The sequence below is a fragment of the Methylophaga muralis genome (assembly GCF_001720165.1).
GTDB lineage: Bacteria > Pseudomonadota > Gammaproteobacteria > Nitrosococcales > Methylophagaceae > Methylophaga > Methylophaga muralis.
Map to the genome: position 1 here is coordinate 1 of NZ_MCRI01000009.1, position 56,579 is coordinate 56,579.

General features: G+C 45.5%; 62 protein-coding genes and 3 pseudogenes (1 of these 65 running past the window's edge). 17 read left to right on the plus strand and 48 right to left on the minus strand.

Going from position 1 to position 56,579, the window contains the following annotated elements:
* Positions 1 to 279: 279 nt before the first annotated feature.
* Genes ttcA through mobA form a run of 3 tightly spaced genes read right to left on the minus strand, consistent with a single transcriptional unit; the run spans position 280 to position 3,513 of the window.
* Positions 280 to 1,146, minus strand: a complete 867-nt coding sequence (ttcA, locus tag A9E74_RS05510; RefSeq protein ID WP_069295651.1) for a tRNA 2-thiocytidine(32) synthetase TtcA — start codon at positions 1,144 to 1,146, stop codon at positions 280 to 282.
* Positions 1,146 to 2,405 carry a molybdopterin molybdotransferase MoeA gene (moeA, locus tag A9E74_RS05515; RefSeq protein WP_069295652.1) on the minus strand — a complete coding sequence of 420 codons (1,260 nt, stop codon included), beginning with the start codon at positions 2,403 to 2,405 and terminating at the stop codon, positions 1,146 to 1,148. The genes ttcA and moeA overlap by 1 nt, the downstream gene beginning before the upstream one ends.
* The gene (gene mobA / locus A9E74_RS05520) at positions 2,398 to 3,513 is read right to left on the minus strand and encodes a molybdenum cofactor guanylyltransferase MobA (RefSeq protein ID WP_069295653.1); all 1,116 of its coding nucleotides are present in this window, start codon (positions 3,511 to 3,513) and stop codon (positions 2,398 to 2,400) included. The genes moeA and mobA overlap by 8 nt, the downstream gene beginning before the upstream one ends.
* A 60-nt stretch (positions 3,514 to 3,573) precedes the next feature.
* Here mobA and A9E74_RS05525 point away from each other — a divergent pair, with 60 nt between their 5' ends.
* On the plus strand, positions 3,574 to 4,197 hold the full coding sequence (locus A9E74_RS05525; protein ID WP_245652066.1) for a retropepsin-like aspartic protease family protein: 624 nt from the start codon (positions 3,574 to 3,576) through the stop codon (positions 4,195 to 4,197).
* A 51-nt stretch (positions 4,198 to 4,248) separates the two neighbouring features.
* Here A9E74_RS05525 and folE2 read toward each other — a convergent pair whose 3' ends face one another.
* From folE2 to A9E74_RS05550, 5 genes are read right to left on the minus strand one after another with little or no spacing between them, the layout of a single operon-like run.
* Positions 4,249 to 5,058 carry a GTP cyclohydrolase FolE2 gene (folE2, locus tag A9E74_RS05530; RefSeq protein WP_069295655.1) on the minus strand — a complete coding sequence of 270 codons (810 nt, stop codon included), beginning with the start codon at positions 5,056 to 5,058 and terminating at the stop codon, positions 4,249 to 4,251.
* A gap of 8 nt (positions 5,059 to 5,066) precedes the next feature.
* Positions 5,067 to 5,447, minus strand: coding sequence for a 6-carboxytetrahydropterin synthase QueD (gene queD, locus A9E74_RS05535; RefSeq protein WP_069295656.1), 381 nt, complete (start codon positions 5,445 to 5,447; stop codon positions 5,067 to 5,069).
* A 47-nt stretch (positions 5,448 to 5,494) separates the two neighbouring features.
* Positions 5,495 to 7,321, minus strand: coding sequence for a 1-deoxy-D-xylulose-5-phosphate synthase (dxs, locus tag A9E74_RS05540; RefSeq protein WP_069295657.1), 1,827 nt, complete (start codon positions 7,319 to 7,321; stop codon positions 5,495 to 5,497).
* Positions 7,322 to 7,336: 15 nt separating this feature from the next.
* Positions 7,337 to 8,203, minus strand: a complete 867-nt coding sequence (ispA, locus tag A9E74_RS05545) for a (2E,6E)-farnesyl diphosphate synthase (RefSeq protein WP_069295723.1) — start codon at positions 8,201 to 8,203, stop codon at positions 7,337 to 7,339.
* Positions 8,204 to 8,229: 26 nt separating this feature from the next.
* Positions 8,230 to 8,475 (minus strand): exodeoxyribonuclease VII small subunit, encoded by a 246-nt coding sequence (locus A9E74_RS05550; protein WP_084002961.1) that lies wholly within the window; start codon positions 8,473 to 8,475, stop codon positions 8,230 to 8,232.
* Positions 8,476 to 8,599: 124 nt separating this feature from the next.
* Between A9E74_RS05550 and ribF the strand changes: the two genes are divergently transcribed.
* Entirely contained in the window at positions 8,600 to 9,532 is a 933-nt protein-coding gene (ribF, locus tag A9E74_RS05555; RefSeq protein WP_069295658.1) for a bifunctional riboflavin kinase/FAD synthetase, read from the plus strand.
* Here ribF and A9E74_RS05560 read toward each other — a convergent pair.
* From A9E74_RS05560 to A9E74_RS05595, 8 genes are all read right to left on the minus strand, one after another.
* A complete protein-coding gene (locus tag A9E74_RS05560; RefSeq protein ID WP_069295659.1) occupies positions 9,517 to 9,759 on the minus strand; it encodes a putative signal transducing protein in 243 nt (80 codons plus the stop codon). The two genes, ribF and A9E74_RS05560, sit on opposite strands and share 16 nt — an antisense overlap.
* Before the next feature lie 2 nt (positions 9,760 to 9,761).
* Positions 9,762 to 10,808, minus strand: coding sequence for an META domain-containing protein (locus tag A9E74_RS05565; protein WP_141696769.1), 1,047 nt, complete (start codon positions 10,806 to 10,808; stop codon positions 9,762 to 9,764).
* Between the two features lie 28 nt (positions 10,809 to 10,836).
* Positions 10,837 to 11,250: a nucleoside diphosphate kinase regulator gene (rnk, locus tag A9E74_RS05570; protein WP_211116061.1), complete on the minus strand. Its 414-nt coding sequence runs from the start codon at positions 11,248 to 11,250 to the stop codon at positions 10,837 to 10,839.
* A 97-nt stretch (positions 11,251 to 11,347) separates the two neighbouring features.
* Positions 11,348 to 11,593, minus strand: coding sequence for a DUF6868 family protein (locus tag A9E74_RS05575; RefSeq protein WP_069295662.1), 246 nt, complete (start codon positions 11,591 to 11,593; stop codon positions 11,348 to 11,350).
* A 62-nt stretch (positions 11,594 to 11,655) separates the two neighbouring features.
* Positions 11,656 to 13,920: a lipopolysaccharide kinase InaA family protein gene (locus A9E74_RS05580; RefSeq protein ID WP_084002962.1), complete on the minus strand. Its 2,265-nt coding sequence runs from the start codon at positions 13,918 to 13,920 to the stop codon at positions 11,656 to 11,658.
* A gap of 72 nt (positions 13,921 to 13,992) precedes the next feature.
* Positions 13,993 to 14,325 carry a DMT family transporter gene (locus tag A9E74_RS05585; protein WP_069295663.1) on the minus strand — a complete coding sequence of 111 codons (333 nt, stop codon included), beginning with the start codon at positions 14,323 to 14,325 and terminating at the stop codon, positions 13,993 to 13,995.
* Positions 14,326 to 14,334: 9 nt separating this feature from the next.
* Positions 14,335 to 14,703 (minus strand): YidH family protein, encoded by a 369-nt coding sequence (locus A9E74_RS05590; RefSeq protein WP_069295664.1) that lies wholly within the window; start codon positions 14,701 to 14,703, stop codon positions 14,335 to 14,337.
* Between the two features lie 3 nt (positions 14,704 to 14,706).
* Positions 14,707 to 15,348, minus strand: coding sequence for a 2OG-Fe(II) oxygenase (locus A9E74_RS05595; protein WP_069295665.1), 642 nt, complete (start codon positions 15,346 to 15,348; stop codon positions 14,707 to 14,709).
* A gap of 184 nt (positions 15,349 to 15,532) precedes the next feature.
* Here A9E74_RS05595 and A9E74_RS05600 point away from each other — a divergent pair, with 184 nt between their 5' ends.
* From A9E74_RS05600 to A9E74_RS05620, 5 genes are all read left to right on the plus strand, one after another.
* A complete protein-coding gene (locus A9E74_RS05600; RefSeq protein WP_069295666.1) occupies positions 15,533 to 16,273 on the plus strand; it encodes a ferredoxin--NADP reductase in 741 nt (246 codons plus the stop codon).
* Positions 16,274 to 16,512: 239 nt separating this feature from the next.
* On the plus strand, positions 16,513 to 17,691 hold the full coding sequence (doeB2, locus tag A9E74_RS05605; RefSeq protein ID WP_069295667.1) for a N(2)-acetyl-L-2,4-diaminobutanoate deacetylase DoeB2: 1,179 nt from the start codon (positions 16,513 to 16,515) through the stop codon (positions 17,689 to 17,691).
* Positions 17,692 to 17,725: 34 nt separating this feature from the next.
* Positions 17,726 to 19,006: an aspartate aminotransferase family protein gene (locus A9E74_RS05610; protein WP_069295668.1), complete on the plus strand. Its 1,281-nt coding sequence runs from the start codon at positions 17,726 to 17,728 to the stop codon at positions 19,004 to 19,006.
* The gene (gene doeA / locus A9E74_RS05615; protein WP_069295669.1) at positions 19,003 to 20,262 is read left to right on the plus strand and encodes an ectoine hydrolase; all 1,260 of its coding nucleotides are present in this window, start codon (positions 19,003 to 19,005) and stop codon (positions 20,260 to 20,262) included. The genes A9E74_RS05610 and doeA overlap by 4 nt, the downstream gene beginning before the upstream one ends.
* Before the next feature lie 15 nt (positions 20,263 to 20,277).
* Positions 20,278 to 21,639, plus strand: coding sequence for an NAD-dependent succinate-semialdehyde dehydrogenase (locus tag A9E74_RS05620; RefSeq protein WP_069295670.1), 1,362 nt, complete (start codon positions 20,278 to 20,280; stop codon positions 21,637 to 21,639).
* 44 nt (positions 21,640 to 21,683) lie between these two features.
* Here A9E74_RS05620 and A9E74_RS05625 read toward each other — a convergent pair whose 3' ends face one another.
* The 3 genes from A9E74_RS05625 to A9E74_RS05635 are packed head-to-tail and all read right to left on the minus strand — an operon-like array spanning position 21,684 to position 25,290.
* Entirely contained in the window at positions 21,684 to 22,271 is a 588-nt protein-coding gene (locus tag A9E74_RS05625) for a PqiC family protein (RefSeq protein WP_069295671.1), read from the minus strand.
* Between the two features lie 12 nt (positions 22,272 to 22,283).
* Positions 22,284 to 23,957 (minus strand): intermembrane transport protein PqiB, encoded by a 1,674-nt coding sequence (pqiB, locus tag A9E74_RS05630; protein ID WP_069295672.1) that lies wholly within the window; start codon positions 23,955 to 23,957, stop codon positions 22,284 to 22,286.
* Positions 23,950 to 25,290, minus strand: coding sequence for a paraquat-inducible protein A (locus A9E74_RS05635; protein ID WP_069295673.1), 1,341 nt, complete (start codon positions 25,288 to 25,290; stop codon positions 23,950 to 23,952). Before A9E74_RS05635 ends, pqiB begins: the two co-directional genes overlap by 8 nt.
* 499 nt (positions 25,291 to 25,789) lie before the next feature.
* On the opposite strand from A9E74_RS05635, the gene A9E74_RS05640 reads away from it, so the two are divergent.
* Positions 25,790 to 26,089 (plus strand): DUF4282 domain-containing protein, encoded by a 300-nt coding sequence (locus A9E74_RS05640; protein WP_245652067.1) that lies wholly within the window; start codon positions 25,790 to 25,792, stop codon positions 26,087 to 26,089.
* Between the two features lie 57 nt (positions 26,090 to 26,146).
* Here A9E74_RS05640 and A9E74_RS05645 read toward each other — a convergent pair whose 3' ends face one another.
* From A9E74_RS05645 to A9E74_RS05700, 12 genes and pseudogenes are all read right to left on the minus strand, one after another.
* A complete protein-coding gene (locus A9E74_RS05645; protein ID WP_069295674.1) occupies positions 26,147 to 26,488 on the minus strand; it encodes a zinc ribbon domain-containing protein YjdM in 342 nt (113 codons plus the stop codon).
* Positions 26,489 to 26,617: 129 nt separating this feature from the next.
* Entirely contained in the window at positions 26,618 to 27,088 is a 471-nt protein-coding gene (locus tag A9E74_RS05650; protein WP_069295675.1) for a VOC family protein, read from the minus strand.
* Position 27,089: 1 nt separating this feature from the next.
* Entirely contained in the window at positions 27,090 to 27,473 is a 384-nt protein-coding gene (locus A9E74_RS05655) for a YciI family protein (RefSeq protein WP_069295676.1), read from the minus strand.
* 1 nt (position 27,474) lies between these two features.
* Positions 27,475 to 28,311, minus strand: a complete 837-nt coding sequence (locus tag A9E74_RS05660) for a YciI family protein (protein ID WP_069295677.1) — start codon at positions 28,309 to 28,311, stop codon at positions 27,475 to 27,477.
* A 10-nt stretch (positions 28,312 to 28,321) separates the two neighbouring features.
* A complete protein-coding gene (locus tag A9E74_RS05665; protein WP_069295678.1) occupies positions 28,322 to 28,759 on the minus strand; it encodes a YybH family protein in 438 nt (145 codons plus the stop codon).
* Positions 28,760 to 28,868: 109 nt separating this feature from the next.
* Positions 28,869 to 30,094, minus strand: a pseudogene (locus tag A9E74_RS15055) (RNA polymerase sigma factor).
* Positions 30,095 to 30,119: 25 nt separating this feature from the next.
* Positions 30,120 to 30,782, minus strand: a complete 663-nt coding sequence (locus A9E74_RS05675; protein WP_069295679.1) for an SDR family oxidoreductase — start codon at positions 30,780 to 30,782, stop codon at positions 30,120 to 30,122.
* Between the two features lie 139 nt (positions 30,783 to 30,921).
* The gene (locus A9E74_RS05680) at positions 30,922 to 31,512 is read right to left on the minus strand and encodes a DUF5610 domain-containing protein (RefSeq protein ID WP_069295680.1); all 591 of its coding nucleotides are present in this window, start codon (positions 31,510 to 31,512) and stop codon (positions 30,922 to 30,924) included.
* 61 nt (positions 31,513 to 31,573) lie between these two features.
* Entirely contained in the window at positions 31,574 to 32,800 is a 1,227-nt protein-coding gene (locus tag A9E74_RS05685; protein WP_069295681.1) for an MFS transporter, read from the minus strand.
* Between the two features lie 138 nt (positions 32,801 to 32,938).
* Positions 32,939 to 33,364, minus strand: coding sequence for a RipA family octameric membrane protein (locus A9E74_RS05690; protein ID WP_069295682.1), 426 nt, complete (start codon positions 33,362 to 33,364; stop codon positions 32,939 to 32,941).
* 79 nt (positions 33,365 to 33,443) lie between these two features.
* Positions 33,444 to 33,935 (minus strand): hypothetical protein, encoded by a 492-nt coding sequence (locus A9E74_RS05695; protein ID WP_245652070.1) that lies wholly within the window; start codon positions 33,933 to 33,935, stop codon positions 33,444 to 33,446.
* 119 nt (positions 33,936 to 34,054) lie between these two features.
* Positions 34,055 to 34,750, minus strand: a complete 696-nt coding sequence (locus tag A9E74_RS05700; protein WP_069295683.1) for a DUF2238 domain-containing protein — start codon at positions 34,748 to 34,750, stop codon at positions 34,055 to 34,057.
* 230 nt (positions 34,751 to 34,980) lie between these two features.
* Here A9E74_RS05700 and A9E74_RS05705 point away from each other — a divergent pair, with 230 nt between their 5' ends.
* The 4 genes from A9E74_RS05705 (at position 34,981) to A9E74_RS14700 (ending at position 37,940) form a co-directional block, all read left to right on the plus strand.
* Positions 34,981 to 35,475, plus strand: a complete 495-nt coding sequence (locus A9E74_RS05705) for a histidine phosphatase family protein (protein WP_069295727.1) — start codon at positions 34,981 to 34,983, stop codon at positions 35,473 to 35,475.
* 154 nt (positions 35,476 to 35,629) lie between these two features.
* The gene (locus tag A9E74_RS14690) at positions 35,630 to 36,175 is read left to right on the plus strand and encodes a hypothetical protein (RefSeq protein WP_245652071.1); all 546 of its coding nucleotides are present in this window, start codon (positions 35,630 to 35,632) and stop codon (positions 36,173 to 36,175) included.
* 17 nt (positions 36,176 to 36,192) lie between these two features.
* Positions 36,193 to 37,170: a hypothetical protein gene (locus A9E74_RS14695; RefSeq protein WP_245652072.1), complete on the plus strand. Its 978-nt coding sequence runs from the start codon at positions 36,193 to 36,195 to the stop codon at positions 37,168 to 37,170.
* A gap of 5 nt (positions 37,171 to 37,175) precedes the next feature.
* Positions 37,176 to 37,940, plus strand: coding sequence for a mechanosensitive ion channel domain-containing protein (locus A9E74_RS14700; RefSeq protein WP_245652076.1), 765 nt, complete (start codon positions 37,176 to 37,178; stop codon positions 37,938 to 37,940).
* Between the two features lie 46 nt (positions 37,941 to 37,986).
* Here the strand turns inward: A9E74_RS14700 and A9E74_RS05715 are convergent, their stop codons facing one another.
* Positions 37,987 to 38,841 (minus strand): hypothetical protein, encoded by an 855-nt coding sequence (locus A9E74_RS05715; RefSeq protein WP_069295684.1) that lies wholly within the window; start codon positions 38,839 to 38,841, stop codon positions 37,987 to 37,989.
* A gap of 149 nt (positions 38,842 to 38,990) precedes the next feature.
* Between A9E74_RS05715 and dbpA the strand changes: the two are divergent.
* Together dbpA and A9E74_RS05725 are read left to right on the plus strand one after the other, a co-directional pair.
* Positions 38,991 to 40,372: pseudogene (gene dbpA, locus A9E74_RS05720) on the plus strand (ATP-dependent RNA helicase DbpA).
* An 83-nt stretch (positions 40,373 to 40,455) separates the two neighbouring features.
* Positions 40,456 to 41,394: a GGDEF domain-containing protein gene (locus A9E74_RS05725; RefSeq protein ID WP_069295685.1), complete on the plus strand. Its 939-nt coding sequence runs from the start codon at positions 40,456 to 40,458 to the stop codon at positions 41,392 to 41,394.
* Positions 41,395 to 41,398: 4 nt separating this feature from the next.
* Here the strand turns inward: A9E74_RS05725 and A9E74_RS05730 are convergent, their stop codons facing one another.
* The 11 genes from A9E74_RS05730 to A9E74_RS05780 all read right to left on the minus strand — a co-directional run bounded on the left by A9E74_RS05730 (position 41,399) and on the right by A9E74_RS05780 (position 50,594).
* Positions 41,399 to 42,094, minus strand: coding sequence for an MBL fold metallo-hydrolase (locus A9E74_RS05730; protein ID WP_069295686.1), 696 nt, complete (start codon positions 42,092 to 42,094; stop codon positions 41,399 to 41,401).
* A gap of 15 nt (positions 42,095 to 42,109) precedes the next feature.
* Positions 42,110 to 42,934 carry a sulfite exporter TauE/SafE family protein gene (locus A9E74_RS05735; RefSeq protein WP_069295687.1) on the minus strand — a complete coding sequence of 275 codons (825 nt, stop codon included), beginning with the start codon at positions 42,932 to 42,934 and terminating at the stop codon, positions 42,110 to 42,112.
* Between the two features lie 5 nt (positions 42,935 to 42,939).
* Positions 42,940 to 43,473 (minus strand): rhodanese-like domain-containing protein, encoded by a 534-nt coding sequence (locus A9E74_RS05740; protein ID WP_069295688.1) that lies wholly within the window; start codon positions 43,471 to 43,473, stop codon positions 42,940 to 42,942.
* Entirely contained in the window at positions 43,470 to 43,820 is a 351-nt protein-coding gene (locus A9E74_RS05745) for an ArsR/SmtB family transcription factor (RefSeq protein WP_084002965.1), read from the minus strand. Before A9E74_RS05745 ends, A9E74_RS05740 begins: the two co-directional genes overlap by 4 nt.
* 156 nt (positions 43,821 to 43,976) lie before the next feature.
* Complete coding sequence (locus A9E74_RS05750) at positions 43,977 to 44,474, minus strand: aminoacyl-tRNA deacylase (protein WP_069295689.1); 498 nt, start codon at positions 44,472 to 44,474, stop codon at positions 43,977 to 43,979.
* 58 nt (positions 44,475 to 44,532) lie between these two features.
* Positions 44,533 to 45,087 carry a TMEM165/GDT1 family protein gene (locus tag A9E74_RS05755; RefSeq protein WP_069295690.1) on the minus strand — a complete coding sequence of 185 codons (555 nt, stop codon included), beginning with the start codon at positions 45,085 to 45,087 and terminating at the stop codon, positions 44,533 to 44,535.
* Positions 45,088 to 45,363: 276 nt separating this feature from the next.
* Complete coding sequence (locus tag A9E74_RS05760; RefSeq protein ID WP_176718905.1) at positions 45,364 to 45,864, minus strand: hypothetical protein; 501 nt, start codon at positions 45,862 to 45,864, stop codon at positions 45,364 to 45,366.
* Positions 45,857 to 46,594 carry a tRNA threonylcarbamoyladenosine dehydratase gene (locus tag A9E74_RS05765; protein WP_069295692.1) on the minus strand — a complete coding sequence of 246 codons (738 nt, stop codon included), beginning with the start codon at positions 46,592 to 46,594 and terminating at the stop codon, positions 45,857 to 45,859. The genes A9E74_RS05760 and A9E74_RS05765 overlap by 8 nt, the downstream gene beginning before the upstream one ends.
* Before the next feature lie 82 nt (positions 46,595 to 46,676).
* Complete coding sequence (locus tag A9E74_RS05770; RefSeq protein ID WP_245652073.1) at positions 46,677 to 48,770, minus strand: transglutaminase TgpA family protein; 2,094 nt, start codon at positions 48,768 to 48,770, stop codon at positions 46,677 to 46,679.
* Positions 48,715 to 49,683 carry a DUF58 domain-containing protein gene (locus A9E74_RS05775; RefSeq protein WP_245652074.1) on the minus strand — a complete coding sequence of 323 codons (969 nt, stop codon included), beginning with the start codon at positions 49,681 to 49,683 and terminating at the stop codon, positions 48,715 to 48,717. Before A9E74_RS05775 ends, A9E74_RS05770 begins: the two co-directional genes overlap by 56 nt.
* Positions 49,683 to 50,594, minus strand: a complete 912-nt coding sequence (locus A9E74_RS05780) for an AAA family ATPase (protein ID WP_069295694.1) — start codon at positions 50,592 to 50,594, stop codon at positions 49,683 to 49,685. Before A9E74_RS05780 ends, A9E74_RS05775 begins: the two co-directional genes overlap by 1 nt.
* Before the next feature lie 94 nt (positions 50,595 to 50,688).
* Here A9E74_RS05780 and A9E74_RS05785 point away from each other — a divergent pair, with 94 nt between their 5' ends.
* Complete coding sequence (locus tag A9E74_RS05785; protein ID WP_069295695.1) at positions 50,689 to 50,982, plus strand: encapsulin-associated ferritin-like protein; 294 nt, start codon at positions 50,689 to 50,691, stop codon at positions 50,980 to 50,982.
* On the opposite strand, the gene A9E74_RS05790 is transcribed toward A9E74_RS05785, so the two are convergent.
* Positions 50,983 to 51,747, minus strand: coding sequence for a TatD family hydrolase (locus A9E74_RS05790; RefSeq protein ID WP_069295696.1), 765 nt, complete (start codon positions 51,745 to 51,747; stop codon positions 50,983 to 50,985). It lies immediately after the preceding gene.
* 34 nt (positions 51,748 to 51,781) lie between these two features.
* On the opposite strand from A9E74_RS05790, the gene A9E74_RS05795 reads away from it, so the two are divergent.
* Positions 51,782 to 52,243 carry a hypothetical protein gene (locus tag A9E74_RS05795; RefSeq protein WP_069295697.1) on the plus strand — a complete coding sequence of 154 codons (462 nt, stop codon included), beginning with the start codon at positions 51,782 to 51,784 and terminating at the stop codon, positions 52,241 to 52,243.
* A gap of 10 nt (positions 52,244 to 52,253) precedes the next feature.
* Here the strand turns inward: A9E74_RS05795 and ggt are convergent, their stop codons facing one another.
* Together ggt and trhO are read right to left on the minus strand one after the other, a co-directional pair.
* The gene (gene ggt, locus A9E74_RS05800) at positions 52,254 to 53,921 is read right to left on the minus strand and encodes a gamma-glutamyltransferase (RefSeq protein ID WP_069295698.1); all 1,668 of its coding nucleotides are present in this window, start codon (positions 53,919 to 53,921) and stop codon (positions 52,254 to 52,256) included.
* Positions 53,918 to 54,917 (minus strand): annotated as a pseudogene (gene trhO / locus A9E74_RS05805) (oxygen-dependent tRNA uridine(34) hydroxylase TrhO). Before trhO ends, ggt begins: the two are co-directional and overlap by 4 nt.
* 127 nt (positions 54,918 to 55,044) lie before the next feature.
* Between trhO and A9E74_RS05810 the strand changes: the two are divergent.
* Positions 55,045 to 55,458 carry a hypothetical protein gene (locus A9E74_RS05810; protein WP_069295699.1) on the plus strand — a complete coding sequence of 138 codons (414 nt, stop codon included), beginning with the start codon at positions 55,045 to 55,047 and terminating at the stop codon, positions 55,456 to 55,458.
* Positions 55,459 to 55,517: 59 nt separating this feature from the next.
* On the opposite strand, the gene mepK is transcribed toward A9E74_RS05810, so the two are convergent.
* Together mepK and A9E74_RS05820 are read right to left on the minus strand one after the other, a co-directional pair.
* Complete coding sequence (gene mepK / locus A9E74_RS05815) at positions 55,518 to 56,126, minus strand: peptidoglycan L,D-endopeptidase MepK (protein WP_245652075.1); 609 nt, start codon at positions 56,124 to 56,126, stop codon at positions 55,518 to 55,520.
* A gap of 39 nt (positions 56,127 to 56,165) precedes the next feature.
* Positions 56,166 to 56,579: the final stretch of a FecCD family ABC transporter permease gene (locus tag A9E74_RS05820; RefSeq protein ID WP_069295700.1), read on the minus strand. Its footprint extends 549 nt past the window's final position; 414 of the gene's 963 nt are visible here — the last part of the coding sequence; the start codon falls outside the window, past its right edge; it ends in the stop codon at positions 56,166 to 56,168.

Sequence of the window (56,579 nt, forward strand, 5' to 3'; positions counted from 1 at the left end):
CTGCCAAGTCAGTCACTTAAAAGTGACAATCAATAGCTTAGCGAGTTACTCACATTTTCTGTGGATAAGTCTGTGGTTAACATTGGTTAAAAACGCTAAGTCGTTAATCTGTAACGGGGCAGCTTAAAATGGTTAATTTTTAACCAAATATAAAAACCCATTAAAATCAGTAATATACATGTGTATTGTATGGGTTGAATAACATATGAATGCTAGCTGTAAGAATAATGAAACAATTTAATAAAAAGTGAATAACTTTAAAAAACCATGGTAGAAAATCTACACACGTGCTAAAGCAGGGTAGAGTTGATCATCAAATGCGCTATCTTCATCACCTGTCGGCTCGCTACGCAATTTTTCTAGTCCCTTAAAATCAAATAGTTGTTGATCTGCCAGCTGAGAGGGAGAAAGATTCTGAATACTGCGGAAGATGTTTTCAACACGGCCGGGGTGTTGTTTTTCCCAGCTTTGCAGCATTTCTTTAATCACCTGTCGTTGCAAGTTTTCCTGAGAACCACATAAATTGCATGGAATGATTGGAAACCCTTTCGCTTCAGAATAACGGGTGATATCAGCTTCTTTGGCATAGCAAAGCGGTCGAATGACAATATTGGTTTTATCATCGCTTAAAAGTTTAGGCGGCATGGCTTTTATTTTGCTGCCATAAAACATATTCAAAAACAGCGTTTCGATAATGTCATCGCGGTGGTGGCCTAAAGCAATCTTAGTGATGCCATGTTGACGAGCATAACCATATAACGAACCACGGCGCAGCCTCGAACAGATGCCGCAGGTAGTTTTACCTTCGGGCACTACTTCTTTGACGATGCTGTAAGTATCCTTTTCAATGATGTGAAACGGTACGCCAATACTGCTGAGATACTCGGGTAGCACATGCTCTGGAAACCCGGGTTGTTTTTGATCCAGATTGACGGCAATCAACTCAAAATTAATCGGTGCGTGATCGCGTAAATTCAACAGAATATCCAACATGGTATAGCTGTCCTTTCCGCCTGACAGACATACCATGACCTTATCGCCATCCTGAATCATGTCGTAATCGGCAATCGCCTGACCAACCTGTCGACGCAGGCGCTTGCTGAGTTTGTTGAATTCGTGTTGTTGTTTGAGTTGATTTTCAGACATTAGATTAAACCTGCAAAGGGTTGGACAGTGACCGATTGACCGGCAGCGATACCATCACAATCTTCATCCAATAAAATAAAACAGTTGGCATGGCTCATCGAATGCAAAATGCCAGAGCCTTGTTCACCGGTCATGCTCACTTCCAATTGATTAGCGGTATTACTGCGTAATAATCCACGTTGAAATTCAAATCGACCGGGACGCTTACGGATATCAGCAGCAGCGACAGCCTGTAACAGCAATGGAGTTTGCTCAAGTGCACCTGCCAGTTTGTTTAATGCCGGTTGTACAAACTGATAGAAAGTCACCATGACGGATACCGGATTACCGGGTAAACCAAAAAAGTGGGCGTCGGCTATTTTGCCATAGGCGAGTGGTCTGCCAGGTTTCATTGCTATTTTCCAGAAATCTACTTGGCCGAGTTCAGCTAACAGCTGTTTTACGTAATCCGCTTCACCTACCGAAACACCGCCAGAGGTAATAACGACATCGGCTTCAGCCGCCGCTTGCAACAATGCCTGACGCAAATCATCAGGGGTATCTTTGACCACGCCCATATCAATAACATCGGCATCCAGGCGTTTGAGCATGGCAAACAGCGTATAACGATTACTGTCGTATATATCACCTGGCGTTAAGCTCTCGCCAAGGGAACGTAACTCATCACCGGTGGAAAAAAACGCGACACGAATCTTTCTGCGAACCTTTATTTCAGCCAAGCCAAGCGAAGCCAGCAGGCCTAAATCTGCAGGAATAATCCGATTTCCGGCTCGTAATACTACTGAACCGGCTTGAATGTCCTCGCCCGCTAGTCGAACATTTTCACCGAGATGATGTTCGCCATGGAATACGATTAAATCATCTTGTACTTCTGCCTGTTCCTGCATGATCACGGTGTCACAGTGTTCCGGCATCATTGCACCGGTCATAATGCGCACGCATTCACCTGCATTAACGGCATTTTTAAAAGGCCGGCCTGCAAAGGCGCTACCAATCAGTTTTAGCGTGGTGGTTTGATTGGTGAGATCCTCTCCACGAAGTGCATAACCATCCATAGCTGAATTCGCATGAGGCGGAACCGATAATGGAGAAATCACATCTTCATGTAAAACCTGTCCCAACGCATCACGCAGTGCCACTTTGCGCCAACAGTTTATCGCAGTGATTTGCTGCAAGATGCGCTGTCTGGCTTCATCCACCCGTAAAGTGGTAGCGGGTTCAGGGGTAGCGCAACTTGGTTGAGGAGTGAATTCAGTCATGGTGGTATTGCCGGATAAAAGTAGTAATAAACTGCAGAATGGCGTCTAAATCATTCAGATTCAACACGGGAATGTTGGGCTGATCAGGCAAAACAGAATCAGTGGCAATGGCGATAATATTATGGTCGTTCGGATAAATCAGTGGTTTACCGATATTACTACGATGCAATTCTAATTTCGGAAAAGCTTCGTGTTTAAATCCTTCAACCAGAATCAAATCCAGTTTTTGCATATCCAATCGCGCTAAACAATCTGTTAATTGGGGCTCTGCCTGTTCATTGTCGCTGGTCTGCATCAAGGCCAATAGACGTCTGGAAGCCACCAGCATCTGGCTGGCACCGGCCTCACGGATCCGATAACTATCTTTACCCGGCTGATCAATATCAAATAAATGATGGGCATGTTTAACGACAGCGACGTTTAAACCGGATTCGCGCAGTCTGGGAATTAATTGAGTAAGTAAAGTGGTTTTGCCGGTACCGCTGTATGCCGCAATGCCTAACATCGGTACTGGCATGTTATAAGCGCTGGTAAGAAGATCTTCGGGATGGTTGAGGTTCTTAAAGCTCTCCGGCTGATCAGAAAAATCCACTTCAATCATTGGATGCTGAGCAAACCAGCGATCAATTTTTCGTTCGCCTGCTGCAAGATATTTATGTAAATCGTCTGCCAGTTCACAGTGTATTAATGCAAATACTGGTTGAATACGCTTACCATCAGTGGCGACAGCGATTTTTTTACCTGAAAGTAACAAGCATTCCAGCATACGCTGTCTTAATTTTTTACTAGGTGCTGGACTGTCACAGGGTACCGTCAGAATATAATCGGTCTTGGCGGCGAGCATACCTGCCAGCATACCCGCTAGCGGCCCTTGAAAGTCGGATAGCGAATCGCGAATAACAGGATAGCCAAATTGTTGATAACGCTCTATATTACGATTGGCATTTATCAGCAACTGCTCAACCTGGGGTGCTATGTGATTAATAACATGAGCAACCAACGGCTGATTTGCAAATGCTATCAGGCCTTTGTCATGACCGCCCATACGACGGGCTTCGCCACCGGCGAGAATGACACCGGTCACGGTAGGGTAAGAAAAATTAGTCATGCTTATTTGCAGTAAACGGCTTTTTGTTGAGTAGATACAATGCGTAAATTAACGATTTCTGTGCTCATTATACTGTGTATTCCACTTAACGCGTGGTCAGAGGATTTACAAATTCTGGTCATGGCTCTGTATCGCGATCATGCTGTGGTTGAAATTAACCGGAAACAGCATTTTTTAGCCGTCGGCCAACGAACGCCTGAAGGGGTAATATTAATCAGTGCTAACAGTAATCAGGCGGTCATGGATATTGCTGGTCAACGCAGCATATTCGAATTGAATAATCGGGTGGGGGGCGTTTATTCGGCACCTGCTGAAATGCCGGTGGTCAGTATTTGGCCGACCAACGGTATGTATCTGGCTAGTGGCTCAGTCAACGGTTATACCGTCGACTTCATGGTGGATACCGGCGCAACAGTAATTGCGATAAATGGTGAAACTGCTAAACGCTTAGGCGTGGACTATTTAGGTGCTAACCAGATTGGAGTAAGAACGGCTTCTGGTGTTGAACTCGCATACAGTATTCAATTGCAAACCGTGCAGCTTGGCGATATCTCACTGGATAATGTTGATGCAGTTGTGATTGATGGCCCGGAACCGCAACGCGCTTTATTGGGCATGAGCTTTCTCAATGCCTTTGATATGGAACGCAAAGGTGAACGGCTGGATTTACGCCGTAAATTTTGAACATAAAAAAGCCCGGATTAACCGGGCTTTTTGTATATATAAATCTGATTATCAATCGAAACCTTTGCTAATCAATGCATAAGCAGAGTGATTGTGAATCGATTCAAAGTTTTCTGATTCAACGGTGTAAGCGTTAATACGATTATCTGCATTCAAACGCGCCGCTACATCACGCACCATATCTTCTACAAACTTCGGATTGTCATACGCATGTTCGGTGACATATTTTTCATCCGGGCGTTTAAGTAATCCATAAATCTGGCAAGAGGCTTCGTCTTCCACCAAATCAATCAAATCTTCAATCCAGATAAAGCTATCGGTTTTAACTGTTAACGTCACATGTGAACGTTGGTTATGTGCGCCGTAATCTGAAATGTTTTTTGAGCATGGGCACAAGCTGGTTACCGGCACGATGACTTTAACGGTCATGCTGGTTTTTTTGCCAACAATTTCACCAATAAAGCTCACTTGATAATCCATCAGGCTGCGGACTTTTGAAATTGGCGCTTCTTTATTCACAAAATAAGGGAAGCTCATTTCGATATAGCCAGATTCCGCATCCAGACGTTCAGTCATTTCACCTAACATGGTATGAAACGATTTAACGGTGATTTCACGCTCATGTTGATTGAGGATCTCAACAAAACGCGACATGTGTGTCCCTTTGAACTGATGCGGCAGATTCACATACATATTGAAGTTGGCAACAGTGTGTTGTTCGCCGGTGGTGCGGTCACTGACCACTACCGGATGGCGGATATCTTTAATGCCGACTTTATCAATCGCGATATGACGTTTGTCTTTAATGTTCTGTACGTCTTCGATTTCTGCTGCTGCCACAGGCTTGTTTTGTTCAGTCATGATTCGGGTTAGTCCTCACTATATTTGACACAAGCACGGTCGGTTTCCCATACCGTTACACCAGAAACTTTGGCGGTGTCGGTGTTTAGCGTATTGCTAAGGCGCTGATAAAAAAACTGGGCGATATTTTCGGCCGTCGGATTAATCTCATCAAACGGAGGTATATCATTCAGATATCGGTGATCCAGTGTTTTGGCTAATTCACGAGTCGCCGTTTTAATTGCTTTAAAATCCATGCCCATACCATGCTGATTAAGCGCATTGGCAGTGACTTCGACTTCCAGTTTCCAGTTGTGGCCGTGCATGCGTTTACAATCCCCAGGGTAATCCCGCAGGGTATGTGCAGAGGCAAAATCAGCCAGAATTTTTAAGGTATAAGTGGCGCTCATAATGTTGACTATTATACTCGGGAATTAGCCTATCGAATAGGCCATTATTACGCAAAATAACGATTGATGGAATCGATAATGCCACTTGCATCCAGGCCACAAGCACTTAGCATTTGGCCGTGATCGCCATGATCGATAAAATGATCTGGCAGTCCCATCATCCGCAAATTAGTCTGCAAACCTTTTTGCTGATAATACTCGTTGACAGCACTGCCAGCTCCGCCAAGCACGGAATTTTCTTCAATGGTTATTATCAGTTCATGATTGGCGGCAATCTCATCCAACATCGCTGTATCTAATGGTTTAACAAAGCGCATATTCACTACTGTGGCATCTACTTGATCTGCGGCTTCAAGCGCCGCATGTAATAAGGTTCCAAATGCCAAAATGGCTGTTTTCTTGCCAGTGCGACGGGTTTGAGCCTTGCAGATAGGCAAGCTATCCAATTGTGGCTCTATGGCTGCGCCATTGCCGCAACCACGAGGGTAACGAACTGCAGCAGGACCGTTATGTTGAAAACCCGTGGTCAGCATTTGCCGACATTCGTTTTCATCACTGGGGGCCATGATGAGCATATTCGGTATACAACGCAGGTAACTTAGATCAAAACTGCCTGCATGTGTTGCACCATCAGCACCGACCAGGCCGGCCCGATCGATCGCAAATAATACCGGAAGGTTTTGCAATGCAACGTCATGGATTAATTGATCGTAAGCACGTTGCAAAAAAGTCGAATAAATCGCGACTACTGGTTTTTTGCCCTCACAGGCCATACCTGCAGCTAAGGTCACCGCGTGTTGTTCGGCAATGCCAACATCAAAATATCTTTCCGGGAAACGTTCGGCAAAGGCGTTCAGCCCTGATCCTTCACACATTGCTGGTGTGATCGCGATGAGATCTTCAGATGCGGCGCCCATATCACATAGCCATTGGCTGAAAACTTGAGTGAAGGTCGGACCAGCTTTCTTGTTCTTGCTGTTGGCAGGGCTGACACCATGATATTTACACGGTTCTTGCTCAGCTGGCTCGAATCCTTTGCCTTTTTTAGTGACAATATGCAGAAATTGCGCGCCTTTGCTATTGCGCAAGTTGCTCAAGGTAGTGATCAATGTGTCCAAATCATGGCCATCGATGGGACCGATATAGTTGAACCCCATTTCTTCAAATAAGGTTCCTGGCATCATCATGCCTTTAACATGCTCTTCAGTGCGTCTTGCAAACTCCCAGGCTGGTGGGATTTTTTCCAGCATTTTCTTGCTGCTTTCACGGGCAGAACGGTAAAAACGACCAGACAGTAGTCTAGCCAGATAATTGGCCATACCGCCGACATTTTTAGAGATAGACATCTCATTATCATTCAGCACCACCAGCAAATTAGCACCCAAGTCACCGGCATGAGCCAGAGCTTCATAGGCTTGGCCTGCAGTAAGCGCTCCATCACCGATAATGGCGACTGAACGTCTGGACTCACCACTGGCTCGAGCCGCAATCGCCATACCTAAAGCGGCACTAATAGATGTGCTTGAATGACCAACGCCAAAGCTGTCATATTCACTTTCACTACGTTTTGGAAAGCCAGAAAGCCCATCAGGTTGCCGCATGGTATGCATTTGATCGCGACGGCCGGTAAGAATTTTATGAGCGTAACTTTGGTGGCCAACATCCCAGACCAAGCGGTCTTCAGGTGTGTTAAACACATAATGCAAAGCTAACGTCAGTTCAACGACACCCAAATTCGACGAGATATGGCCGCCGGTTTGCTGAATCTTTTCAACGATCAACTCGCGGATTTCAACCGCTAATTGATCCAGTTGTTTTCGTTCCAATTTACGTAATTGGGCGGGGGAGTCTATTTGCGCAAGTAGGCTTGTCATGTTGATTCAGCGAAATTAAAAGGTTCGTTGCACGACAAACGTTGCCAGTGCGCGCAGTGCTAAACAGTTTTTTTCAATATTATCCAGAGCAGCCAAAGCCTCAGCAACCAGTGATTGCGCTTTTTTCTGAGCGGCTTCCAGCCCCATTAATGCCGGATAAGTGGGTTTATTACGGGCAATATCTGCACCTTGTTGTTTACCCAGGGTTTCAGTATCGGCTATCACATCCAGCACATCATCCTGAACTTGAAATGCCAGTCCAATAGCTGCCGCATAATTATCAAGATGTTGGAAATCGGCTGCGGTACAAGTTGAGCTACAATGCGCACCCAACGCCACACTGGCCTTAATCAATGCACCGGTTTTTAACTGATGCATGGCTTCAAGTTCAAATTGATTCAATTGTTTGCCCACAGAAGCTAAATCGATAGCCTGACCACCAGCCATACCTGCAGCTCCAGATGCATGTGCCAGGCACTTAACCATTGCGATTTGCTGAGCAGGTGAAAGCTGGTTATCACACAGGCATTCAAACGCCAGACTTTGTAAAGCATCGCCGACTAATAACGCTGTAGCTTCATCATAGGCTTTGTGACAGGTAGGTTTACCGCGACGCAGGTCATCATCATCCATCATTGGCATATCGTCATGTACCAGTGAATATGCATGAATCATTTCAACCGCGCTGGCGGCTGAGTCCAGCGCATCAGCATCGGCATTAAATGCTTCTCCCGTTGCATAGACCAACATTGCACGCAAGCGCTTTCCACCATTTAACGTAGCGTAATGCATGGCTTCGTTTAATTTTGCTGCCGTGACATCGCTGGTGGAGGGTAAGCGTTGCTGTAGGGCTAAACTGATACGTTGCTGGTGCGCAGGCATCCAGTCAGTTAAAGAGAGCTGTTGTGTCACGAGACCTCGGAATCGGGATCAAAATCCACTAAATCAGACTGGCCAGACTGTTGTAATAACATTTGTACTTTTTGTTCCGCAGCTTGCAAAGCTTCCTGACAATCGCGAGTAAGCAATACTCCGCGTTCATAGAGTTTTAAAGATTCTTCAAGGCTGATATCACCTTTTTCCAGACGCTCGACCAGTGATTCCAATTCACTGACTGCCGCCTCGTAATCCAGTTTTTTGCGTTTTGCCACCATATCGGCCTCTGTACAAATCTCGCGTTAACGACACATTATAAGTGAATCGAAGCAGACATGCCCGCTGGAATGTTTGCTAATTTCCCGTTAGTCTGTTGCGTTTTCTTCTAACACTGAACTTGTCATGCCGAAAATCATCCGCGGCTTATACAATTTACCTGACCCGGCTCAAGGGTGTGTGGCGACAATTGGTAACTTTGATGGCGTACATCTTGGACACCAAGCTGTTTTGTCTCAATTGGCAATGAAAGCAGACATGCTGAATTTGCCAGCCGTGGTGATCACTTTTGAACCTCAGCCTTATGAGTATTTTGTTCCGGAAAAAGCCCCGGCCAGATTGTCGCGGTTTCGTGAAAAAGTTGAAGCATTGCGCGCTTATTCAATTCAAAAGCTTTGTGTATTGCGTTTCAATCGTCAGCTTGCCGAAATGCAGGCCGAAACCTTTATTCAGAAGTTATTGATAGAGGGATTGAACGTTCGCTATTTGGTGGTGGGGGACGATTTTCGCTTTGGCAAGGACCGTCAGGGTGACTTTGCCTTGTTACAGAACGTTGGCAAACAGCGCGGATTTCAAGTGGTCAATATGCATACTTTTGCCATTGATGAGATGCGAGTAAGTAGTACCCGTATTCGAGAAGCTTTGCGCGAGGGAGATTTGGCGGTGGCAGAAAAGCTGTTAGGTCGTCCTTACCGGATGAGTGGACGAGTAGCACATGGCGATAAACGAGGCCGTAAAATGGGTTATCCGACCGCCAATATTCATTTGCATCGCGCCAAAGTGCCGTTGCAAGGTGTTTATGCTGTGCAGTTGTATGGCATTGATGAAGAACCGGTCAATGGGGTGGCCAATATCGGAGTCAGACCGACAGTATCAGGAAGTGATAAGGCGTTGCTTGAAGTACATTTATTTGATTTTGAACGCGATATTTACGGGGAACATGTGCAGGTATATTTTCTGAAGAAACTGCGCGATGAACATAAATTTGCTGATCTGGATCAATTGATATCGCAGATTCATATTGATTCCGCCCAAGCTAGGCACTATTTTTCTGAATAGTCGTCTGTGCTGCTGAACTTGCCAGCTTCATAATCAGTTATCAGTTGTTCTGCAGCAGTAACATCATCATCATTTACAAATACATGAGCAAAATCACTGGCTGGCAAATCACCGACCGCGCCTTGCAGATAATGCCCGCCAACATAGGTTTCAATGCCATGAGTGTCTAGCAATCCCGCTACTATGTGGGCTTCCAGGATATTAGAACCGCGAAAGATTAACTGCATAACTATTGCAGATGTACTGCTTCAAACCTTGCCATAACGTTGCCATTCACATCTGCTAGCTCAAGATGTTGGCCTTCAATCTTCCAATAACGCACTTTTTCCAGCATAAAATGCATTGCCTGTGCCGTTTCCATTCCTTGGGCACAAGCCATCATAGTGCTGGCGATCCGGTTGAATTTAAGTTTGTCTTCCCGCAGCTGGAAGCTGCCCATGATGCTGTTGCAGCCATCAGATCCGGATAGCCGGTTTTCTTCACTGGCTAATATTAAAGAGGGTTCACGTTGTTGTTCATAAACTTCAATTGGCTCGTCATTTAAGCGAGTCAGTTTCCAGTAGGTATTGATTAAATTTTCGTTATAACCCAGCTCGCCACAGGTTTCTCCCGGCCAGATATCTCGGGCCTGAGTAACAATCAATGTTGGCTGCATTTCACCCGTATCGCTATTTGCACGAGGTTCCATATAGCCGGTCAATTCGACCAAGATAGGCTGATTTACCTCATCTACATATTCCATATAAAGCGATTCAAGTGCAGCATTATCAGCTTCATGGGCAACAAACCAACGTTGACCAGTCAGACATTCTTTAAAGATGCCACTATCAGCCATATAACTGTACTTACCATTAAATTGCATGGCGGGATATACAGCATGAAACTCGGCATCACGTTGTAATTGATAATTTAACGAGCTGTTGATGATCGTATATTCCTGATCCAGCAAACTGATACTGCCATCTCTTTCGATTTGAAATGCAGTTTGCTGAGGATGATCGGATAACAGTCTGAGTTGGCCGGTTTGTTGCTGCCATTGTCCAAGCTGATAAAACGTCGAATTCTCGCCCGACTCTTGGTAATGCAACTGCAGATAATAGCTTTGATCGGCAAATAAATTGAGACGATAATCAATACCGGGGCAGTCAGCACAGGGCAATATGCCACTGTAACTGACTGGGAAATCTTCGATAATCAAACGCCGTTCTTCTGATTGTTCAGAGCTACAAGCACTTAAAAACAAAATCGACATCAGAAACAAGCATTTTTTTAACATATCGAACTCCGGTTTTAGTTCACCGGAACTATCGGTGAAATTCACCTGCTCGCTCCGGTTGATATTCTATGGCTTCGATTCTGACTTGTAACATGCCGCCTTTACCATCCGGCCAGTCGATTTCATCGCCTTCTCTCAGGCCAAGCATGGCACTGCCAACCGGCGCTAAAATGGAAATCGTATTACCAGAATCATCCATATCTTTTGGATAGACCAATTTCAGCGTAAAAGTTACCCCGCTGGAGATAACAGAAAATTTAACCTGCGAATTCATCGTTACGATATTGGCTGGCATCTTTTCCGGTGCAACCAGCTCAGCACGTTCCAATTCAGTCTCCAAAGCCGCTTTAATATTCGCCGGAATGCCAGTAGAAGACTGCAGCAAACTTTCGATACGCGTGTAATCGAGTTCGGAAATAATAATGTCAGGTTGCGTATTCACAATAAACTCCATTCAACAAATTTAAAGACGCACAAAAACTACCGTCAAAAGTTGACAGCATCATTTTCGGGTCATAGTGGGAATAAAACAGGCAGACCTATGATGGCACAAATTTCAAACCAATATAAGGTGCCAGCAAAAACAAAAATATGGCGAGCTTGTAAAACATCATTCCGCAATAATGTAATTGCGAAAATTGCTCGCGACTTAGGGCGAACCACCGACTATGTAGCCGGTATATGCTTTCATTGCCAAAAGCATAGACGATGAACCACAGCGTCAATACCAGATAATTAAGAACAGTGGCCCAGCCTAAAACAAAAGTAAGATTCTCCAGCGTCATTGCAGGCTCTCCTTTACAGTAGAGCTCTAATTTACGCCCAGTAACTGAGGAATAAAAGCCTGCTAGTTTTGACTACTGCTTTTTAAGCGATTGAAAAGCCGTTTGATAGCCTTGCGACCATAACGGCGTTTGAATTTAACTTTAAAATCATAAAGATAAAACGGCAAACGACAACGGAAGTTGAATGGTATTTTGTATTTGGTTTGCTGTAGATACAGTCCGACCAGTTTTTCTCTGCCTTGCCAGTGCAATTTATTGCAGATACGTGTCAGATCAGACAAACGCTCTGAAAGGGTTGCATTGCGGTTGAAAAAGCGAGCCCGGTTGATATCGATCAGGGTGAACTCCAGCTTCTCATCCGCTTGCTTTTTGATCAGAATATTGCCGCCAGCCAGATCACGGAAAAACACTCCGCGACCATGCATTTCCAGCAAAAATTGACTGAGTTGTTGATATAACTGATCTTCACTGACACCTTGGTATTCGGTCGCACCGTCATTAAAGGCGGTGAGAATTTCTCTGGCGGAGAAATCATGATCAACCAAGTCACACAGATAAAAATTTTCAGTCAGCGTTTTATCATCGGTCCGTTCAAAATAGGCGATAGGTAAACCTGTTGGAATACCACGACGTAATAATTCAGCTGCAGCGTTCCAACTACGTTTTGACTTACATGGCTTGAATTTATCAAGCAGTCGCTTATGAGCTGGCATACGCAAAGGTTTTTTGGCGACAATGGTTTTATCCATCAACCCGTCTATCCGCCAAATAACATTACGCGCCTTGCGTAAAGTGGTTTCTTCGGTAGCCTTTGGTAAATAGGCCGGATGCAGTTTCTGCTTAAACTCATCCGCTTGCTCGGCGTTTTCGGCAATCAACAAGCCTTTCCAGCCATCTTGTTCAAACTCGTACAAATTCTTACCGGGAGCATGGCGATAAACCGACACCCTTTCCCGTGCTTTTGGACTGGCTTTGAGGTCAATTTTTGCATTTGCGGGCCAGCAAAGAAAAATAGGAGATTCAGTGACAAATTCAGGTTGTTCAACGGCAATAGCGCCATCCCGAGTGATGGTTTCAACATCGTCCAGTTGTGATGGAGCATATAAAGCATGCATTGGCATTGCCTGCCCATTAGCAGTCCACAACACATGAATAAGTTTATCTTTACTGCGAAATGCATGTACTTCAATGGCTTCTGCAGTGGCCAACGGTCCCTCATATAAACTGCCAGGAATCAGCTGGATAAAGTTTTGCATCGCATAAAAAGCCGGACGCAGTCTGAAATCTTCACGTTGGCCCAATACTGAACGGTAATGAGTGATTCTTTCTAGTTCAGGGTAGGTTTCGTAACCATCATCAATCAGACCTTCACGATGACAGATGAACGGACCCCAATAAGCTTGCTGCATGGCACCTGAGGCTGCCAGTAAGGTCATATAACGACTTAAGTAATCAGCCTGTTTTTCTTCACCATTGACTAAGACCCGGCGGATCCGTGGCAAAGTCCAGAACGCGGCTGGTGAAATAAATTCTTTGACACCAAAATCGTCAGTTATTTTTTTCAGAATACGGGCTTTTTTAACCAGATTTACTTTCAGCCGCATCGCCAGTTTGGTGCCGAAGATACGATGGTCAAAGCGTTCGGGTTCGGTAACACGTTCACTGAATAAATTATTGGTATGAATATCCGGCAGTTGATTGTCACGCCGTAACCGTGTCAAGACCGCAATATTATGCAGCGGTTCGAAATCAGAAATGTTTGGCCCAGCAATCTTGATATGACGAGATTTGATTTCTTCAAACGCGATGCGCCAAGTATTAAAAAAGCTCTCAGTATCATAACCCGCCCAACGCCGACGATTGCTAGTTGAACCGATTTCAATCGCACTGACACGAGATCCAAATCGACTGGCAGCTGTCTGCACAAATTCACGCCAGCGTAATTGCGCACTACCGGTTTTCATTTGCTGGGCTTCAGTAAACGGTTGCACTAAATGCAAAAGCACTTGAATGTCGGTTGCTAGTAAACGTTCCAACAAACGAGTGACCGGTCCGCCTTCATCACCATAGGTAAAATCAAGACGAACCTGTTTAATTTTTAATGCTTCAAGTTGTTGCAGGATGTAATCATCAACAGCAGGATCATCAGATGTGGTCACGCCAACACCGACAAAATCCTCTGGCACAAGGTGCTTAGCTTTGGGTAAATGACCATCTGGAAGTGCTAAACGACCGGAAAACACATAACGCATGGCATTACCCAAGGAATTTGCATCCATTAATGGGCCATTTTCAATTTTGTTGTGTGTTTTGTCCGACGAGCTCATAAAAAAATCCGAAAGTTATTTCGCCCTGCAGTGGACGATTTGAAGCAAAAAAGCTTGATTAAGTAGGTAAGTCTAGTGTGTAACGCTGCTGGAAAATACATTTAACACTATCACGCCACCCAAGATCATTGATATGCCGATGATGGCGGCCATATCGAGTTTTTGACTAAAAACGACCCAACCTATCAAAGCAATCAGTACCACGCCGAGTCCCGCCCAAATAGCATAGGCGATGCCAACAGGGATGACTTTTAACGACAAGGATAAAAAATAAAAAGCAACAACATACCCCAACACAACTGCTACCGATGGCCAGAATTTGGTAAAACCATCAGCAGCTTTAAGAAAGCTCGTACCAAAAACTTCAGCAATAATTGCCATACTTAGCAATAACCATTTAGACATGATGAGGACTCAGTTGTAGGTGAGAAATAAGCTGATAGCCAATAAGCTACCAAGCAGAGCTACGATTAAACTTACAACGACGCCCCATTGCGTCCGATAACCTTCGGGGAATTCTGATTCTCCTAACGTTTTTAATACGCGCTGAAATTGTCGGGCTGCATAAACGGTTGTAAAACTGCCTAACAAAATAAAGGCTAAACCAATGACAAAGGTCATGGTGGTATTCAGGAGTTCCTGCCCGTTGGCTAATATCTCAATTAATAGTCCCGAGCGTTCAATTAAAAAACCAAACATGATGAAGGTCAAACCCGTGCGATTCCAAGCCAGCAAAGTACGTTCTGCAGCAAATAAAACACGAGGGTCTTGGAGATAAGACATCAGCTAAGCCGCCTTCACTTTTCGCTTGCGTAACCAGCTTTTGAGCTTGGCACTAAGTTTGTGAAAAAAACGATGTTTGTTGCTAGCCGCTTCACTGGTCAGAAAGTTTATCTGTATAGAACGGCGAGTACCTTCATAACTCGGATAGCCATGCCAGCAATTATCCGTCACTTTAAATGCCACCAGAGAACCTGGGCCAGGACTGATTTCATCCACATAATCTTCCATGTCGTGAGCATTATTTAAAATTCGTAAACGCCCCGTTGCTGCATCCCAACTTTCATTGAGATAAATCAAAATGGTCACCAACTTGGTTTTCGAATCAGTATGGATGCGGCCGTCTTTTTGTCTTGAATAACCACGTAAGGTCATCATCATCGGCAGATCCATGACCTGCACATCGAATTTATCGCAAATGATCTGCCGAAATTCAGTACTGTCTATCGCATTCAAAAAAGCTTTGAAATCATCATTAACCGGCACATCATCAACATTAAAACTGCCACCATCGTCGATAGCCGGAAAGTCACCGATAACACGGTCTAATACATCCGAACGGATCGAGCGTTCCACCTTAAAAAAAGGAAAAGGAATACGATTGACGGGGGCGGCCTTAAGGGCCTGCATATCCAGTACTGAATTCATATGAGGTTCTCGATACTGCTTGGGGTTTAGAGTAAACAGCATCATATGATAATACAAAACAGCCTATCAATCAGATTGCCAGTTAACGGCAACCGATAAGTGCTTAGATCTATTTTGTTGTTTCCTATGACTTACTGATATGGTCTTTTAGAAATTAACTTGAATTAGCGGGCAGGAGTAAGTCATGACAAAGTGGAGTGAAGGCCGCGTAATAGAAAACAAGCAATGGACAGAAAATTTACATTCAATAAGAGTTGATGCGGCAATTGATGCATTTGATGCTGGCCAGTTTACTCGTTTGGCAATGGAAATTGATGGTGAAGAAGTGAGTCGTCCATTCTCATTGGTCAATGCACCCGCTGAAAAAACCTTGGATTTTTACTTTATTGAAGTTCCTGGCGGGGTATTTTCAACCAAGCTGGCTAAACTTAAAGCTGGAGATAGTATTCAAGTAGCTACCAAGGCCACTGGTTTACTAACACTGAAACAGCTCCCGCCGGCTCAAAAATTATTCTTACTGGCTACCGGCACTGGGATTGGACCGTTTTTATCAATCATTAAGACTTCAGATGTCTGGCAACAATTTGAACGGATAAGCTTGGTACATGCCGTTCGTTTTACGAAAGAACTGACCTATCAGCAAACTATTCGCTCCATTGCCGAGAACCATAGTCATCAATTCAGCTACATCCCGATTGTTAGCAGAGAACCTAGTGATTATGCGATTCCTGGGCGGATCCCCGCAGCCATTATGGATAAACAACTGGAATTGCGTGCTGGTGCGCAAATTGATTCTGACTGCCATGTGATGTTGTGCGGTAATCCGGATATGGTGCAGGACACAATGGATGTATTGATTCAGCGTGGATTAAAAAAGCATAGCCGACGTGAGCCCGGGCATATCAGTATCGAAAAATATTGGTAATTCATCGCAACGCTTGTTATGGTCGAACTACGGTGATAAAGAGGTCATTTGAACCAAACAGGTCATAAACGGTCACAAATGGCATAGCACCAGCTCGTTGGTTTTAATGCGAGATAACTATTCTGTAATACCATCAAATCAATTTTTAATTGCACCATAGAGTCACATTGTGACCTGCATTTGTTTATCAACGGATCACCCAACAATCATGTTGCAAGATCCAAAACAGGGGAGGGCTCATGTCAGATGTCTGGCAAGACACCATCACCACAGCTGAAACAATACGCCGTGAATTTCATGCTCATCCGGAAATGGGCTGGCAGGAACATCGCACCGCGCAACGTGTTCGCGAGATCCTTAGCTCACTGAATATTCTATGGCGCAGCTGCGCCGGTACTGGCACGGTTGGCATACTTAATCCTAATGGTACTGCAGCACCGCATATTGCCCTGCGTGGCGATATGGATGCATTGCCAATTCATGAAGCCACGTTAAAAGCCTGGAGTTCGATGAATGAAGGCTGCATGCATGCCTGTGGCCATGACGGCCACACCGCAACCTTATTAGCTGCGGCCAAATGGCTTAAATATCACGAAGCTCAGCTAACTGGACCAGTCAGTTTGATTTTTCAGCCTGCTGAAGAAGGTGGCCATGGCGCAAGAGAAATGATCAATGACGGCGCGCTTGATGGTGTTGACGAAATTTATGGTTGGCATAACTGGCCGGCCATACCTTTTGGTCAAATGCTGTGTCCGGATGGCTTGGTGATGTGTGGGAACGGCACTTTTAAAATCACCATACACGGACAAGGCGGTCATGCCAGTCAACCAGAACTATGCCGTGACCCGGTGTTAGCAGCCAGCGCAATTACCTTAAATCTGCAACAAATCATCAGTCGTAGACTGGCTCCTCAACAAGCTGCAGTGATCAGCGTGACATCTATTGAAGCATCAAGTGCGCCGACGGTTATTCCGCAGAATGCAGTGCTTGGCGGCAGTATCCGGGTTCCGGACAGAAAAACCCGTGATGAAATTTATCGACTGATTACTGAAATCAGCCAGCAAACTGCAGCAAGTTATGGCGTAGTTGCCGAAGTTGAAAATTTCCCGCGCTATGACGCGACCATCAATCATCCAGTGCAAGCCACACAAATGCGCAGTTTATGGCAGGAACTTAACGGTGCTGACTCTCTGGACTTTGTCACTGCAACACCAATTATGGCCTCCGAAGATTTCAGCTATTACCTGCAACATATACCCGGGGCCTTTGCTTTGATTGGCAGTGATGATGGTCCGGATCATCAAGTGCCATGCCATAGCCCTTATTACGACTTTAACGATCGCCTGATACCGGCGGTCACACGATTGTTTTCACGCCTGGTTGGAGTTGGCGTACCTGTTCCGGAGGAACTGCCCTAAATCGTCCCAGTGACGTGTTCAAGAGGAGAATTAAATGAGCATATTTGAAGAAAGAGAGTCTGCGATCCGCGCCTATTGCCGGGTGTATCCGGTAGTGTTTGATACAGCGATCAATGCAAGGCAGACCGATGAAAACGGCAAGGAATATATCGATTTCTTTGCCGGGGCCGGCGTATTGAATTTCGGTCATAACAATCAACGCATGACTAAAGCGGTAGTCGATTACATTCAATCCAATGGTGTAACGCACAGCCTTGATATGCATACCACGGCCAAACGGCAATTTATGCAGCACTTCACTGATACCATCCTCAAACCTCGCAATATGCCGCATAAAATGCAGTTCATGGGGCCAACGGGTACCAATGCTGTTGAAGCCGCAATGAAACTGGCCAGACGCGTCACCGGTCGTCAGGATATCGTGGCCTTCAGTCATGGTTTTCATGGCATGACGCTGGGCGCTTTAAGTGCGACTGCCAATCAGTATTTCCGTAATGCGGCGGGTGTGCCGCTCAACCACGTCAAACATTTTGCTTTTGGCTGTGACGAAGTCTGTCCCGGTTGTGATTTAGGTTGTGGCATGAACAGCATTGATCAATTAACCGCAATCTATCAGGACAGCTCCAGTGGTATTGCACCACCAGCCGCATTTTTGCTGGAAACAATCCAGGCCGAAGGCGGCGTTAAGGTCGCTTCCAAAGAGTGGTTGCAGGCGCTGGAGAAATTAGCCAAAGAAGTGGGCGCATTACTTATCGTCGATGATATTCAGGTCGGCGTTGGCCGTACTGGTTCCTTTTTCAGTTTCGATGATCTTGGCATTGATCCAGACATTATCTGTCTTGCCAAAGGCATTGGTGGCATGGGTACCCCGATGGCGATGAATCTGGTGAAACCGCAACTCGATGAACAATGGTCGCCCGGTGAGCATACCGGTACGTTCAGAGGCCAGGATATTTCCTTTGTCGCTGGTGATCAGGCACTGACTTATTTTGACGATGATGAGTTGATGAAAGAAGTTAAAGCCAACGGGGAACAAATGGCTGAAGCACTGGCCCCGCTGGCGCAGCGATATCCGGATGTGAATGTGACGGGTAAAGGCATGATTCTCGGGCTGGATGTTGGCAACGGTGACAGAGCCAAAGCCATTGTGAATCAGTGTTTTGATGCCGGATTAATGATTGCCAGCTGTGGCACTGGTGGACGGGTAGTCAAATTGATTCCGCCACTAACCACACCTCAGTCTGACTTAAAGACGGGTTTGGATATTCTGGTTGAGGTGACTGACAAAGTCATGCAGATGGAGGAAGCCGCATGAGACATCGTGATGATATGACTTTTCCGTTTGAAGAATACGAGCGACGACTAAGTGAGTTGCGGGAACGTATTGAAGAACGGCATATGGACGCCGTGGTGATTTCTGACCCGGAAAACATTATGTATCTGACGGATTATCAGACCACCGGTTACTCATTCTTTCAGGCGCTGGTCGTGCCACTGGAAGCTGAACCGTTCATGATTACCCGTAAGCTGGAAGAATCCAATGTGATTCATCGTACCTGGGTGGAAATTACTCGGCCCTATCCGGATACCGGTGATGCAATTCAGATGCTGGTCGATGCGCTGCGCGAGTTTGGTCTGGATAAAAAACGCATTGGCTATGAACGTAACAGTTATTTCTTCCCGGCTTATCATCAGGATTGTATTCATAACACGCTGACCGATGGCAAATTGCTGGATTGTTTTGGCATCGTCGAAGAAGGTCGTGTCTGCAAATCCTCGATGGAAATAGCCTTGATGCAAAATGCTGCCAGAGCAACCGAAGCAGGCATGCAAGCCGGTATTGATGCCGTTCAGGCGGATGCCACTGAGAATGAAATCGGCGCCGCTATCAGTGCAGCGATGTTCCGTGCTGGTGGTGAACCGCCTGCCGTGATGCCCTATGTGACTTCGGGACCACGAACCATGATTGGGCATGCCACCTGGGAGGGACGGATTGTACAACCTGGCGAACATGTATTTCTGGAAGTTGGCGGCTGTTATCGGCGTTATCACACCGCCATGATGCGTACTGTAGTTCTAGGAAAGCTTAGTCCGTCGATGTACAAGGCCCAGGAAATTATGAAAATGGCCCTGGATGCAGTACATAACAACTTTCAGCCAGGGATGACCGTGTCGGATGCCGACAATATGATCCGCAATATCATTACCAAAAATGATATCGGTGCGCGGTTAGTGACACGTTCTGGTTATTCAATCGGTATCGCTTTTCCACCGAGCTGGGATGAGGGCTATATCGTCAGTCTTAAACAAGGTGAATCAGCGGTACTCAAACCCGGCATGACGTTTCATATTATTCCGTGGATGTGGGGTGTTGATGGCGATAAAACCTGCGGTATTTCTGACACTATTCACATAACTGAAGATGGCTGCGAGTCCTTTTTTACTATGGATCGGGATTTTGTGGTGAAAGCCGATCAGGGCAAACAAAAGCTCATTTCTGTTGATAAAAGCGCAAAAATTGAAGCGAAAGCAGACAAGCAAATAGAGCACGCCCAGAATTCAGCTAGCTAATCTATTGAGGTTCATATGCTAATAGCAACAAATCCGTATAGCGGAGAAAAAATCGGTAGTTTCCCGACCCTGGATAAAAATGAAATGTATGCTCGCATTGGTGAGGCAAACATGGCTTTTGCCGATTGGAGTGATCGCAGTTTTGCTGAACGGGGTGACGTGCTCCGGGCAGTTGCCAAACAATTACGTGCAGAAAAACATGATTTGGCACAACTGATGGCATTAGAGATGGGCAAGCCCATTAAAGAAGGTGTACCAGAAGTTGAAAAAGCGGCGTTCTGCGCGGAATTTTATGCCGATAATGCCGAAAAATTTCTGAGCCGTGAAACCATCGAATCGGATGCATCACTCAGTTATGTTTGTTATCAACCCTTGGGAACCTTACTAGGTATCCTGCCGTGGAATGCGCCCTTATGGCTGGCATTTCGTTATCTGGCACCGGCGTTGATGGCGGGTAATACCTGTGTAATGAAACATGATCCAAATGTACCGCAAACGGCACAGGCAATTGCCAATGCCTTTTTAAAAGCCGGTGTACCGGAAAATATTATGGTGAATCTGCCATTGGAAACCCCTGAAGTGGAATTAGCAATTCGTGATCCACGGATTATGGCTATTTCATTTACCGGTTCTGGTGGTGCTGGCAGAAAAGTCGCTGAAATGGCGGGCAGTGAAATAAAGCCCTGTGTATTGGAATTGGGTGGTTCGGATCCAAGCATTATTCTGGCAGATGCAGATCTGGAAACAGCGGCCGATGTGGTCTGTCTTTCACGTGTGATTAATGCCGGTCAATCCTGTATCGCCGCCAAACGCATTATTGTCGAAGCAGAAATTTATGATCATTTTGTTGAATTGCTTTCAGCGCGATTGAGCAAATTGCAATTGGGTGACCCATTGCAGCCAAATACCGATATCGGCCCGATTGCCCGTAAAGATCTGCAATTGAATTTACATCGGCAGGTTGAAGAAACGGTAGCCGCAGGTGCCAAATGTCTATTGGGAGGCGAACTGCCGGATACTAACGGGTTTTTCTATCCGGTCACTTTATTGACTGATGTTACGCCAACCATGTGTGCGTTTCGAGAAGAAACTTTTGGTCCGGTTATGGCGGTAATAAAAGCAGAAGATCACGAACATGCACTGGAAATGGCTAATGACACCGAATATGGATTGGGCGCCAGTGTCTGGACTAAAAATGCTGAGTTAGCCACCCATTTGGCGATGCAACTGCAATCAGGACAAGTCGCGATCAATGGCATCGTCAAAACCGATCCTCGCTTGCCTAGCGGAGGCATCAAAGGTTCAGGTTATGGGCGTGAACTGGGACCGCATGGAATTCGTGAGTTTGTGAACGCCAAACAGGTGTGGATTAAATAATTTGATAAAAAAGGGGTGACACAACGTTGTTCACCCCCTTTAATTTAGCGTTGCTGAATTTGCGATGCGAGTTGTTCTGCAAGCTTATCCAAATTGCTGCCCAATGCCCGAACCAGTGCGGGGTAACCATCGGAAGCCAGGGTAGTTTCAATATTGAATGGGGCAATAACGAGTAGTTTTCCCTGACTGTCTTGCAGTTGCCACTGACCACTGGTCACGGCATTGCCATTAAAATGCCCCTGAAACTGTTCAATCTCCAGCTGTAAAGTTAATGCATTCTGGTTCAATCCACGGCTATCCGATACGACCAATCGATCCGGGAGCTGTGAACTCAAACGGTTACGCAGACCACGGCGAATTTGTTGGGCCAGATTTTCCGCCCAAAGATTTTCCCGTGCCTGGTGCAAGGTAATATCGTCCAGTTGCAGCACAATGCGATCACTATCAAGAAATTCTGCCAAACGGATCGAGCCGATGACTAAAACCTGCTCAGCATTGGTTGAAACCTGTGTTGTGGCTTGCGTAGTTTCTGGCAGGTTATAACGCTCTGTATTAACAGTTTTGGTGGCGCAAGCCACCAAAATTAGCAGAAGCAGAGCGCTCAATAACGATTTAAAGAATGTTAATAACATGGGGCATCCTGATTATTCAGTCGGGGCTCTAGGTAAAGGATCGCTGCTGTTACGACGATCAAAAATCAATGCATTGGGTTGTTCGCCCAAAGTGCGGGCAACGGGTTGAATATCACGCAGTAATTTTTCCAGTCGTTGCAGGGTGCCGGTCATCTCCTGATAGGCTGATGAGTCAGGTGACAAGCCTTGCAGCGTGGTACGAATTTCTGCCAATGTCTGATTGATATTGGCAGGAATTTCCTGGGTTTCTGAAGCATTGACTAATGTCTGAATGCTGGCTGTCAGATCACGGATTTCTTTCAGCATGGTTTCAGAGCTTTCCAGATTACGATCCATGCCGGTTAAAATTGGCTCGACTTCCAGTTGATTGAGTTTATCCAGCAAATTCGATACCTTCAGTTCAATTTGCGCCAAGCCTGTTGAACTGGTTGGCAGAACCTGATGGCCTTCGAAGGTTCTGGCAACGAATTCATAGGTACCATCACGCTGGAAGTTAAGATCAACAAATAATGAACCGGTCAGCAGATTGCCTGATTTGAGTGTGGCTCTTAATCCGGCATTCAGCATGCGATCAAACCGCGCCTCCCATTCCTCAATATTTACTTTTTCTTTGCCACCAAGGCGTTGAGGTTCCAGACGAATCAAAACTGGTATAGCAAAGCCACTCTGGGCATTACGCTCCGGCGAAGTAAATTTCCACGGCACACTGGAAACGGTACCAATACGAATGCCACGAAACTCCACTGGCGCGCCTTTAGAAAGCCCGCGAACGGTATCTTCAATTAACAATACGTATTCCAGATATTGGGTATAGGCTTCCTGACGTGCACTTTCTTCGTCGCCATATAAGGTATAAACACTGTCAGCCTGTGCAGGTGAGCCCACCGGTAAATCTTCCAGCACGCCAAACGTCACACCACCGCCTAATAAAGCTTCCAGTGATGCGATATTGACCTTGAAGCCTTCAGAATCCAGTTTTAAATCGACCCCACTGGCGGACCAGAAACGTGTGCCTTCGGTGACCAGAACATCATAAGGACTTTCAATAAATAACTGATGGCGCATTTCACGACGTTCACTATCAAATTCGGCGCTTTCAACACGACCTACATTGAATCCCTGGTAGGTGACGGGATCACCAACACGCAATGAGTTACCCAATTGGCTGATAAGTTTGATACGTAAACCTTGTATACCGAGCGTGGAAATGGGTGGTTGTTCCAACACCATAAACTCACGTTCTTCGATGTTACTTTCTCCGGGTTGAAGTTGAATATAGGCTCCTGAAAGTACCGTATTAAGTCCGCTTATACCTTCACGACCAATTCGCGGTTTGACTACCCAGAAGCGAGAATCCTCGACCAACATCGGCTCAGCTTCTGGATTAATACGGGCAATAATCAAGGTATGGGTTAAATCATCGGATAAACGAACCTGTTCTACCTGACCAATATCCACATTGCGTGTTTTGATCATGGTCTTACCGGCTTCGATACCTTCTGCATTGGCCATGGTTAAGGTGATTCTCGGCCCAATGCGAGTGTAATTGTCGTATATCAGCCATAAGCCGATCAGCAGAGCCACAATCGGCACAATCCAAATCGGCGAAAATCGGGATTGTTTTCCGGATTTGGCTCGATGTGGATCGACGACTTTTTCTTCAGCGGTGATAGGTTCATCACTCATTAATGGTTTCCTTGGACTGCTTTTTGATTGATGTTTGGGGGGAATCCCAAATCAACCGTGGGTCAAAAGTCATTGCGGCTAACATGGTTAGAATCACCACCGCACCAAACGCCAATGCTGCTGGACCGGGAGTGATCGACATTAAATTGCCGGCTCTAATCAACGCCACCAGTATAGCCACAACAAATAAATCTACCATGGACCAACGGCCAATAAATTCCGTAACGCGATATAACTTGGTTCGGGTGCTGGCTCCCAGTTCGTTACTTCTACGTACCACAAGTGATAACCAGATTAACGCAAGTATTTTGCCCACCGGGACGATAATGCTGGCAAACAATATAACAGCGGCAATCGGCCATGAGCCTTTTTCGATCAACTCTATCACTCCGCCAATAATGGTGGCAGGGTTACTTTGCCCCAGCAGAGTAGTGGTCATAATGGGATACACATTTGCCGGAATATACATCACGATCGCAGCAGCTAACAGCGCCCAGGTTCGTTGTAGGCTGTGCGGTAAACGAAGATGTAATGGTTCGCCGCAGCGGCGGCAATGACCATGGCCCGACTCATCCACTTCGTTAATCAAGCCACAGGTGGAACATCCTGCCAGACCTTGAGAAGCTGCTGTTTCCGCTGTACGTATACCCTTCGGAGCCTGCGGTTCGCCCGCCAGTGAAAACCACATCCAGTCAGCATCAATGGAGCGGGTTGTCATTAATAACAGAATGGCAAAAGCACAAAATGCCCAGAATGAAACGCCTAATACAATCTGCGCCATACCGGCAATTTTAATCAGGCTGACCAGCGCCGCGATAATAAACACATCAGCCATCATCCACGGGTTCAGGTGAGTGAGTGATCGGGCAATGCCTCGACTGAACGGAAATGGTGCGCCACGTAACAGCCCCAGTTGTAACCAGATTACTCCGCATAGATAGACTGCTGGCAACACAATTATGGTTAACGCAACAATGATCGCCACCAGTGGTTGATGAAAACCAATCATGCTGGTGGCGGTTTGGGTGAGCTCGATATTGTTACCAATACCTCTGGCTTCAAAGCTGACAAACGGAAACGATATCGCCAGAATAAGTGCGATCAATGCACTTATAGCTAATGCCATGCTGCGTTGAGCAGGGCGAAAATGTCGGCGTACCAATATATGGCCACAACGAGGGCATGTAGCGTGTTCGCCACCACGTAACGCAGGTAAAACCACGACCCAGTCACACTCATGACAAGCACGCATTCTGCGTAGTGAAATGCGGCTTTCCGGTGAATACGGAGCAATATCAGCAGGTATGTTTTCGATTGTAGCGGGTTGCTTCAAATCAGTTTTCCGTGACGTCGTTCATGTAAGGAAAGGCGATAGCTGGCATTATACGCATTGGCAATAGATATGTTGGGCATCAGTAGACAGATAGGAAATTCAGCTCTGTTTATATGACCTTTAATTAAAAACGATGTTCATTTATTGCCTGTTTGGGGTGTATTCATACACTGAAAAACTGAAATGGATGTTAGTTAACTAGGGCTTGTTTATCTTTCATATCCACCACTGCTGGCGGCTATTTTTGTGTCCGACAAGGCGGAAAGCACGCCGTGTAGTTCTTCCTACATAAGTGATTGACAACACAGTCGGCCGCAAAAATAGTCCCAGCCTTACGGGTTGTGACTGAAAAAGTATCACTTATGTCCACGGATGGACTGTATGCCGGCGCGCCAGGGAGGCGCGCGCCGGTCTGCGTTGCTCGTCGCTTATTTAGAACAACTAAAAGGCGCTCTTCGTGCCTTGATTGATACTTTTTCAGCTCACAACAGAGGCGGAGATGAAAGATAAACAAGCCCTAATACTGCATCCACTGATTTATCTAGGAGAGAAAGAAGTGAGAGATATTCTGTTTTTTGATTCGATGTTAACGCCAAAAATCATTACGTTGGTTTACTGGTTGTTGTTAGTAGCGGTAGTGGTTTCAGGCATCGGAATGATGTTCTCTGGTGGTTTTGGTAGTTTCCTTATGGGAATATTTACCATGCTTGCAGGTGCTGTGGGTGCACGTATCTGGTGTGAACTGCTAATCGTACTATTCAAAATCAATGAAAACATGAAAAAAGTAGCGGATAAATAATTCCCACAAAAAAGGGCTCGTTTAGAGCCCTTTTTGACTAATGCGAGTGTCGACTTCTTAGACTTTCTTAACAAACTGCGATTTAAGTTTCATCGCACCAATGCCATCAATCTTGCAATCAATATCGTGATCGCCGTCAACCAGACGAATGTTTTTGACCTTGGTTCCGACTTTTACCACTAGCGAAGAACCTTTCACTTTCAGATCTTTGATAACTGTTACGGTATCGCCATCCTGTAAAACATTGCCATTGGCATCATGAATCTCATCTGAACTTTCACCATTGTCTGTCGCCGTATCTGCCGACCATTCATAAGAACATTCCGGACAAATCAGGATACTTCCATCTTTGTAGGTATATTCGGAATCACACTTCGGACAATTGGGTAAATTGCTCATTTCAAACCTCAGACTGCGTTGACATAGCGCGCTATAGTACGCCAGCAGGCAGTTTTTTGCTGATAAATGAGCTATAAAACATTAAAACCATTCTCTAAGTAAAGGTTGCCAGGTCATTACGAAAAAATGTTATTTGGCTTGCTTGTAAGCCTGTTCCAGCTGAAAAACGTTCAACTTATTCATTGTCAGTAATGTAGACATTACTGCCGGAGCACGCTGTTTATCCTGCAACATTTTATCCAGCATCGTCGGTACAATCTGCCAGCACACACCAAATTGATCCTGAACCCAACCGCATTGCAATATCCTGCCGCCATTGACCAGCAATCTATCCCAAAGTAGGTCGATTTCAGTTTGATTCTCACAGCTTACTAACAATGACATCGCATGATTAAAGGCCACATCAGCCCCGCCATTCAACGCAATAAATTGCTGCCCTTCAATCTGAAAAGTGATCGATAGCACCGAACCTTCAGGACCCGGGCCGGCACTGTTGTAATACAGGCGATCAATTTCTTCACCACCAAAAACCGAAAGATAAAACTCAACGGCTTGCTGAGCATTGTCGTTAAACCATAAACAGGGCCTGATCTTTTGCATATCAGTTTCCTTTGCCACCGCTGCTATTGTGTTCAGTCTGCAATTCACGCACGGGGCGAATTTCAATGCTGCCGTATCTGGCGGGGGGAATATTGCCGGCCAATTGAATGGCTTCGTTAATATCCCGCGCTTCCAGCAGATAAAATCCGGCCAGTTGTTCTTTGGTTTCAGCAAAAGGCCCATCGGTCACTGTCACTTTGCCATTGCGGACGCGAACAGTCGTGGCCGTTTCGACCGACTGCAACGCTGAACCATCCAGCATATGACCACTGCTTTGCAGTTTTTCACCACAGGCCATGCATTCCTGATTCAGGTTGTCCCATTCCTGTTGGGACATCGCGTTCATAATATTTTCCTGATAATAAACGAGTGCCAGATATTTCATCTCAAGCTCCTTCAATACATTGACCGCAATTAATCATCCATGGTGTGCCAAAACGGTCTACCAGCATGCCAAACCGTTTTGCCCAGAATGTAGGCTCAAAAGGCATTTGCACCATGCCGCCTTCGGTCAGTTGATTAAAAGTGGTTTCTGCCTGCTGTTCATCTTCAAAGGCAATCTGTACATGAAAACCTTGCGGCTTTTCAAACATACCAGGAGGGCAATCCGATCCCATTAACATCCAATTGCCGACTTGGAGAGAGACATGCATAACCTTGTCAGTGAACTCGGCAGGCATTTCATCCGCCATCGGTGATTCACCTCCGGTCATCATCATGACAATATCTCCACCCAACACTTCGGCATAAAACTCAAAAGCTTCACGGCAGTTGCCATCAAATAACAGATAAGTGCTATTGGATAGCGGTTGTTTCCGCAGTTTTTGGTCAAGTTCAATATGTTTCTGTAGCCCCGGGCCATCAGCAAAATCGCTCATTTCATAAAGCTGTCTGAGTTCCAATTCAACATTGCCATCAGCATCTTCAACCGGCCAGCGTTTGGCCCAATCCAGTGCTTCCTGTTTTGAGTTGACTTCAATAATGGTAAAGCCAGCCAATAATTCTTTGGTTTCGGTAAACGGACCATCAGTGACGATTGGCTTGCCTTGTTGAAATTTAATACGGGCTCCTTCCGCAGACGGTTTTAAACCTTCACCGGCTCGTAAGATGCCTGCCTGCGCCAGTTGTATATTGTAGTCACCCATCGCGGATAATAAAGCTTCACTGGGCATTACGGCATTTTCGGTATCTTTATCGGCCTTGCGTAAAATCATAAATTTCATTTTGGTCTCCTTACCATGATGTTTCGGGTGTCAGATGGAACATGGCGGTGCCGGTTGTCATATCAAAGGGCAATGAAAAATGCTCATGCACAATCAGCCATTTACCGGCATTTTTCTGATAAACCTGAGTGCCCCGAACCCAACCGACCTGTTCTTCGCCGGTTTTTTCATCAATACCACCACATTGATTGAGAAAAAAACACACTGCCAGATCGCCATCGACTTTGATATCAATCTGGCCGATTTCAAATTTAGTCATGCTGCACATCTGTAAGCAGTGTTGCCAGTGCGTCTGATACTTGCTGCGATTGGTAAATTGCAGTTCAGCAATCGCATCAAATGCCCGGACATCTTCAGCATAATAAGTCATGATTTTTTCAAGGTTCTGGCTGAGAACAGCCTGTTTCCAGTTTTCCAGTTGTTGTTCAACTTCAGTTTTCGCGTTCATTTATCTCTCCTGTTTAAAAGGCTCATAGGTTGGCCTTATTAAGTAGTCGAATAAAAAATGACTAAATCGACAGCAAGGGAATAATTTTTGAATAAAACTGATTTTAACTTTAGGACGGAGAGGGAAGTTCAGCTAACCGCCGTTGCAGAAAACGCTGTTCAGGGACTTGTTGAGTTAACGCAAGCGCCTGCTGATAAGCGAATCGTGCCGTATCGTACTGTTGCAGACGTCGACATAAGTCAGCTTTGGCGGCATAAATCAGATGATAGTGATTAAGTTCTCCCTGCGTCAGCAATACTTCGATGAGGCTTAAGCCAACTTCCGGTCCTTCGAACATCGCGGTCGCCACTGCCTGATTCAATCTGATAACGGGTGAATCGTTGTATTGCAATAACGCATCATAGAGCCCCACTATCTGTTGCCAATCGGTCTGCTCAAAGGACTTGGCTTCTGCATGCACAGCAGCAATAGCAGCCTGTATGGTAAACGGGCCAAATCGTTGGTTTGTCAAAGCCAGAAGCACCAGCTCGCAGCCTTGCTCAATCTGTTGTTGATCCCATAAATCACGGTTCTGATCTTCCAGTGTAATCAGTTCGCCATTGGCATCCACCCGTGCGTGTCGTCTTGAGTCTTGCAACAACATCAATGCCAACAAGCCCGTTACTTCCGGTTCTGGTAACAATTGTTGTAATAATCTGCCAAGCGGATAGCTTCGCTCGCCAAATCATGTTTAACCAGCAGATCACCATTGCTGGCGGAGTAGCCCTCATTGAATACCAGGTAAATGACCTGTAATACGGATTGTAGTCGTTCAGGCAGTTGTTCTGCTGTTGGCACTTCATAAGGAATCGCTGCTTCACGGATTTTATTTTTGGCGCGGACAATTCGTTGGGCAATAGTGGTTGGTTTCTGCAGAAAAGCCCGGGCGACTTCTTCGGTGGTCATGCCACAGACTTCACGTAACGTCATTGCCAATCGAGCTTCTTCGGCCAATGCCGGATGACAACAGGTGAATATCAGTCTTAATTGATCATCTTCAATCTGCTGCTCATCCAGCAAGGTATCTTCTGCGGCCAGTTCGTCAGTGATGGTATCAATAGAATAATCAAAACGTGCCTGTCGGCGTATTTGATCAATGGCCTTGAAACGAGCCGTGGATATCAGCCAGGCACGCGGATTATCTGGAACACCATCGACTTCCCATTTCTGCAGTGCAATTGCAAAGGCCTCCTGCATGGCTTCTTCGGCCAAATCAAAATCACCCAGCAAGCGGATTAATGTACTAAGAATCTGCCGTGACCCTGTGTGATAAATTTGATCGAGCAACGGTTTCATATGTGCACTTGAAAACGGGTTTTAATTAACCCAACCGACCTTTTACAGATTTTATAAAAGCTTGCTGAATCGGCATGTCACCCTGATATAACTCTTCAATTTGATTCACCGTTTCCGAATGATCCAGGCATTGCAAAATGCAGGCTGCAACATCTGCACGAGAGATAAATTGTTGTTCTTGATCTGTTGGGCGAGTGGTGGTGATTGTGCCGGTTAATGGGCCATCGGTTAATTTGCCGGGGCGCAGAATGGTATAGGGCAGATGGCTTTCAATAAGGTGTTTATCGGCGAAATGTTTGCAGATGTTGTAATGCTTGATAGCTGGCGTGCCGTGTTCGGGATCGCCTGCATCGCGGGAGCTGACCATAACAAATTGCATAATGTTATGTCGTTTTGCCTTGTCAATTACTTTACAGGCTCCCCATAAATCCACCAGGATGGTTTTATCGGCACCGGTTTTACCACCTGAACCGGCTGTAAATACAACCTTGTCACAATCGGCAAATGCTGCATCTGGCAAGTCGGCTTCCAGATCGGCTATCACAACTTCAGCACCCATTTTTTCAAATTCGGCAGCTTGTTCTGCTTTGCGGAGCATAGCTTTAACGGGCAGTTTTTGCTCAGTCATCATTTGAATTAATAGCTTGCCGATTTGACCATTAGCACCGATCACAAGTGTTTTATCCATCTCTATCTCCTTTGTCTAAGACAAGGAATGAACTAGCAAATTAATAAAACAGAGTATGACGAGTATCAGGCAGAACTCAAGAGGGGGAAAATGGGGATGGGATGTACCGCCACCCATAATGGATGGCGGTAAAAGCTTTTTAAGCTTCGCGTGAAGACTGGTAATTTTGCAAAAAGGACTGTAAACCTTGCTGAACTAAATCGTAGGTTTTATCGATATTGCTGGCGATATCACCTTGCAACACATTCAATCCACTGAGAATGTCACGAGCTTCTTTAAAGCCCTGATCGATACCACCGCCAATGACTTTTACAAATGATTCCAGAGCTTCATCAAGTGACATATTCTGCCGGGTGCTGTAATAGGCATCAAAAAATGCGGTGCTCATTTGCACGATACGTTCCGAGGTGGCTTCCGGCGATACATCAATACCTTGGTCGTAGGCTTTTTGAATAGCATTATCACCAAACTCGGCTTTTAAAGAATCATTGATACCTTCCAAAGCGGTTTTGTACAGCAAAGCCATCGCACCATCGCCATTAGCTTCACTGATGTTGAACGACACTTTTAGAATAGACAGGTTTAGCTCACTGTTGGAATCGGCAACAGAAAACTTTTTGTCCTGCGCCATAGCGGAAATCTGCTGGCCCAAGGGAACATCCTGCTTATTGACGGTATCCTTTGCCATTGAGCTGACGGTTTGGCCGAACGGGGCAGTATTAATAGTCATATTATTGTCCTCAAATGGAACTACACTAAGGTTAGCGGCGCGCTAAATATGGACTTTAATTTTAATTTGCAGCATCGCTGAAAGCTTTCTCTGCTTCGCGAATTGGTGCCAAGGCCAAGCACCAGCCGATAACCATAAATACCAGCATTCCCATTAGGATGGCCTCAAATTGCACACCACCATCAATTAAAAAACCTAAAACAGCAGGAGCCAGACCCGTGGAAAACACCATAAAGGCTGATTTGACACTGCGTACCCGGCCCAGATGTTCTCGTCCCCATAGCACAACTAGCAAACTATCAACCACTGGCGAAGACATGCCAAGGGAAATACCGGCTCCGATCATTAAAATTAGAATGCCAGCATTACCACCGATCAAAACCGCCAGAATGATCGATAACGCAAAAGGGATTAAATAGAGTCTTGCCAACAACGCTACGCCCCATTCATCAACCCAACGACCACCTAATAATGAACCGGGAAAACGAGCAATACCCATCGCCGTTAAGCCCAACGCATAGGCTGTTGTGGAGGCATTTAAATCCATTGTCATTTGTGCCTGGAAAATAAAAATACCAGTTAGCGTGACGGGCAACGCCATGGTCAGTGGAATAATCAGCCAAAACCTTTTTTCCAGCATGGGGTTGGGGCCTTTAATTTTGTTGCCGCTACTGTCTCGTTTGATTTCCGGTGCCTCGGGCCAAGGCGCCATAAACAATAACAACAGCCAAATCAAAAAAATAACCGCCGCTACTGCCCACCAGATTTGCTGCCAGCTCAACCAGCCAATCAATAAAGCGATTATTGGCGCTAAGATAATTTCACCCAATGGCATACCCAGACTGACCAAGCCCAGAGCCCGACCACGATTGATGGTAAATTCACGCCCGGCCAACGTGCTCCCAAAATGCGTCATCAAACCTTGGCCGCACAATCGAACCAAACCCAAGCCGATAACCGCGGGAATCAACCAAGGCGAAGTCGTCAATAAAATAACGCCGCTAAGTAATGCTGTCAGAACCAACAAGGCATAGCGGCGGGGAGCAATCCAATCCAATTTCTGGCCGTAATGTAATACCAAAAAACCACTCGCCATAGTAAGCGCGGCATATACGGCACCAAATTCGCCAGTTGATAAATTTAATGAGTTCGCAATATCTGCCTGAAATAGACCGATAAAAAAACTTTGTCCAAGATTGCCGGTAAACAGCGCGACAAATCCAATGGCCAACAGACCAAACTGGTTACGAATCAAACTGAAATAATTGTTTGCTTGAGGAGAAGACATAAATTCCGGGTTTTAAAGTTGGAGTAGGTGGCACCGATAGAGGTGTTAGAGCCTAATTAATCTAAAAGCTCAATAGAGAAAATCATAGATTAGCTCAATGTTTCAGGCGAATCAGGGCCAAGGTTGAATCAGCATTATCTATAAAATATAAAACAGTAATAGAGTAAGCCAGGCCAGTAGCATCAATGTTGGAAAGGCAAAACTCATAATTAGGGAAACACTGCCTTTACGCAGTAAAAAGTATTTTTTACGGACCTCAAAAACGCTTTCGACTCGCTTATCAACATCTATCAGACGTTGCATGCTTTCATTTTCAACTACATAGGTCAACGCATTCAAATAGAGCCATAACAGTGAAATGGCCAGGCCAAGCACTATAACCACCCAAGCCGGATAAAAAATATCCTTACCAGCCGATAAACTCAGAGCGGTAAATAGAATCGATTGAAACACTAGTAAAATCTGATTACGTTGGGCGATAGCCTGTACTTCAAATTTTGTAAGATCGTAGTAAAACTGTTGATCTTTTTCAGTCTTGTCTAACACCTGGTCGGTTTTACTCATCAATGCGCCCCTCATGACAAGTTTTCAGTGTCGATTTTAATCCTAAATCTATTCCAATAAATAGATTTATAACAAATGGTTAAATACGCAGCAGATTTTGAATAATTTCGTCTTCAGTTTTACCTTGGGTGCGCAAGTTGTAATAGTACTGACAAAGTGCCGAGAAGCTATGCGGAGTCTGTAAGGTTGGAAGTTTGGTGAACCATTCCAATCGATCTACCGCGGTTTCAGTAATGCGATGTTCTAGCAGCATATCTTCCAGTTGAGCTGCCCGGTTAGCAATCATTCGGTGACTTTCATCAAACCGGTCAGCCGCGATAACCAGCAATTCTGCGGTACGTTCAATTTCCGCTTTTTCATCGGTCACTTCAGCATGGCTGCGTTTCACTAACCATTCCTGTGGAGACATTTCTACTTGTCCGTCCAGCCATAATGGAATTGATGTTTCATCAACAACCGCCACGGCATCCATTTGTGGGGCATTCTCTTGGTCACATCCCGCCAGTAAGAACATAAAAGACAAACAGAGGATTAACTTTAAAGATGAAAATGAGACGGTTCGAACAAACATAAAGACTCCAATAGTGTTTTGCCGGAGAACGGCAACCATTGGGCATAGTAGATCCCTATGGCTAAAAGCACATCAGAGTTCGTCCTGATTTATTAAGGAAGATATCCCAGATAGTGAATTTAGTCTGGTAAATTGGATTCTGGCTTTGATTTTTTATTTTTATTGAAGAATCGTGGATTTCTAACAATAAATGCCCAGATCCAGCGTTCGAGAAAAGATTTAGCCTCAGCCTTTTTTAAATAACCATATCCAAGCACGGAAATAATCAAAGCTCCAATTGCATCAACGATTAGGTCATACATTGTGTCAGTTAATCCGGAGTCATCACTGAACATGGGCTTTTGCATATTAGTGCCGAAAATCTGATCCATTGAGAATTCAAATATTTCCCATAATGCCCCCATACCCAGAGCAAACATGAAAGCAAAAAATGCCACGAAACCTGGTTGCATATGCATATGGATGCTGTCATTTTCGTTCATCAAATAGACTAAAAGAAAACCGGTGATGCCAAGCAAAAATCCGGAAGTAGTATGTAAGGCAATATCCCACCACCAAAACTTGGTGTAATAACCATGAACTTCGCCTAAAAAAATCGACGCAAAGATAAAGCCGATAGCCATTAACTGAAATACCGAAGGTACATGCACATTAAACTTTTTGGCTAACAATATGGGAAATAGGGTAATGATAATGATGCCAGTGGTAATAACGGCATTTAGCCATTGTTGTTCCCAAATTGCCCCGGCAAGCCCGACAAATAACAGAAACTGTAATACCAGTGTGAGTCTTCGTGGCATGGATTTACTGGGCATAGAGGCTCCGGAGTATTCGCAATTAATTCAGTTATCAACTGTCTAGGTTTTATTGATCTTTCAAAGCACGTAAAGAGGCAACTCTAAAAGGCCAATATACCCTAGGTCTGACAGGAATCAGACATTGAGATTCCTATAACTTAAGGTTGTTCAGCAATAATCTCAATTTGGCAATCAAATGACAGGTGCCCTGCAGGATGTTTTCGACTTTTCAGCGGTTAATTTTTCTTATGATATTTTTGCCTACGCAGGTTATTGCCGATCAAATCATTATTTTCCGGCATGCACTTGCGCCTGGTGTAGGCGACCCTGAAGGGTTTGAACTGAAAAATTGTCAGACCCAACGAAATTTGTCTGAGCAAGGTCGTCAGCAAGCCATCGAGATGGGCAATAAACTGCGGCAAATGGGTGTTAAAGAGGCAGAAGTGTTTTCCAGTGAATGGTGTCGTTGTCTTGAAACAGCTGAATTATTAGGCTTTGGTTCACCACAAAAACTGCAGGCTTTGAATTCATTTTTTCATCCAATCAATCGAGGTTTGAAAGACCAGTTTCTGCAAGACTGGCAGGCACATATTGTGGAGTATAAAACCGATAAGCCGCGCATCTATATCACTCATCAAGTCAATATTTCTGGTCTGTTAGACACATTCATGTCTTCCGGTGAAGGTTTGATAGTTGGAGTCAATGTGACTGGAGATATTGAGGTCATATCAATTTTGCAATGAACCCTTAAGGCCTGTTAGAGTCATTAAAAGGGACATCATTATCAGTCTAGTCTCTGAAATCATCGCTATTCTGTAAAAAACTACCTGCATTATCTTCAAGCCTGTATGGCCGACAATCAGATATAAACAATCAAATAGAGGAGATCTCGGCATCGTGAGGATTTTTGATTTGAAATGGAAGTTCAGCTTATTTCTGCTGACAACATTGTTATTAAGCATCAGTGCGACGGAAATCGTTGTTGCTGAAACTACTGCCACAACAAATAACCAGGCACATTATTCGGCATTGGCCGATACACTGGAAAACGAGCAATCGCGAGAAAAACTCATTGCTGAATTACGTGATTTGGCTGCGGCAGCTGGAACAATGGAGCAAGATGCTGAATCAGTCAACTTAGTGGCTCAACCTACTTTTGCCAGGCAGATTGCTAATAAAACCCAATCAATTGCTCAGGAGATTGTTTCGACAATTGGCGCAGGATTTTCAGCCTTATCTTCTATTGGTTCAGGAGACGAAAGTACATTTGACCTGCAGCATATGCTGGATGAGATTTTCATGCTGTTAATGGTCATTGCCAGCACATTATTAATGTTTTATGTGCTGCGTAGTTTAGCTCGTCACGCCTTTCGACGAGCCAATAACTGGGCGGAAGCGGATGGAGAGTATCCGGTTTTCGAAAAATCAGTGCCATCTTATTAGCAGCCGTAGTTGATTTATTGACGGTTGCTTTGGCCTGGGTAGCCGGTTATGCCGTGGCATTGTTTGCCATTGGCAGCAACGGTGAGATGAATGTCAGTCAGTCGTTGTTTCTAAATGCGTTTTTAGCAATTGAAATTTTCAAAGTGATATTACGCACGGTATTTGCCGGTCGTGATGATGCTTTACGTTTGTTGCCAATCTCAGCAGAAAGTGCAACCTACTGGCATATCTGGTTGACACGTCTGACCAACTTCATTGGTTATGGCATGTTACTGGTAGTGCCATTAGTTAACCTGAACATTAACCCTGTGGTGGGGCAATTAGTAAGCGTGCTGGTGGTATTAAGTGCCTTTATTTATGCGGTTGTGGTCATCATGCAAAACCGCATTTCAGTTAAACAGCGATTGTTATTCCATGCCCAACAGGCTACGTTTAGTTTTTCCCGTGTCAGTCTTGGCATCCTGGCGCGAAGCTGGCATGTTTTGGGTATTGTGTATTTTGCCGTGTTAGCTACCACCTTGCTATTGCGTCCGGAAGATGCTTTGCCGATGATGCTAAAAGCTACGTTCCAGACCATTCTGGCATTAGTAATTGGTGGTGTAGTGGCAAAATTCATGGCCAAAACCATTGGCCGTCCAGTGCATGTTTCCGATGATTTACGGATGCGTTTTCCTTTGCTGGAAGAGCGGGTCAATGGTTTCGTGCCAAACATTTATAAAACTCTGCGAATTTTGTTAGTCATTATTGTTGCAGCCGTGATTCTGGATGCCTGGGGTATTTTCAGTCTTTCGGCATGGCTGGCTTCCGATGCGGGGATGCATACTATCGGCACAGTCATTAGTGTTGCGGCGATCCTGCTTGGTGCAATGGCAATCTGGATCGGCTTAGCCAGCTGGATTGAACATCGTCTTAATCCTAATGATGAAACCCAATTGCCTACGGCCAGAGCCAAGACATTACTGACGATTTTCCGTAATGCAGCGGCAATAGCTTGATTATCATGACGGTGATGATTGTGCTGGCAGAGATTGGCGTCAATATCGGACCGTTATTGGCTGGTGCCGGTGTACTGGGTCTGGCAATAGGTTTTGGTGCCCAGAAACTGGTGCAGGATGTGATTACTGGTGTGTTTATTCAAATGGAAAATGCCATTAATACCGGTGATATTGTCACTGCTAGTGGCATTACCGGTACCGCTGAAAAACTCACTATTCGTTCGTTAGGCTTACGTGATTTGTCCGGTACTTATCACATGATTCCGTTTTCATCAGTTGATACCGTGTCCAACTTTATGCGTGAATTTGCCTACCATGTGGGTGAGTACGGTGTTGCCTATCGTGAGGATACTGATCAAGTGATTGTGCATCTGCGCGAAGCATTTGCAGAGTTGATGGCGGATCCGGAGCAGCGTGAAAAAATTCTGGTGGATGAACTGGAAGTGCATGGCGTGACAGCCTTGGCGGATAGCTCGGTGAATATTCGGGTAAGAATCAAAACATTGCCGGGTACCCAATGGGGTGTTGGCCGTGCTTATAACCGCTTGGTCAAGCAGCATCTGGATGCGGCAGGAATCGAAATCCCATTCCCGCATATGACCATTTACTTTGGACAGGATAAAGATGGTTCGGCACCGCCGGCCCCATTAAAAATGGTGGGCGGTTCTGACCAAGCTATTCAGCTTGAACAGAAACCTGAAAAAACAGATAACTCAAAATCTTCAAAAGCCAATCCCAAAGATAAAGAAGATTTTGACGAAGAGCATTAGGCTTTAATTGAAGCACCCTGCTGAGAGCAGCAGGGTGTTTTTTTATCTAACCACTGATGCGTTGCCGAATCAGGTGTTGCATATTGCGCGGGCCGGTACAGTTATCACATTCATTTAGAGCCTTTTGCAAAGCGGAATCAGCTGCCTGGTAATCCTGTTTTAAATACAGCAGCGTGGCGGTCATCAACGGGGCATTTTGATAATTATCCAACAGATCATCGAACACCAATTGCAAACCGGGGTCGGCGCTGAAATAACGCAATTCACGAGTATCAGCCTTTAAAGCTAAATCTAATGCCCAAACAGCCTTCTCCGGTTCTCCTTGTAATGCCGTCGCCAAGGCGAAGCCAATTTGTGGCAGAGAAGCATGGGGATTTTTACTCGATTGTGCTTTAAAAGCGTTGATGGCATTAGCTGCTTCATAACGCGATAACGCTTCCCAACCATCCGCAATGGCATGACGGGGTAGAGCGTTCGTTTGTGTCACCACATTAGGTCGACTACTGGCATAGCTTCTGACTGGAGCAACGGTTTGATAACTTTGTGAGTAAATTAGTGGCGCTACGATGGTGATGTTACTGCCTCGATAGCCGTAATAACCTGAGCGATGGCGTGGCCGGGTGGTGTCGTAATGCCGATAGTGAGGTTTGTACATGGGGTAGCGATGACGATTCAGTCGCGGATCCAGTCCAAAAGAACGATGGCCCGTAATACCAGCTGAGGGATGGCGATAATGGCGGTGACCTGAGAAACCAGAATGAGGTCGATGATGCAGATTCTGGCCGAGTTGCACATTGACCGACACATCTGCATAACTGGTTTGGCTTGGCATTAAAACCATTAAACCGGCCAGCAGTATGGTGGTAAATAGAGGGATAAACAGAGTTTTTAATAATGACATAGCCATTACCTCGCAATTGGCTGGCTGATGCAAATCAGACTATCCGTCAGATAGTTGGTTCAATGCCAGAGATCGAAACTCAGGTAAAGCAATGTTTCAGCGAGCTTTTTGGTATCATGCTCGCTTTCTTTCCTTCTTTAAAGCTCCCCATGTCTGCTACTGATTTTTCATCGTTAAATTTACCTGCTGAACAACTGGCCGTTCTTGATTCACTTGGTTATAAGCAAATGACTGCTGTCCAGGCACAAAGCCTGCCGTTAATTCTGCAAGGCAAGGATGTCATTGCTCAAGCCAAAACCGGCAGTGGTAAAACGGCTGCCTTTGGTATTGGTCTGTTACAAAACATCCAACCGGATTTCTTTGCTGTTCAAGCGCTGATTATTTGTCCAACCCGAGAGCTAGCCGATCAGGTCGGTAAAGAATTACGTCGTCTGGGTCGTGGTATACCGAATCTTAAACTGGTGATGTTATGTGGTGGTAAACCTCTGGGTCCACAAATTGCGTCATTAGAATACGGCGCACATATCGTCGTTGGTACACCGGGGCGAATTCAGGATCACCTTAAAAAATCCACACTCAAATTGAATAAAGTCAAAACCGTGGTGCTGGATGAAGCTGATCGCATGTTGGATATGGGCTTTGTTGATGCGATGCAGGAAATCATTGGTCAGACGCCAAGCTCCAGACAAACCTTACTGTTTTCCGCGACGTTTCCCGACGGTATCAAACAGATCAGTCGCACTATTCAGCGGGAACCGACAAGAATTACTGTTGAGTCACAACACCAGCAAACGGTTATTGATCAGCTGTTTTATGAAATCAAAAAAAATGAACGTAACAATGCTTTGATCATGTTATTTCAGCACTATAAACCTAAGAATGCCATTGTGTTCTGCCACACCAAAATACAATGTGATGAAGTCGCTGAGATGCTAAGAAATAAAAAAATCGATGCTCAGCCGATTCATGGTGATTTGGAACAACGTGAACGGGATCAGGTTTTAGTTCGCTTCGCCAATCAGAGCTGTCCGGTATTAGTTGCTACTGATGTGGCCGCACGCGGTCTGGATATCAAAGCGATTGAAATGGTGATCAATTATGAATTACCACGTGATCCGGAAGTGTATATCCATCGTATTGGTCGAACTGGTCGGGCAGGGGAGTCTGGCTTGGCAATGAGTCTGGTGGCCGAAGCTGAAGTGCACGCATGCTGGCGATTGAGAAATATCAGAAGAAACCATGTCGCTGTGATGTGCCAGCTTCGCTGGATCGTGATGATAGTTTTACCCTTGAAGCCGAAATGGTGACCATACAGCTAGATGCAGGCCGTAAAAACAAACTTCGTCCCGGGGATATTCTGGGTGCCTTGACTGGCGATGCGGGTTTGGACGGAGCCGATATTGGCAAAATTGATATCTTTGATATGTCGAGTTATGTAGCGGTAAGCAAATCAGCCTTGCGTCAGGCAATGAATTATCTGGCGGATGGCAAAGTCAAAGGCCGTGCTATTCGCGCTCGAAAGATTCGTTAAACTTTGTGAGGATTTAGTTTGTAGTCCTTGATTTGATAATGAAAACAGATACCCTTTGAGTTAAATCCTTAACGAGTTTTGCTATGACTGACTTGATAAACGATGTCCCTACAGTAAACGATGTTTACAAAACTCTGCTGGAATCGACCAAAGCGATTCCGTGGAAAATTGACTGGGCAACATTGCAATTTACCTATATCGGTCCGCAGATTGAGGAATTGCTGGGCTGGGAACCGGCTAGCTGGCAAACAGTTGAAGACTGGGCGACTCGAATGCACCCTGAAGATCGTCAGTGGGTAGTCGATTATTGTGTTTCGCAGTCTCAATCCGGTATCGATCACGAAGCAGATTATCGGGCCCTGAACAAAAGCGGGGACTATGTGTGGATCCGTGATGTAGTCCATGTGGTGCGAAAACAAAATGGTCAAGTAGATTCATTAATCGGGTTTATGTTTGATATCACCGAGCGTAAAAAAACCGAACAGGAACTGTTCAAGCTTCAAAAAGAGTTGGAAGAACTGTCTTTCAAAGATGGCTTGACCGGTGTAGCAAATCGTCGAATGTTTGATAATGTTATTGAAACCGAATGGCTTAAGGCTCGGCAGAATAAACAGCCCTTGTCATTGATCGTTATTGATATCGATTTTTTCAAAGAATATAACGATTGTTATGGTCATTTGCAGGGTGATGATTGTCTGAAGCAGGTTGCTACAACCTTGAATAATGTTGCCGCACGATCCCGGGATTTTTTTGGACGCTTTGGTGGCGAAGAGTTTGTGATGTTGTTACCGGAAACAGATAATAATGCCGCCTGGTCCATAGCAGAGCGTTGTCGGCAGGCACTTTTCAAAAAACAGATTCCTCACGACCGCTCAAAAGTCAGTCAATTGCTCACCATCAGTCTTGGAGTCAGTACCATGATCCCATCGATAAATGATGAGCATAATGAATTGATCGATAGAGCAGATAAACAGCTCTATCAGGCCAAGCAAAAAGGCCGCAACTGCATTCAGTCTGCTTAACGAATCAAAGATTGCCGCAGGCGCGATTCGCTGGCACAGCCACATCCATCATTTTCGGATTGGGCAAATTCAGGTTATCCATGATTTTTTTGTATTCAATAACATCTTTCACTTGTAAGCGCGGGTTATGTTGGCGTTCTTCACCGATGGTGCTGACCATCCAGCCTTTATAATCATGCGCCGGATAGACCCAAGTTTCCTCTGGAAATTTCAATAACTTGTCGAACAGACTGTTGTATTGATCTATGGCACTGCCATTTTGAAAATCCGTTCGACCAGTGCCACGAATCAATAAAGTATCGCCAGTGAACAGATATTGTTGCCCTTCATGGTTCAATACAAAGCTGTAAGAATCATCAGTATGTCCAGGCGTGTGTAAGGCGGTGAGCACAATTTTCCCCACCACGACTTCACTGCCATCATGAAAACTGTCGTTGGCACATGAAGAATTTGCCTGTTGTCCCATATAGGTTTCACACCCGGTAAGTTCACGCAGTTTGCCAAGCGCCGTAATGTGATCAGCATGAGTATGCGTATCCATCGCCACTTTGAGCGTTAAACCAAATTCGTTTAATAAGCGTATATAGCTTTCCGTTTCGTCAATCACCGGATCAATTAATACAGCTTGTTTGGTATCGGTATCTGCAATCAAATAACTGTAGGTAGATGAGTTTTTTTCAAAAAGTTGTCTGAATAACATACTGATGATTTGCTCCTATGTTGTATGCAGAAAAAACAGCGTTATGGCCATTATTAATAGGGCGATGGCAAAGATTTTTTGTAAAAGGGCATTGGCTATTTTGTGACTGATAAGTTGACCCGCGTACATACCGGCCAGTCCTCCGGTAATCAGCCAGGCCAGTGATTCAAATGGGAGATAATTGATCTGTCCAAACGTGAGATGTGAAATAAACCCTGTACTGCTGATCACAGCGATAACAATCAAAGATGTACTGACGGCCTGTATCATGCTGACCTGGCTCAGTAACAGCAGTAACGGAATAATTAAAAAACCGCCTCCCACACCAAATAAACCGGATAACAAGCCAACCAAAAAGCCGCCCAGCAATAATCCACTCATGCAGCGTGGGCGTAATTGAAATTCTCCGGTCGGACTAAACTTACACAGCACGCCGGTGGCGTTTTGCAATGATAGATGGCTGCTTCGAACTACTTTGCTGGCTTCCGGCATTGTTGTTGCTGAAACCCACATGCGAATAGCGATAATGACTGCCAACAGGCTAAATCCAGTCACCAGAACCGTCTCACTTAACCTGATGGCTAACATTTGTCCTAACGGAGCCCCCAACATTCCGCTAACGGCTAATAAAGCAGCTGGTTTCCATAAAATCGTTTGATTACTGAAATTTCGGGCACTGCCATACAAGGTAACCGCAGCAACGGCAGCTAACGATAACGTTACGGCCTGATGGATTGAAACGCCGCCCAGCATAATCAGTAATGGCACAGCAAACACTGAACCACCAGCCCCGGTAAGGCCAAGCAATAAACCAATCACAATGCCAATTATCAGCAACATCGAGATTATTTATTCCAGGGCATTTTTGCGATGATTAAGCCCATTGCACAGCTATCGGTAATACCAGAAAACATCAGACCAGCGCCGACAAATCCTGACAAGGCAAACCAGGCTGAATGCACAGCAAATCCAAGAATTACGCCGCCTAATACCAAACCTCCCGCAGCAATGCGAACTTGGCGTTCGATAGAAATAGCTTTTCCCTGTGTGATCACCCAGTCAGCATTCATCTTCTCAACGGCCTGAATACCGCCCTCAATCACCACTAACGATTGGGAAACTTGCCCATCAATCTGTTTGGCGGCAGTTTCGGCACGTCGTCCTGAATGACATAACAGGTAGATCTTTTCCGGTTGTGTTGTTTGCTGGTTAATTACCTGTTGGAATGATTCCGTGGTGAAGCTCTGCAATGGCAAATGAATGGCGCTGGGTAAAGCTTTTGCCTTTAGCTCGGCAGTGGTTCTGACATCGACAATGCATAGATCGGCGGGGGTATTATTTAAAAACACAGATTTGGGTTTTTCGATGGAATAACTCATGATTTTTCTCCACATGAAGAAGTTTGATATTCAGGACAGTACAGAGATTGCAAAACGGCGATGATGCGCAGCGCGGCATCGCCATTAAGCCGGTAATAGACGGTTTGCGAATCTTTGCGTGTTTTGACTAATTCAGCATGACGCAGACTGGCAAGGTGCTGTGATAATGCTGACTGACTGAGCGGTACCAGATGATTTATTTCACTGACGGCCAGCTCCTGGTTTCCCAATGCACATAAGATCATCAGCCGGTGCTCGTTGCTCATTTGCTTCAGCAAATCAGCCGCTTTTTTGGCATGGGTTTGCATCTCGTGCATATCAGGAAAAGATTGGGGAGCTGTGCTCATGGTGTGTCCTTGCAAAAAATATGAAGCAAGTATATCAGTGTTATCTAAATTAGATAGATCTAAATTAGTAGTTGATGATGTTTAATGCTGATGTCTGAATAATTAATGGGGCAACTGAAAGGAAAGCTGGCGTTCAGGGCGCCAGCTGTTAAAGTTTTAGTCTATTTTTACGAATTCGCTGACGGGTATGTCTGACATGACTTTTTGTAGATCATTGCCGCTTAATGCCAGTGCATAGCCTAAAACGCCACTGCCAATAATCACCTGATCGAATTGAAATGCACTGTTATCAGCTAAAACCGTAACTGTTTCAGGCAAAGCAATGGGAGGAACGGCACCGACTACATAACCAGTGGCTTCTGAGACTTCATCAAACTCAGCCATACGCAGTTTTTTCTCGCCAAGTTGCTTACGAAGTGCAGCCCAATCGGCACGTCCACCACCGGCTACTGCCAGCAGGCAAAAAAGACCCGAACCGGTTTTAAATAACAGACTGCGAACCACGGAATTGGGATCACGACCCTGACTAGACAGTAACTCTTCCAGATTACGGATTGGTTTTTTATCTTCACTTAGTGGTATTTCAACCACTTCGAAGGTAACAGCGTGCTGAGTTAATAATTCAGTGACTGGCGAGCTGATAGTCTGGCTCATGGATTCTCCATCAAGTTGATTCAAAAATATTTACTGTAAGGATTTATCACTGAAACTGTCAAAACATGAAAGTAAGCAACCCCAAAACCATAAAGACAGAACTGGCCGCATAGCGCGCTGCATTTAGTGGTAACTTTTGCATCAACTGGTTACCGAATAATACAACTGGCACATTTGCCAGCATCATGCCAATGGTTGTGCCCAATGTAACAAGAAAGAACTGCTGGTATTGGGCGGCCAGAATAACGGTGGCGATTTGCGTTTTGTCACCAATCTCGGCCAGAAAAAATAATACCAGCGTCGCAACAAATGCCCCATAACGATTCAGTTTTGAAGAAGCATCTTCTTCTTTATCGGGAATTAATATCCATAACGCGACAGCGATAAAACTGATGCCGATCAGTAATTGTCCAGTTTGCGGAGAAATAAACTCAGTGATCCAGACACCCAGCCAGGCTGAGAGACCGTGATTAAGCAGGGTAGCGACTAAGATGCCGAAAATGATGGGAATGGGGGCACGGAAACGTGCGGCCAGGAATAACGAAAGGAGTTGGGTTTTATCACCGATTTCCGCCAGAGCAACGGTGGTGGTTGAGACAAAAAAAGCTTCCATGATTTGGGTACTCAGGCGGGGTAAAAACCAAAGGCAAATAACAACTACCCGCCTATGGAGTTGTTATTTGCCTCAGGTCTTGCCAATGCCATTCTAGCGAATGACACGAACCTGCCATGTGTCTTGAGGACACAAGTATGTTGACAGATTCACGCACTAGGGTCTGTTTGTCTCTCATCATTGATGGGAAATAAACAGGCCTTAAGATGGGTAGACTACTCCCCTAAGACAGGGGCATTATAAGCAGGCTGCAAATACTCTGCAATCAAATGTTTTTTAACGTCTTAATTGCCAGGTTGGTTTATTGTTTACATCAATAATATGATGTGAAAACAGCCATTCACGAGCGTCTTCGGCATCCTGTTCAAACCAGGCTTTGGCGCTGCCGAGGCGGAAACTATAACCCCAACTATCCATATCCAGCATCATCCGATCTCGACCCAGTTTAGGCAGAAAATCACTGAGTAAGATCTGCATATAACACACGCCATTTTCTTCGTCATAATCACCGGCCGCATCCGTATCTAAATTGAGACGACGTTGACCATCCATACAGATATAGTGCCCGGCTTCATGTAACGCCGAATGTACTGGCGTATCAAGCCGCAGCAATAATTGATTGCCTAGCAGTCCCGCTTCACGTTCACCAAAAAAACTGCCGGGTATGGCTTCATGCTCAGCAACCTGTTTGATTTCAATACCGTAAGGCTGCAGCAGTTTTTGCAGATGTTGCTGATAGAACGCTGTGCAATTCACCACATTTTGCGGATCAGACACGTCGGGCATCACCAATAATATGATTAATTACCAGACCTGCCAGCGTTAAGCCGAATATAGATGGCATATAACTCACCGTGCCGTTTACAGCGCGGGCCCGTCCACGACTGACCGGCTCTGGTGGCAATGGTGGTAACGGGTATTCCAGCGAATAAACGGTTTGGATACCTTTACCGACACCGCGCTTGCGTAAATGTGAACGTAATTGTTTGGCGAGCTTACAGATAGACGTATTCATTAAATCGCCGGTACGCACTTGGGTCGGATCAAGTTTACCGCCCGCACCCATACTGGAGAATACCGGCAACTGATTACGCCATGCAGTTTCCAGTAATGTGGTTTTACTGCTCATGCTGTCAATCGCATCAATGATTACGTCAAAGCCTTGATTCAGCGTGTCGGGAATGGTTTCCGGCGTTAAAAAGTCAGTGATAAGGTTCAGTTCACATTGCGGATTTATATCTGCGATCCGCTCTGCCATGACTTCGACTTTTAATTTACCGACCGTTGATTTTAGTGCTACCAGTTGCCGATTCAGATTCGACGCTGATACGACATCATGATCCACCAGAGTCATTTTACCAACACCCATACGAGCCAGCGCTTCAGCGGTAAACGAGCCAACTCCACCCATGCCTGCCAGAAAAACATGACTGTTCTGTAGCCGTTCAATACCGGAGTCTCCCAGCAAAATATGCGTGCGCTCAAAAAGCGGATTGCTGTGCGCCATTCGTTTTCCTCAACAACAAAAATTTAATTCCGGCTATTTTCCGATAACCATCCGCTAATGGCAAAAGGCGCTGACTGAACTGTTAATGATGAGGTTTAAACTGCTTCACTGAATCAAAGAAATCTTCTTCAACGGCATCGCCGCGATAACGTGAATGCAGATAAAGTTCACTGATGGTCGCAATCTGTTGTTGATACGCCGGAAGGGCCTGTTGCGCCCGAAGTGCAAAATCTTCTGGTCCTTCATTGGGCTGACGCACAATGTCTAGTCGGGCCAGCTTGGCACAAAACTGTTGATAAATTCGTTGCACTTTATCTTGGGATACAGACTTCAATCTTAATGTTGTCCAGGCAATCCAACTGAATATCAGCGCAATGCCTAGCGCCAGCCAGCTAATCATTTTTTGCCAATCCGGCTGATGCATGCCGAGTTTTTTGAGTAAATCAAGTTGTCTTTCCGGCCCGTAACTGACAACCCACATATCCCAGGCACTATTGAGTGCATCCCAATTGTTTTTCGCAGACTGCCACATTTCCACCAGCCGATCGTTATTGGCAATTGCTCTTGGGGAACGTCGTTCAGCCGGTAATAAATCACCAATGCCAAAATCTACCCGATTACTTGATACCGCAGAGGTAGGATCAATTCTGATCCAACCTTTATTTGGCAGCCAGACTTCAGTCCAGGCATGCGCATCACGCTGGCGGACAGTGAGAATTTGATCGACCGGGTTGATATCGCCACCTTGATAACCGGTGACAATTCTGGCCGGAATACCGGCAGCGCGCATTAATACGGTAAAACTTGCTGCATAATGTTCACAAAACCCCTGTCTGGTTTCAAACAGAAACTGATCAATGGTATCGCCGCGTAAGGCTGGCGGTGTCAGGCTATAGCTGAAGTTTTGCTGGCGAAAATAATCCAATACTGACTCTATATAAGCTTCACTGGACTCACTTTTTTCGACCAAATCCCGGGCTAATCGCTGACTGCGTGGATGGCGATCATCCGGCAGACTTAGCCCATAGCCCAAATAGCCATCCATTTCCGGGTTAAATTGGTATTGATTGTGTGAGCTTAATTGGTATTGCACCCTTTGCTTGATGGCTTCGCGGCTATTTAATTCACCATCTGCGGTGAGCTGGGTCTGCATGGTGGTGGGATATGTAGTGGGGAAATCCAAAGCAAATAGCCAGCGCCTGTCGTGTGGTTCCAGGGTGATACTGTAAGACGTTGATTCACCAGTGACATGAATTTGTAAGGGCTTATCCAGCCTTTTCTGATTGTCATTAAGCGGCAGCCAACGTTTACCATCGGTATGCCAGAGCACAGGTCCACGCCAATACAGATTCTGCCGATCAGGAAACTGGTTATTCTCAAATTTGACGCGAAAGGCAATAGCATCGGATTGAGTCAGCTGGCTGATATTGCCGATGGTAATGTCATCAGACATGCCACTGATAGCGCTGTTTCGGGGCGGCACTTCGCCAAGGGTCATACTGTCCGGCAGGCTGTCGGGAATATCCAATGCATCATTGGGCAATCCCCAGATGGGACCCGATATGCGTGGAAACAATACAAACAACAGCAGCATTAATGGCGTGGCTTGCAGCACCATAACGCTGGCCTGTTTCACACGGTTTTTGGCTGAGCTGTCAGTTTCGTTGGCAGTAATCAAACAACTGGTCAGCAGGATAACATTGAGCAACATCAATATGACGATTGGAATACTTTGATTAAAGAAAAAATGGGTGATGACCAGGAAAAACCCCATAAAGCAGCTCAGATAATAATCCCGCAGACTTTTTACTTCGACAATTTTGAAGGCCGCCATGGTGGTTAATAGCGCGACACCTGCATCCCGGCCGATGGTGATGCCATAACTGTAAAACACCAGTACGATGGTCAGTACGGCGCTGATGGAATGCAGCACTTTTAACAGCCGTTTATCAGCCGGTAACAACCAACCACGCCAGCTATGCATGACTCGCCAGCCCATCATTAACAGGAATATCAACGCGACCCAGAGTGGCTGATAGAAGAAATGCGGAATGGCGATAATCGTCAATGTCACCATCAACCAGTGAATGGCCGTTTGTGACGGAGCGATAACCGGCTTTTTACTCGCCATACAATGCCAGAGCTTGCAGACATTGATGCCGGTGCTGTTCACCATGACTGATATCAATGGTGTGATTGGGCATCACCAGCCCGTATTGCAATCCGGCGGCATCAGCGGTGAGGATCCACTGGCTTAATTGCGATAATTTGGCTTCGGTATCCTGCAGATCAGCAACATCCTGCCACTGCAGCATCAGACTCTGCCCGGTGGGACTGCTGAACTGTTTGGTCCGTAATACGCCATCACGTGCCAGAGCTTTCCAGGCGATATGTTGTCTGGCATCGCCTTCACGATAACGATGAAAACCGGCAAAATCATCAATGCCTTGCTGATGTTGCAAAGCCACACCAGTTTCCATCGCTGAGGGAAGTGGCATAGGTTTATTACCGATCGGTTTGGGGTAAACCAGAACCCGTTGATTAATATCAATAAAAAACCAGCTGAATAACAAGCCGACCGGATACACGCTGGACAGTCGCAGCCGACCTAACTCTTGCCATCCTCTTTGCTGGGTGGGGATTGGTAGCAGATGCAGGCTGTTGTGATCTGCAGCAATTAAAGCGGCCTTATAAAACGCAACATAGCGGGAAAACTTTTTAAACGGCCACCAACTTGATGCTGAGGGTGATGCCAGGTAAGCCATTTCCAGTTGCCGGATAGGGCGCTGGCTTTGGTTGATAAACGTTATCGGCAACAGAATGTTTTGTTTACAAAATGCCGGTTCAGCATGACCCAGCTGATAATCCAGCTGTCGTACATTGCGGTAGCTGTGATGCATGGCAACATGGCCGACACCTACCAACAGAAAACTGAGTAAATGGCCAAGACTGTTGTTGTAATTAATGGCACCCAGCAACATCACCAGAATTAACATCGCGTAACTCATGCCATAACGGCTGGGCAAAATAAATACCCGATAACGCTGCTGTTGTCGCCAGCGCTGCCAATATTGGCGCAACATTAACATTAGGGGATCGCGACCTGCTGCAGGATCTCTATTGCCCAATCAGCCGATTGCAGATGTTCGCGGGCTTGCAGACGATGTTGAACGATACTGGGAAAAACCGCCTGCACATCTTCGGGGATCACAAAATCCCGGCCACTGATCATGGCCCAGGCTCTGGCAGCTTGAATCAGACCTAACCCTGCCCGAGGGGACAGACCGTTATAAAACTGACCCGTTTGTCGGGTATAGGCTAACAACACCTGCACATAATCAATCAGCGCATCACTCAATGTTATTTTGCTGGCGGATAGTTGTAACTCTAGCAATTCATCCGGGGTAATGTCAGCAGTAAGCTGTTTAAGCATTTGACGTCTATCTTCGCCAATCAATAAAGCACGTTCGGCATGATGATCGGGATAACCGATTTGAATACGCATCAGAAATCGGTCCAGTTGCGATTCCGGTAATGGAAAGGTGCCAATCTGATGAGTGGGGTTTTGGGTGGCAATAACAAAAAACGGATCATCCAATGGGTAGCTTTCACCTTCAATAGTGACCTGTTGCTCCTCCATCGCTTCCAGCAAGGCACTTTGCGTGCGAGGCGAGGCGCGGTTAATTTCATCGGCTAACAGTAACTGGGTAAAAATCGGTCCACGATGAAAGCTGAATTGATGTTTTTCAGGGTCATAAATCGATACTCCTAGAATATCCGCCGGCAGCATGTCACTGGTGAATTGTACCCGCTGAAAACGTAAGCCTAATGTGGTGGCCAGCGTATGTGCCAGCGTGGTTTTACCGACACCGGGCAAATCTTCAATCAATAAATGACCGCGGGCAATCAGACAGGATAAGGCCAGTTTGACGGCGTGTTGTTTACCCAGTATCACTGCATTAATTGTTTGGAGTATACGGTCCGTGCTGCCTTGCGTCATGGAAAATCCTGTATTGATTTAGGTTATTGTTGATGTCGGAATAGACATGCTAATTTGATTTGGGTTCTTTTCACTTTTTGCTAAGGAGATTTAAATGTCAAATGAAGGTTACCACGAGCCGTTTAATGAGTTATCAGACGAAACCAAAGATATGCATCGTGCGATCGTGTCGTTGATGGAAGAGTTGGAAGCAGTTGATTGGTATAACCAGCGGGTTGATGCGTGTAAAGATACGGAATTGAAAAAGATTCTCGAACATAATCGTGATGAAGAAAAAGAACATGCCGCAATGACGTTGGAATGGATTCGCCGTAAAGATAAAAAGATGGATGAGCAATTACGGGATTATTTATTTACTGAAGGTGAAATCACCCATCACCACGATTAGTCAGATACTGAAAAGACGTCGACAATTCGCCGTGGTGATTTCAGCAATATGATCGCTGGATTCACCGCGCAATTGACTAAGCTTTTGAAGAATCACCGGGATATTTTCAGGGGTATTACGCTGACCCTGATGACCGCATAGCGGCATATCTGGCGCATCGGTTTCCAAGACGATTTGCGACAGCGGTAATTCAGCAAATAAGCGTTGTAATCTCTGAGCTCTGGGGTAGGTCAATGCGCCGCCAATGCCTAATAGAAAATTGAGATCACGATATTGTTCGGCTTGCTGGGCACTGCCGCTGAAGGCATGCACAGTGCCACCCGGTAGTTGTTTTTGGCGTAACAGTTTGAGAACTTCATCATGGGCTTTGCGAACGTGCAGGATAACCGGTAAGGCAAATTTAACTGCGACATCCAATTGTGCTTCAAATAAACTCAGTTGAGCGCTCATATCGGCATCCGCCACATAAAAATCCAAACCGATTTCACCAATCGCGATCGGTTGGTATTGATGGACAGCTTGATCCAGTAGTTGTGCGGCATTTTCAGGATGTTCTTCCATAAACATTGGATGACAGCCTAACGCCAGCGATAGCATTGGATTGCTGTTACATAATTCGATTTGTTTGGGCCAGCTATTGACTGTGACACCGGGAATGACAATTTTTTCGATACCTGATTGAAGGCAGTTGGTCAGGATAGTCTGACGATCTGCGTCAAAATCATTAAAGTCGAGATGGCAATGACTATCAATCAGGTGCAACATGTTAAGACTGCCTTTATAAACAGAGGAACATACCATGTCAGAAATCTATCATGAAGCCAGTAAGCCACATGAGCGCTTAATGTTCAATGTCGCGATATTTCACTTTTTTGTTCCGGCGATTTTGTTTGGCACCCGAAACCTGTGGTTGATTTTCTCATTATCGTTACTGGGGTCACTCATCATGATTGGCTCAATAGCCTATAAAGCGCACAACACCCAAGACCAGACTGCATTGGTTCAAGCCCATTGGAAGCTAGCCTGGAAGCGCAGTTTGTATCTATTAGGTGCTTATTTGGTGGCGGCAATTATATTTGGTGTTGGCTCGTTTTTATTGCAGGCTCAAGCCGATGAAAGCATGCGATTTATTCAACGTTCTGTCCTGGGATGGTTTGCTTTGGTACCCATTTCGTTGACATTAATAGCGTTGATTGTGCTGGAAGGTAGCGCATTGGTTCAATCGCGCAAAGGCGTGATGCCGTCAGAGATGAAGCTGTAACCTTTACCTTTTAATCGAGCGTAATGGTTTCAGTTTTTGCCAGGCCCTCACCACGTGGGTCACTGGCTGCACTGACTTTGCCAGTTGTTTTATCAGCAACTACTACCTGCATATTGCCAAATTGACGATTTAATATATCCAGTTGATGACCCCGGCGGATTAAATCCTCTTGCTCCGCCTCACTGAAGCCGGGAGTTTCCATCTGTACCCGGTCAGGTAAATATTGATGATGCAATCGCGGTGCACTGACAATTGCTTCGGCGTCCTGGCCTTCCATAAAATGCAGAATGCCTTGCATCACCATAGTAATAATCCGGCTACCTCCAGGAGTGCCGATTACCAGCAATCGTTGGTCATTTTCAACAAAACTCGGGGTCATGCTGGAGAGGGGGCGTTTGCCAGGTTCGATCGCATTAGCAGATTCACTGACAAGCTCATAAGCATTCGGGCTGCCACTTAACGCTGAAAAATCATCCATTTCATTATTAAGTAATACGCCAGTATTGCCAGCAACAAAGCCGCTGCCAAAAGGCAAGTTAATACTGAGCGTGGCGGATACCCGGTTACCGAATTGATCGACTATCGAAAAATGCGTGGTGTCTTCACCTTTATTACTGAATTCATCCGATAATTCATCACTTTTGCTGGCAGTTTCTGCATCAATATCGGCAGCCAGCTGCGCCGCGTAGTTGGCATCAGTTAAATAATCAGGTACCTCAACAAAATCACTGTCACCTAAATGTACAGTGCGCTCACGATAGGCCCGGCGCATGGTTTCGATCAACAAATGTCTTTTTTGTTGGGTGTTAGCTTGCAGGTAATTCAATGTATTCAACTGATTCAACATCAAGCTGATTAACTGTCCGCCTGCTGATGGTAAAGCTGCAGTGGTGATGGTGTAACCAGCAAATTGTGTTTGCACCGGTTGGCGAATTTTCAGTTGGTAATTAGCCAGATCCTGATGGGTCCAGATACCGCCGGCGGCCAGCACTGATTCCACCATCTGTTGAGCGATATCCCCCTGATAGAAACCATCGCGACCTTTTTCGGCAATCGCTTCCAGGGTTTTGGCTAAATCCTGTTGAATAATTACCGTGCCTAATTCGGGAATGTCATCTCCATCCAGAAAGATTGTTTTGGCTTCAGCATTTAACGCCTGTTTTCTAAACCCCATATAGCGCTGATAGCGCGGTGTGACAGCAAAGCCTTCTTTGGCATAACGAATTGCCGGGGCAAGCGTGGTCGATAATGGCAACTTGCCATAATGTTGCGACAAATAATCCAATGCAGCCGGGGTTCCGGGAATAGCGGCGGCCAATGGACCATTAAGCGCTAAATCTCGTAATACCTCACCATTTTCGTCCAGATACATATCACGATGTGCTTTGGCGGGTGCGGTCTCGCGACTGTCCAGCATGATTTGCTGTTTATCGGCTTGACGATGCAATAACCAGAAACCACCGCCACCGAGACCAGATCCTGCAGGTTCAACCACTGCAAGCGCTGCACTGACGGCAATTGCTGCATCAAAGGCATTGCCGCCTTGTTGAAGAATTTCAAAACCAGCTTCAGTCGCTAAAGGATGTGCCGAAGCAATCGCCGCTTGTCCGCTTTGAGTATGAGCAAAGCTAACCGGAATAAAAAATAGATAAAGTAATAAGCTGGTGAATAATCTCATGAATGCTGTTTTTGTTTGGCGGCAAGCCTATCCTGTTCTCTTCGACGTATTTTTTCCATACGGTGTTGCTCGGCTGCTTCGTTTGATTCCAAGCCGATATGTGCTTCACCGCGCTTCAATGCCAGTTGTACCTGTTTTTCACGTTCGGCATAACGGGCTTTTTGATCGTCAGTGGTTTTATCGAAACAATGCGGGCATGAAACGCCGCGTTGGTATTTTTCGCTTTGTTTGTCTTCTTCGGTGATGGGTAACCGACAGGCATGACACTGATCGTATTCGCCTTTTTCCAGACTATGATTAACGGTAACGCGTTCATCAAATACAAAACATTCGCCTTCCCAGAGTGACTCCTGTTCCGGTACGTCTTCCAGATATTTGAGAATGCCACCTTCCAGATGATAAACCTCTTCGAAACCTTGTTCTTTGAGATAAGCGGTGGATTTTTCACAGCGAATTCCGCCTGTACAGAACATGGCGACTTTTTTTGTGTTTTTGCGGATCCAGATGCTGTTTTACATATTCTGGAAACTCACGAAAACTTTCGGTGTGGGGATTAACGGCATTTTTAAATGTACCAACCTGTACCTCGTAATCATTACGGGTATCTACCAGCAAAACTTCAGGATCACTGATTAACTTGTTCCAGTCTTTGGGTTTGATATAGGTTCCGACCGACTGTTTTGGATCGATGCCTTCCACACCCATAGTGACGATTTCACGCTTTAGTTTCACCCGGCTGCGCAGAAATGGCGGAGTATCGGTATACGACTCTTTGTAACTCAAATCTTTTAATCTGGAATCTGTACGTAAATAATCCAACAAGGCATCAATTGACTGACGTGATCCCGCGACGGTGCCATTGATACCTTCCTGAGCCAGTAATAACGTGCCACGTACCTCATGATCCAGCATGAATTTGAGTAGCGATGGTTTAATCGCCGCATAATCATCCAGAGTGACAAATTCATATAATGCGCAGACCACAGTTTGAGCCATAGAAATATTCCGTAAAGATTTTAAAGCCCTATATTTTACAGGGATATTGTTGGGTCGTGTATGCTTAGTTAATAGCAAGCCTTACAAGCAAGAAATGACTTTACCAATCAACACATTGAGGTGTGAAATGGATGAATTGCAACAACTCAAACAAGAAAGCGAACAGTGGCGCGCTGATCATCTTCGCTGGTTGGCCGATGCGGATTATTGGACACATCATACTCAACGCCTGGTTGCTATTTTACACAAGCTTGAACGTAGCCTGCCCGAACACAGTGCCAAGCTTGATCAACATGTTGGATTAATCATGCAACATGAAGAAACCATCAACCGCTATGAATGTGGGCTTGACCCTAATTGTATGTCCAGCTGTGACAGTTATATTGATTTAGAAAAGCAACGGGCGTTTCACGATAAGTTGCGAAAACTGCATAAAAAAATGCAACTGCATCATCAACAATTTAGCGAGCAGTATAAAAATCAGATGGCGAATTTTTACCAACAAGCAAAGTTATTGATGCAGGAAATTGCTGAGGGCTAGGGTCTGTTTATCTTTCATCACCACCTCTGTTATTAGCTGAAAGATAAACAAGCTCTGGATTACCACTGGCGAACTCGCCCGGTATCAATGTGAATAAAGTCGGATTTTGGATAAAAACCGACACCACCACCTTGCAGACTGATCGCCATATCTCGCAATGCTTCGAGTTTTACCCCTGGTAATCGCAAATCTACCGCCATGCCAAGTGTGTGGAGACTTTTTTGAGCAACACCTGTACTGCTCTTACGCAACATTTCATTGCTGGCGGGGGAGCGATAACCGGAAATAATATTAAAGGCTTGTTTACTTTGAGCCTTTTGCTGCAAAAGAAACATTAAATTCAGCAATTGCCGGTCCATATCGGTGTGTTCGCCGCTCCGATGATCGCGTAACAGATAATTAATTTCTGCCAGCCCATCTTGCAGATATTTACCTTGTTCCCAATAGGTGGTTTTAAGTTTTTCTTCTGTATGTAAGTTGTAAAGCGACAGCTGGCGAGGGGCTTCTTTAGGCAGATTTGCCCATGCCGCGGGCATCATTAATATGGCCCCACTGGCAGCCAGATAACGTAATATTTCGCGTCTGCTAAAGGTTCTTTGCAGAATTGCGTCAGTTAAACGGTTTTCAGAATCAGTCATATCAATACCAGCTACAGAATGTTTAAGCATAAATTGCGCATTACAACAGTAGTTAACTATTTCGTTAAATTAATGCTGAGATTTATATCGCATCAAAAGCCACAAGAAAAACGGTCCGCCCAGTAAGGTAGTAATAACGCCGACAGGTAATTCTGCAGGGGCAATGACCAATCTGGCAAGCGTATCGCAAATCACCAGAAAGCTGCCGCCAAAAAGCAATGTCGCCGGTATCAGATAGCGATGATCTTCGCCGATAATCAATCGGCAGATATGCGGCACCATCATACCGACAAAGCCAATCGGCCCGCATAAGGCAACGATAGCTCCCACGCACAACGAAGTAACAAAGAACAATGCATAGCGTACGTATTTCACCGAAACGCCTCGACTTGTGGCTATTTCATCACCGGCCATTAACAGGTTCAGCTCGCGGCTCAGAAAAATAATCACTACTGCCGTCAGTGTAACGAAAGGTAATAGCTG

Coding starts and splice junctions, on each gene's coding strand:
- A9E74_RS05680 (WP_069295680.1), bottom strand. CDS start 31,512: ATGACTATTAATACTGCCCCGTTCGGCCAAACCGTCAGCTCAATGGCA.
- A9E74_RS05565 (WP_141696769.1), bottom strand. CDS start 10,808: ATGTTAAAAAAATGCTTGTTTCTGATGTCGATTTTGTTTTTAAGTGCT.
- A9E74_RS05785 (WP_069295695.1), top strand. CDS start 50,689: ATGTCAAATGAAGGTTACCACGAGCCGTTTAATGAGTTATCAGACGAA.
- A9E74_RS05690 (WP_069295682.1), bottom strand. CDS start 33,364: ATGAGTAAAACCGACCAGGTGTTAGACAAGACTGAAAAAGATCAACAG.
- A9E74_RS05695 (WP_245652070.1), bottom strand. CDS start 33,935: ATGTTTGTTCGAACCGTCTCATTTTCATCTTTAAAGTTAATCCTCTGT.
- doeB2 (WP_069295667.1), top strand. CDS start 16,513: ATGTCAGATGTCTGGCAAGACACCATCACCACAGCTGAAACAATACGC.
- A9E74_RS05550 (WP_084002961.1), bottom strand. CDS start 8,475: ATGGTGGCAAAACGCAAAAAACTGGATTACGAGGCGGCAGTCAGTGAA.
- A9E74_RS05780 (WP_069295694.1), bottom strand. CDS start 50,594: ATGACGCAAGGCAGCACGGACCGTATACTCCAAACAATTAATGCAGTG.
- A9E74_RS05585 (WP_069295663.1), bottom strand. CDS start 14,325: ATGTCTAAATGGTTATTGCTAAGTATGGCAATTATTGCTGAAGTTTTT.
- A9E74_RS05770 (WP_245652073.1), bottom strand. CDS start 48,770: ATGGTGAACAGCACCGGCATCAATGTCTGCAAGCTCTGGCATTGTATG.
- A9E74_RS05600 (WP_069295666.1), top strand. CDS start 15,533: ATGACAAAGTGGAGTGAAGGCCGCGTAATAGAAAACAAGCAATGGACA.
- A9E74_RS05705 (WP_069295727.1), top strand. CDS start 34,981: ATGATATTTTTGCCTACGCAGGTTATTGCCGATCAAATCATTATTTTC.
- A9E74_RS05700 (WP_069295683.1), bottom strand. CDS start 34,750: ATGCCCAGTAAATCCATGCCACGAAGACTCACACTGGTATTACAGTTT.
- A9E74_RS05665 (WP_069295678.1), bottom strand. CDS start 28,759: ATGAACGCGAAAACTGAAGTTGAACAACAACTGGAAAACTGGAAACAG.
- A9E74_RS05580 (WP_084002962.1), bottom strand. CDS start 13,920: ATGAGCTCGTCGGACAAAACACACAACAAAATTGAAAATGGCCCATTA.
- A9E74_RS05735 (WP_069295687.1), bottom strand. CDS start 42,934: ATGTTGCTGATAATTGGCATTGTGATTGGTTTATTGCTTGGCCTTACC.
- doeA (WP_069295669.1), top strand. CDS start 19,003: ATGAGACATCGTGATGATATGACTTTTCCGTTTGAAGAATACGAGCGA.
- A9E74_RS05775 (WP_245652074.1), bottom strand. CDS start 49,683: ATGTTAATGTTGCGCCAATATTGGCAGCGCTGGCGACAACAGCAGCGT.
- pqiB (WP_069295672.1), bottom strand. CDS start 23,957: ATGAGTGATGAACCTATCACCGCTGAAGAAAAAGTCGTCGATCCACAT.
- A9E74_RS05790 (WP_069295696.1), bottom strand. CDS start 51,747: ATGTTGCACCTGATTGATAGTCATTGCCATCTCGACTTTAATGATTTT.
- ispA (WP_069295723.1), bottom strand. CDS start 8,203: ATGCCTGCGCACCAGCAACGTATCAGTTTAGCCCTACAGCAACGCTTA.
- folE2 (WP_069295655.1), bottom strand. CDS start 5,058: ATGACTGAACAAAACAAGCCTGTGGCAGCAGCAGAAATCGAAGACGTA.
- A9E74_RS05590 (WP_069295664.1), bottom strand. CDS start 14,703: ATGTCTTATCTCCAAGACCCTCGTGTTTTATTTGCTGCAGAACGTACT.
- A9E74_RS05685 (WP_069295681.1), bottom strand. CDS start 32,800: ATGTCTTCTCCTCAAGCAAACAATTATTTCAGTTTGATTCGTAACCAG.
- A9E74_RS05650 (WP_069295675.1), bottom strand. CDS start 27,088: ATGCAAAAGATCAGGCCCTGTTTATGGTTTAACGACAATGCTCAGCAA.
- mepK (WP_245652075.1), bottom strand. CDS start 56,126: ATGCTTAAACATTCTGTAGCTGGTATTGATATGACTGATTCTGAAAAC.
- A9E74_RS05740 (WP_069295688.1), bottom strand. CDS start 43,473: ATGAGTTATTCCATCGAAAAACCCAAATCTGTGTTTTTAAATAATACC.
- A9E74_RS05610 (WP_069295668.1), top strand. CDS start 17,726: ATGAGCATATTTGAAGAAAGAGAGTCTGCGATCCGCGCCTATTGCCGG.
- A9E74_RS05660 (WP_069295677.1), bottom strand. CDS start 28,311: ATGAAATTTATGATTTTACGCAAGGCCGATAAAGATACCGAAAATGCC.
- dxs (WP_069295657.1), bottom strand. CDS start 7,321: ATGACAAGCCTACTTGCGCAAATAGACTCCCCCGCCCAATTACGTAAA.
- A9E74_RS05750 (WP_069295689.1), bottom strand. CDS start 44,474: ATGAGCCAGACTATCAGCTCGCCAGTCACTGAATTATTAACTCAGCAC.
- A9E74_RS05620 (WP_069295670.1), top strand. CDS start 20,278: ATGCTAATAGCAACAAATCCGTATAGCGGAGAAAAAATCGGTAGTTTC.
- A9E74_RS05755 (WP_069295690.1), bottom strand. CDS start 45,087: ATGGAAGCTTTTTTTGTCTCAACCACCACCGTTGCTCTGGCGGAAATC.
- A9E74_RS05715 (WP_069295684.1), bottom strand. CDS start 38,841: ATGTCATTATTAAAAACTCTGTTTATCCCTCTATTTACCACCATACTG.
- queD (WP_069295656.1), bottom strand. CDS start 5,447: ATGAGCGCCACTTATACCTTAAAAATTCTGGCTGATTTTGCCTCTGCA.
- A9E74_RS05645 (WP_069295674.1), bottom strand. CDS start 26,488: ATGAGCAATTTACCCAATTGTCCGAAGTGTGATTCCGAATATACCTAC.
- A9E74_RS05595 (WP_069295665.1), bottom strand. CDS start 15,348: ATGAATTCAGTACTGGATATGCAGGCCCTTAAGGCCGCCCCCGTCAAT.
- A9E74_RS05625 (WP_069295671.1), bottom strand. CDS start 22,271: ATGTTATTAACATTCTTTAAATCGTTATTGAGCGCTCTGCTTCTGCTA.
- ttcA (WP_069295651.1), bottom strand. CDS start 1,146: ATGTCTGAAAATCAACTCAAACAACAACACGAATTCAACAAACTCAGC.
- mobA (WP_069295653.1), bottom strand. CDS start 3,513: ATGACTAATTTTTCTTACCCTACCGTGACCGGTGTCATTCTCGCCGGT.
- moeA (WP_069295652.1), bottom strand. CDS start 2,405: ATGACTGAATTCACTCCTCAACCAAGTTGCGCTACCCCTGAACCCGCT.
- A9E74_RS05725 (WP_069295685.1), top strand. CDS start 40,456: ATGACTGACTTGATAAACGATGTCCCTACAGTAAACGATGTTTACAAA.
- A9E74_RS05765 (WP_069295692.1), bottom strand. CDS start 46,594: ATGGCGCACAGCAATCCGCTTTTTGAGCGCACGCATATTTTGCTGGGA.
- A9E74_RS05745 (WP_084002965.1), bottom strand. CDS start 43,820: ATGAGCACAGCTCCCCAATCTTTTCCTGATATGCACGAGATGCAAACC.
- A9E74_RS05640 (WP_245652067.1), top strand. CDS start 25,790: ATGAAAGATAAACAAGCCCTAATACTGCATCCACTGATTTATCTAGGA.
- A9E74_RS05730 (WP_069295686.1), bottom strand. CDS start 42,094: ATGTTATTCAGACAACTTTTTGAAAAAAACTCATCTACCTACAGTTAT.
- A9E74_RS14700 (WP_245652076.1), top strand. CDS start 37,176: ATGACGGTGATGATTGTGCTGGCAGAGATTGGCGTCAATATCGGACCG.
- A9E74_RS05675 (WP_069295679.1), bottom strand. CDS start 30,782: ATGGATAAAACACTTGTGATCGGTGCTAATGGTCAAATCGGCAAGCTA.
- ribF (WP_069295658.1), top strand. CDS start 8,600: ATGCCGAAAATCATCCGCGGCTTATACAATTTACCTGACCCGGCTCAA.
- ggt (WP_069295698.1), bottom strand. CDS start 53,921: ATGAGATTATTCACCAGCTTATTACTTTATCTATTTTTTATTCCGGTT.
- A9E74_RS05575 (WP_069295662.1), bottom strand. CDS start 11,593: ATGACGCTGGAGAATCTTACTTTTGTTTTAGGCTGGGCCACTGTTCTT.
- A9E74_RS05810 (WP_069295699.1), top strand. CDS start 55,045: ATGGATGAATTGCAACAACTCAAACAAGAAAGCGAACAGTGGCGCGCT.
- A9E74_RS05655 (WP_069295676.1), bottom strand. CDS start 27,473: ATGAAATATCTGGCACTCGTTTATTATCAGGAAAATATTATGAACGCG.
- A9E74_RS05795 (WP_069295697.1), top strand. CDS start 51,782: ATGTCAGAAATCTATCATGAAGCCAGTAAGCCACATGAGCGCTTAATG.
- A9E74_RS05560 (WP_069295659.1), bottom strand. CDS start 9,759: ATGCAGTTAATCTTTCGCGGTTCTAATATCCTGGAAGCCCACATAGTA.